General features: G+C 45.2%; 52 protein-coding genes and 2 tRNA genes (1 of these 54 running past the window's edge). 43 read left to right on the top strand and 11 right to left on the bottom strand.

Features of this window, described 5'->3' with window-relative positions:
* The 6 genes from B5G33_RS14980 to B5G33_RS14955 form a co-directional block, all read left to right on the top strand.
* Nucleotides 1-156, top strand: partial view of a PadR family transcriptional regulator gene (locus B5G33_RS14980; protein WP_087418213.1) — the 3' end only. Its footprint begins 180 nt before the window's first position; the window shows 156 of its 336 coding nt (coding positions 181-336); the start codon falls outside the window, past its left edge; the stop codon is at nt 154-156.
* The gene (locus tag B5G33_RS14975) at nt 137-1,483 is read left to right on the top strand and encodes a DUF2812 domain-containing protein (protein WP_158229628.1); all 1,347 of its coding nucleotides are present in this window, start codon (nt 137-139) and stop codon (nt 1,481-1,483) included. Before B5G33_RS14980 ends, B5G33_RS14975 begins: the two co-directional genes overlap by 20 nt.
* Before the next feature lie 152 nt (nt 1,484-1,635).
* Nucleotides 1,636-2,976, top strand: coding sequence for a branched-chain amino acid transport system II carrier protein (brnQ, locus tag B5G33_RS14970; protein ID WP_087418211.1), 1,341 nt, complete (start codon nt 1,636-1,638; stop codon nt 2,974-2,976).
* Nucleotides 2,977-3,027: 51 nt separating this feature from the next.
* Nucleotides 3,028-4,647, top strand: a complete 1,620-nt coding sequence (locus tag B5G33_RS14965; protein WP_087418210.1) for an amidohydrolase — start codon at nt 3,028-3,030, stop codon at nt 4,645-4,647.
* A gap of 48 nt (nt 4,648-4,695) precedes the next feature.
* Nucleotides 4,696-5,790, top strand: a complete 1,095-nt coding sequence (locus B5G33_RS14960; protein ID WP_087418209.1) for an ornithine cyclodeaminase family domain — start codon at nt 4,696-4,698, stop codon at nt 5,788-5,790.
* A 164-nt stretch (nt 5,791-5,954) separates the two neighbouring features.
* Complete coding sequence (locus B5G33_RS14955) at nt 5,955-7,295, top strand: MATE family efflux transporter (RefSeq protein WP_087418208.1); 1,341 nt, start codon at nt 5,955-5,957, stop codon at nt 7,293-7,295.
* On the opposite strand, the gene B5G33_RS14950 is transcribed toward B5G33_RS14955, so the two are convergent.
* Nucleotides 7,201-7,830, bottom strand: coding sequence for a TetR/AcrR family transcriptional regulator (locus B5G33_RS14950; protein ID WP_087418207.1), 630 nt, complete (start codon nt 7,828-7,830; stop codon nt 7,201-7,203). The genes B5G33_RS14955 and B5G33_RS14950 overlap by 95 nt on opposite strands.
* A gap of 178 nt (nt 7,831-8,008) precedes the next feature.
* Between B5G33_RS14950 and B5G33_RS14945 the strand changes: the two genes are divergently transcribed.
* The 9 genes from B5G33_RS14945 to B5G33_RS14905 all read left to right on the top strand — a co-directional run bounded on the left by B5G33_RS14945 (nt 8,009) and on the right by B5G33_RS14905 (nt 16,854).
* Nucleotides 8,009-8,779 (top strand): ATP-binding protein, encoded by a 771-nt coding sequence (locus tag B5G33_RS14945; RefSeq protein ID WP_087418206.1) that lies wholly within the window; start codon nt 8,009-8,011, stop codon nt 8,777-8,779.
* Nucleotides 8,780-8,963: 184 nt separating this feature from the next.
* The gene (locus B5G33_RS14940; protein WP_143276539.1) at nt 8,964-10,226 is read left to right on the top strand and encodes a DUF2812 domain-containing protein; all 1,263 of its coding nucleotides are present in this window, start codon (nt 8,964-8,966) and stop codon (nt 10,224-10,226) included.
* Nucleotides 10,227-10,253: 27 nt separating this feature from the next.
* The gene (locus tag B5G33_RS14935) at nt 10,254-10,583 is read left to right on the top strand and encodes a PadR family transcriptional regulator (protein WP_087272935.1); all 330 of its coding nucleotides are present in this window, start codon (nt 10,254-10,256) and stop codon (nt 10,581-10,583) included.
* Between the two features lie 71 nt (nt 10,584-10,654).
* The gene (locus B5G33_RS14930) at nt 10,655-11,194 is read left to right on the top strand and encodes a histidine phosphatase family protein (protein ID WP_087272932.1); all 540 of its coding nucleotides are present in this window, start codon (nt 10,655-10,657) and stop codon (nt 11,192-11,194) included.
* Nucleotides 11,195-11,210: 16 nt separating this feature from the next.
* Complete coding sequence (locus B5G33_RS14925; RefSeq protein ID WP_087272929.1) at nt 11,211-11,681, top strand: LURP-one-related/scramblase family protein; 471 nt, start codon at nt 11,211-11,213, stop codon at nt 11,679-11,681.
* A 228-nt stretch (nt 11,682-11,909) separates the two neighbouring features.
* Nucleotides 11,910-13,235, top strand: a complete 1,326-nt coding sequence (locus B5G33_RS14920) for an alanine/glycine:cation symporter family protein (protein WP_087273013.1) — start codon at nt 11,910-11,912, stop codon at nt 13,233-13,235.
* 56 nt (nt 13,236-13,291) lie between these two features.
* Entirely contained in the window at nt 13,292-14,632 is a 1,341-nt protein-coding gene (locus B5G33_RS14915; protein WP_087418204.1) for an MATE family efflux transporter, read from the top strand.
* 150 nt (nt 14,633-14,782) lie between these two features.
* On the top strand, nt 14,783-16,156 hold the full coding sequence (locus B5G33_RS14910; RefSeq protein ID WP_087418203.1) for a PhoH family protein: 1,374 nt from the start codon (nt 14,783-14,785) through the stop codon (nt 16,154-16,156).
* Between the two features lie 17 nt (nt 16,157-16,173).
* The gene (locus B5G33_RS14905) at nt 16,174-16,854 is read left to right on the top strand and encodes an HD domain-containing protein (RefSeq protein ID WP_087272919.1); all 681 of its coding nucleotides are present in this window, start codon (nt 16,174-16,176) and stop codon (nt 16,852-16,854) included.
* A 168-nt stretch (nt 16,855-17,022) separates the two neighbouring features.
* Here the strand turns inward: B5G33_RS14905 and B5G33_RS14900 are convergent, their stop codons facing one another.
* Entirely contained in the window at nt 17,023-18,018 is a 996-nt protein-coding gene (locus B5G33_RS14900) for a D-isomer specific 2-hydroxyacid dehydrogenase family protein (protein WP_087418202.1), read from the bottom strand.
* Nucleotides 18,019-18,314: 296 nt separating this feature from the next.
* Here B5G33_RS14900 and B5G33_RS14895 point away from each other — a divergent pair, with 296 nt between their 5' ends.
* From B5G33_RS14895 to B5G33_RS14880, 4 genes are all read left to right on the top strand, one after another.
* Nucleotides 18,315-19,205: a LysR family transcriptional regulator gene (locus B5G33_RS14895; protein WP_087272912.1), complete on the top strand. Its 891-nt coding sequence runs from the start codon at nt 18,315-18,317 to the stop codon at nt 19,203-19,205.
* Nucleotides 19,206-19,359: 154 nt separating this feature from the next.
* Complete coding sequence (locus B5G33_RS14890; protein WP_087272910.1) at nt 19,360-20,853, top strand: ATP-binding protein; 1,494 nt, start codon at nt 19,360-19,362, stop codon at nt 20,851-20,853.
* 88 nt (nt 20,854-20,941) lie between these two features.
* Nucleotides 20,942-23,659 carry a translation factor GTPase family protein gene (locus B5G33_RS14885; protein ID WP_087418201.1) on the top strand — a complete coding sequence of 906 codons (2,718 nt, stop codon included), beginning with the start codon at nt 20,942-20,944 and terminating at the stop codon, nt 23,657-23,659.
* Between the two features lie 113 nt (nt 23,660-23,772).
* The gene (locus B5G33_RS14880; protein ID WP_087418200.1) at nt 23,773-23,976 is read left to right on the top strand and encodes a MerR family transcriptional regulator; all 204 of its coding nucleotides are present in this window, start codon (nt 23,773-23,775) and stop codon (nt 23,974-23,976) included.
* Nucleotides 23,977-24,136: 160 nt separating this feature from the next.
* On the opposite strand, the gene B5G33_RS14875 is transcribed toward B5G33_RS14880, so the two are convergent.
* Both B5G33_RS14875 and trkA read right to left on the bottom strand, forming a co-directional pair.
* Nucleotides 24,137-25,579, bottom strand: coding sequence for a TrkH family potassium uptake protein (locus tag B5G33_RS14875; RefSeq protein ID WP_087418199.1), 1,443 nt, complete (start codon nt 25,577-25,579; stop codon nt 24,137-24,139).
* A gap of 14 nt (nt 25,580-25,593) precedes the next feature.
* The gene (trkA, locus tag B5G33_RS14870) at nt 25,594-26,952 is read right to left on the bottom strand and encodes a Trk system potassium transporter TrkA (RefSeq protein WP_087272896.1); all 1,359 of its coding nucleotides are present in this window, start codon (nt 26,950-26,952) and stop codon (nt 25,594-25,596) included.
* A 305-nt stretch (nt 26,953-27,257) separates the two neighbouring features.
* On the opposite strand from trkA, the gene B5G33_RS14865 reads away from it, so the two are divergent.
* Together B5G33_RS14865 and B5G33_RS14860 are read left to right on the top strand one after the other, a co-directional pair.
* Entirely contained in the window at nt 27,258-27,608 is a 351-nt protein-coding gene (locus B5G33_RS14865) for a PadR family transcriptional regulator (protein WP_087272893.1), read from the top strand.
* A complete protein-coding gene (locus B5G33_RS14860; RefSeq protein WP_087418198.1) occupies nt 27,595-28,827 on the top strand; it encodes a permease prefix domain 1-containing protein in 1,233 nt (410 codons plus the stop codon). The genes B5G33_RS14865 and B5G33_RS14860 overlap by 14 nt, the downstream gene beginning before the upstream one ends.
* 94 nt (nt 28,828-28,921) lie before the next feature.
* Here B5G33_RS14860 and asrC read toward each other — a convergent pair whose 3' ends face one another.
* From asrC to B5G33_RS14840, 4 genes are read right to left on the bottom strand one after another with little or no spacing between them, the layout of a single operon-like run.
* The gene (gene asrC / locus B5G33_RS14855; RefSeq protein WP_087418197.1) at nt 28,922-29,893 is read right to left on the bottom strand and encodes a sulfite reductase subunit C; all 972 of its coding nucleotides are present in this window, start codon (nt 29,891-29,893) and stop codon (nt 28,922-28,924) included.
* 13 nt (nt 29,894-29,906) lie between these two features.
* Nucleotides 29,907-30,698, bottom strand: a complete 792-nt coding sequence (gene asrB / locus B5G33_RS14850) for an anaerobic sulfite reductase subunit AsrB (RefSeq protein ID WP_087272884.1) — start codon at nt 30,696-30,698, stop codon at nt 29,907-29,909.
* A complete protein-coding gene (gene asrA / locus B5G33_RS14845; RefSeq protein WP_087272882.1) occupies nt 30,691-31,698 on the bottom strand; it encodes an anaerobic sulfite reductase subunit AsrA in 1,008 nt (335 codons plus the stop codon). Before asrA ends, asrB begins: the two co-directional genes overlap by 8 nt.
* A 12-nt stretch (nt 31,699-31,710) precedes the next feature.
* Nucleotides 31,711-32,400, bottom strand: a complete 690-nt coding sequence (locus B5G33_RS14840; RefSeq protein WP_087272879.1) for a Crp/Fnr family transcriptional regulator — start codon at nt 32,398-32,400, stop codon at nt 31,711-31,713.
* A gap of 201 nt (nt 32,401-32,601) precedes the next feature.
* On the opposite strand from B5G33_RS14840, the gene B5G33_RS14835 reads away from it, so the two are divergent.
* The 8 genes from B5G33_RS14835 to galE all read left to right on the top strand — a co-directional run bounded on the left by B5G33_RS14835 (nt 32,602) and on the right by galE (nt 40,228).
* Nucleotides 32,602-33,105 carry a GreA/GreB family elongation factor gene (locus tag B5G33_RS14835; RefSeq protein ID WP_087272876.1) on the top strand — a complete coding sequence of 168 codons (504 nt, stop codon included), beginning with the start codon at nt 32,602-32,604 and terminating at the stop codon, nt 33,103-33,105.
* Nucleotides 33,106-33,171: 66 nt separating this feature from the next.
* Nucleotides 33,172-33,846 (top strand): response regulator transcription factor, encoded by a 675-nt coding sequence (locus tag B5G33_RS14830; RefSeq protein ID WP_087272871.1) that lies wholly within the window; start codon nt 33,172-33,174, stop codon nt 33,844-33,846.
* Nucleotides 33,843-35,198 (top strand): sensor histidine kinase, encoded by a 1,356-nt coding sequence (locus tag B5G33_RS14825; protein ID WP_087418196.1) that lies wholly within the window; start codon nt 33,843-33,845, stop codon nt 35,196-35,198. The genes B5G33_RS14830 and B5G33_RS14825 overlap by 4 nt, the downstream gene beginning before the upstream one ends.
* Nucleotides 35,199-35,213: 15 nt before the next feature.
* Nucleotides 35,214-35,918, top strand: coding sequence for an ABC transporter ATP-binding protein (locus tag B5G33_RS14820; protein WP_087272864.1), 705 nt, complete (start codon nt 35,214-35,216; stop codon nt 35,916-35,918).
* Between the two features lie 28 nt (nt 35,919-35,946).
* Nucleotides 35,947-37,242, top strand: a complete 1,296-nt coding sequence (locus tag B5G33_RS14815) for a glutamate-5-semialdehyde dehydrogenase (RefSeq protein ID WP_087418195.1) — start codon at nt 35,947-35,949, stop codon at nt 37,240-37,242.
* Nucleotides 37,239-37,958: a CPBP family intramembrane glutamic endopeptidase gene (locus tag B5G33_RS14810; protein ID WP_087418194.1), complete on the top strand. Its 720-nt coding sequence runs from the start codon at nt 37,239-37,241 to the stop codon at nt 37,956-37,958. Before B5G33_RS14815 ends, B5G33_RS14810 begins: the two co-directional genes overlap by 4 nt.
* A gap of 11 nt (nt 37,959-37,969) precedes the next feature.
* Nucleotides 37,970-39,073, top strand: coding sequence for an anaerobic sulfatase maturase (locus B5G33_RS14805; protein ID WP_087418193.1), 1,104 nt, complete (start codon nt 37,970-37,972; stop codon nt 39,071-39,073).
* 138 nt (nt 39,074-39,211) lie between these two features.
* Nucleotides 39,212-40,228 (top strand): UDP-glucose 4-epimerase GalE, encoded by a 1,017-nt coding sequence (gene galE, locus B5G33_RS14800; RefSeq protein ID WP_087418192.1) that lies wholly within the window; start codon nt 39,212-39,214, stop codon nt 40,226-40,228.
* A 285-nt stretch (nt 40,229-40,513) separates the two neighbouring features.
* Here the strand turns inward: galE and B5G33_RS14795 are convergent, their stop codons facing one another.
* Complete coding sequence (locus B5G33_RS14795; RefSeq protein ID WP_087272850.1) at nt 40,514-41,989, bottom strand: DUF1846 domain-containing protein; 1,476 nt, start codon at nt 41,987-41,989, stop codon at nt 40,514-40,516.
* Nucleotides 41,990-42,211: 222 nt separating this feature from the next.
* Here B5G33_RS14795 and ftsH point away from each other — a divergent pair, with 222 nt between their 5' ends.
* From ftsH to B5G33_RS14775, 4 genes are all read left to right on the top strand, one after another.
* Entirely contained in the window at nt 42,212-44,185 is a 1,974-nt protein-coding gene (gene ftsH, locus B5G33_RS14790) for an ATP-dependent zinc metalloprotease FtsH (protein ID WP_087272847.1), read from the top strand.
* Between the two features lie 98 nt (nt 44,186-44,283).
* A complete protein-coding gene (uvrC, locus tag B5G33_RS14785; protein ID WP_087272844.1) occupies nt 44,284-46,170 on the top strand; it encodes an excinuclease ABC subunit UvrC in 1,887 nt (628 codons plus the stop codon).
* Nucleotides 46,171-46,234: 64 nt separating this feature from the next.
* On the top strand, nt 46,235-47,176 hold the full coding sequence (gene hprK, locus B5G33_RS14780) for an HPr(Ser) kinase/phosphatase (protein ID WP_087272841.1): 942 nt from the start codon (nt 46,235-46,237) through the stop codon (nt 47,174-47,176).
* A gap of 2 nt (nt 47,177-47,178) precedes the next feature.
* Complete coding sequence (locus tag B5G33_RS14775; protein WP_087418191.1) at nt 47,179-48,123, top strand: ROK family glucokinase; 945 nt, start codon at nt 47,179-47,181, stop codon at nt 48,121-48,123.
* 102 nt (nt 48,124-48,225) lie between these two features.
* Here B5G33_RS14775 and B5G33_RS14770 read toward each other — a convergent pair whose 3' ends face one another.
* Nucleotides 48,226-50,808, bottom strand: coding sequence for a transglycosylase domain-containing protein (locus B5G33_RS14770; protein ID WP_087418190.1), 2,583 nt, complete (start codon nt 50,806-50,808; stop codon nt 48,226-48,228).
* Between the two features lie 163 nt (nt 50,809-50,971).
* Here B5G33_RS14770 and B5G33_RS14765 point away from each other — a divergent pair, with 163 nt between their 5' ends.
* Nucleotides 50,972-51,628: a YigZ family protein gene (locus B5G33_RS14765; RefSeq protein ID WP_087272835.1), complete on the top strand. Its 657-nt coding sequence runs from the start codon at nt 50,972-50,974 to the stop codon at nt 51,626-51,628.
* Between the two features lie 20 nt (nt 51,629-51,648).
* Here B5G33_RS14765 and B5G33_RS14760 read toward each other — a convergent pair whose 3' ends face one another.
* Nucleotides 51,649-52,167: a peptidylprolyl isomerase gene (locus B5G33_RS14760; RefSeq protein WP_087272832.1), complete on the bottom strand. Its 519-nt coding sequence runs from the start codon at nt 52,165-52,167 to the stop codon at nt 51,649-51,651.
* 219 nt (nt 52,168-52,386) lie between these two features.
* Here B5G33_RS14760 and tsaE point away from each other — a divergent pair, with 219 nt between their 5' ends.
* The 9 genes from tsaE (at nt 52,387) to B5G33_RS14715 (ending at nt 57,392) form a co-directional block, all read left to right on the top strand.
* A complete protein-coding gene (tsaE, locus tag B5G33_RS14755) occupies nt 52,387-52,815 on the top strand; it encodes a tRNA (adenosine(37)-N6)-threonylcarbamoyltransferase complex ATPase subunit type 1 TsaE (RefSeq protein ID WP_087418189.1) in 429 nt (142 codons plus the stop codon).
* A gap of 14 nt (nt 52,816-52,829) precedes the next feature.
* The gene (gene tsaB, locus B5G33_RS14750) at nt 52,830-53,552 is read left to right on the top strand and encodes a tRNA (adenosine(37)-N6)-threonylcarbamoyltransferase complex dimerization subunit type 1 TsaB (protein WP_087272826.1); all 723 of its coding nucleotides are present in this window, start codon (nt 52,830-52,832) and stop codon (nt 53,550-53,552) included.
* A complete protein-coding gene (gene rimI, locus B5G33_RS14745) occupies nt 53,539-54,000 on the top strand; it encodes a ribosomal protein S18-alanine N-acetyltransferase (protein ID WP_087418188.1) in 462 nt (153 codons plus the stop codon). The genes tsaB and rimI overlap by 14 nt, the downstream gene beginning before the upstream one ends.
* A 113-nt stretch (nt 54,001-54,113) precedes the next feature.
* A complete protein-coding gene (locus tag B5G33_RS14740; protein WP_087418187.1) occupies nt 54,114-54,362 on the top strand; it encodes a hypothetical protein in 249 nt (82 codons plus the stop codon).
* 64 nt (nt 54,363-54,426) lie between these two features.
* The gene (locus tag B5G33_RS14735) at nt 54,427-55,338 is read left to right on the top strand and encodes a ribonuclease Z (RefSeq protein ID WP_087272817.1); all 912 of its coding nucleotides are present in this window, start codon (nt 54,427-54,429) and stop codon (nt 55,336-55,338) included.
* Between the two features lie 11 nt (nt 55,339-55,349).
* Nucleotides 55,350-56,375 (top strand): tRNA (adenosine(37)-N6)-threonylcarbamoyltransferase complex transferase subunit TsaD, encoded by a 1,026-nt coding sequence (gene tsaD, locus B5G33_RS14730; protein ID WP_087272814.1) that lies wholly within the window; start codon nt 55,350-55,352, stop codon nt 56,373-56,375.
* A gap of 1 nt (nt 56,376) precedes the next feature.
* On the top strand, nt 56,377-57,072 hold the full coding sequence (gene ispD / locus B5G33_RS14725; RefSeq protein WP_087418186.1) for a 2-C-methyl-D-erythritol 4-phosphate cytidylyltransferase: 696 nt from the start codon (nt 56,377-56,379) through the stop codon (nt 57,070-57,072).
* A gap of 86 nt (nt 57,073-57,158) precedes the next feature.
* A tRNA-Ser gene (locus B5G33_RS14720) sits at nt 57,159-57,244 on the top strand.
* 59 nt (nt 57,245-57,303) lie between these two features.
* A tRNA-Ser gene (locus B5G33_RS14715) sits at nt 57,304-57,392 on the top strand.
* Nucleotides 57,393-57,671: the final 279 nt, after the last annotated feature.

The following is a 57,671-nucleotide window of genomic DNA, read 5'->3' as shown; positions in this document are numbered from 1 at the left end:
ATCGTAGAAACAAAGGTAGAGGGGAGAAGGAAAAGCTATATCCTTACAGAGGCGGGAAAAGAAGCACTTCGGGCAGAGTATGAGAGGATATGCGGTCAGGCGGCAGATTACCGCCGCTATATGGAGGTGCAGGAAAATGAGCAGGGGGAAGCTTGAACTCGTATGGACTTATTATTTTGATCATACCACAATGGAACAGCACTTTGAAAAAATGGCCAGGAAAGGCTGGATCCTGGATCGAATGGGAATTTTCTGGCACTACCGCCGGTCAGAACCAAAAGAGCTCCGCTACGCAGTAGGATATTTTCCGGGAAGCGGGGTTTATGCACCCCCTACCGGAGAAGAGCTGACCTTTGAAGAATACTGTCAGATAGCGGGATGGGAGCTGGCGGCAGAGCATGGAGCCATGAAGATTTTCTGTAATGAAAGGGAAAATCCTGTTCCGCTGGAGACCCAGGCAGATATTCAGGTAAAGAATATCCGCAATGGTTCAAGAAGGTTCCGGATTGCAGATGGGATCCTGGGAATGATCGGCTGGCTGCTTACAATTTATTTCTTCTTGAGCCTTTATTTTGACGGAGCAAGGACTCTTTCTGACGGAAGCGGCTTAACTCTGGCCTTTACGGGATTTATGCTGGGAGTGTATGGATCAGTGGAATTTATCACTTTTCGGCGCTGGTATAAGAAGGCAAAAGCAAATGCTAAGAGAGACCAGTCTTTTACACCAACAAAAGGGTATCCGGCGCTTTCAAAAATAATTATGCTTTTGACCATGGCTGCTGTAGTTTTTTATGCCTTTACAGCAGGAGGCGGCCTGGTGCTGGCCGTACTGGCAGGATATTTTATCGTTTATTACTTTCAGGATATCATCAGAAACCGTATGCGGGACAGAGGCTCTGCCACTGCAGCAAACATAGGCGTAAATCTTGTCCTGGCTTTTCTTATTTTCTTTGTGGTATTTAATGGTTATTACTATTTTAGTTCTTTTGAAGCCGGGGATTATTATGAAAAGAGAGGATTTCACTTGCAGGGGCAGGAAACTCCTCTGACTCTTCAGGAACTGGCGGGACCAGAGTTTAATGGGAAGGGGTATATTGATACCCAGAATATCCAAAGCTCGGCTTTCCTTTCCAGAATGGAGATAGAACAGCTTTATGATGAGGCTTTGTCGGGAGCAAAGGGGACTCCGGGATATTATCTGGAATATGTGGTGACAAAGGTAAAGCTGGCTCCTTTTTACGGATTTGTCAGGTCTTCCATGGAAAGAACTTATAGAAGCGGAGAAAACTGGCAGACCATGGATTCCTGGGGAACAGGAGAGAAGAACGAGCTCCAGGCTTTGCAGTCGGTTTTTGACAGAAAAGGACAGAAAATCTTCCGCTATCTCCTCTGTATGGAAGACAGAATATTGAAAATAGATCTGAGCTTTGAGCCTACAGCCAGCCAGCAGGAGGTGATCCTGGAACGGCTAAGAGAGATTTAACAAGCATTGACAAAGACATGTAAACAAGAGTATTATATAGAAGATAAGCAATGGTGCTTCGGCCTCAGGCTGAGGCACCTGTTTTTTTATTGTTTGCTTTTACGCGATAAAAGATTAATGCGATAATACTGCGAATAAAAGGAGATGTACAGATGAAGAAAAATATGTTCAAAGACATTCTGATCACCGGATTTGCTATGTTTGCCATCTTTTTTGGCTCCGGCAATCTGATATTTCCGCCTCAGGTAGGGCTTCTTTCCGGTGAATATGTATTCTGGGCCATTGGAGGACTGGCCTTATCGGGAATTTTATTTCCCATGCTGGCAGTGGCCGCAGTAGGAAACGTAGGGTACGGACTCCAGGATATGATGAAGCATGTGACCAGCTGGTGGCATTACCTCTATATGGGACTGGGGCTGCTGGTGGTTATTTTCGGAACCATTCCCAGATGCGGAGGGGTAGCTTATGAGACGGGATTTGAGGGTATCTTCGGCTCCCTTCCAGTGTATGCAAGAATTCTCTTTTTGCTGATTTTTTTCGGCGTTTCCTATTACTTTGCCATGAATAAGTCTAATGTTATTGACCGTATCGGGAAGTATCTTACGCCAATTCTCCTGATCACCCTTCTGGTCATTATCCTTCTGGCAATTTTCCGGCCTATGGGAGCCATCGGAGGAGGCGTTCAGGAAAGCGGACAGGAAGCTTTTCTCAGTGCTTTTCTCACAGGATATAATACCGGAGATGTGGGAACGGGAATCATCTGTGCAGGGATTTTTATAGCGGCTTTCCGGGAAAAAGGCTATACTGGAAAAGAAGAATATAAGAAAATGATGTTTGGGATTATTGTAATAGGGTTTTTTCTGCTTTTTATCGTCTACGGAGGTCTGGCTTATCTGGGAGCTCAGGGAGGAAGCGACTATCCTGAAGATGTGGATACTACCTATCTTCTCACAGACCTGGTAAGAAGGCTGGCTGGTTCAGGAGGAAGCATCGTTCTTTCCCTGGCTGTGATTTTTGCCTGTCTGACTACGGCGGTGGGCATGATCGCCACTACAGGCCAGTGGGTGGAAGAATGGACAAAGGGGAAAATTCCTTATAAATGGGCTTCTCTGATAATTACCATTGCCATTTTTCTGGTATCTTCCACCGGAGTCAGCAATGTGCTGACAATTTCAGGACCGATTTTCACTATCCTCTTCCCTATGTCTGTGGTAATGATGATACTGGGGCTGTTTAAAAAGTTTGTGCCCAATGACGGAGCATGGAAGGGTGCGGTGATCGTATCCGCAGTTATGTCCCTCTTTGACGCTCTGAATGTGGCCCAGTCTTCCGGCTTGATACCAATAGATGTTTCCGGTATTATGAATATTATCTATAAGATACCTTTTGCCAGACAGGGATTCGCCTGGGCAGTGCCTACGATCATTGGATTTTTTGTGGGGGCAGTGATTTATAAAGTCAGGGGAAAGGAAAGTATTCCCTATACCATATGATGAGAAGCAGAGTGGGGAGTTTTCCCCGGACTATGGAGGTGCAGTACATAAATGAAAGCTTGTATTTATGAAAATGGAAAAATATTCACATCAGATAAGGAAAATCTGTATGGAGAAGCCATGCTGGTGGAAGATGGTTTTATCCGGAAAGTGGGGAAAGCAGAAGAAATAGAAAAACTGGCTTCCCAGGACTGCCAGAGGGTGGACCTTCAGGGCCATCGTGTGATACCGGGGTTTATAGATGCCCATATGCATCCCATGATGCTGGCAGACTACAGCCGACAGATTTCTGCCCTGCCGCCGAAAATCCATTCTATTGAGGAACTGATCCAGGCAATACGGGAGAAGAGAGAAGAGCAGGGACCGGGGAAATGGTGCCTGGGATGGGGATATGATGAAGGAAAGTTTGCAGAACGCCGTTCTATTAACCGCTGGGACCTGGATAAGGGATGCAGTGATTCTCCTGTGTCCATTATCCGGACCTGCGGCCATATCCGCTGTGTAAACAGCAAGGCCCTGGAGATTGCCGGAATAGACCGGAATACCCCGGACCCGGAAGGGGGAGAAATCGAGAGAGATGAAAACGGGGAGCCTACAGGAGTTTTGAAAGAAAACGCCAGAAATCTGGTCACACCTTTTATGCCCGTATCGGAAAAAGAAGAAGCTGTGGAAAATCTTGTAGAGCTGGGGAAACTTCTTACATCCCAGGGAATCGTAGCGGTAACGGACATGGGAAATCTGGATGAGGGAGATAATTATCCGCTGTATCAGGAAGCGGCAGAGAAAGGATTTCTTCAGGAAGTAGGCGTCTACTATATGTGGGACTTTTTCATGGACAAAGAAGACTTTCAGATTCCTCAGGAGCGTTTTGATAAGAAGCAGCAGATTTTTGTTTCAGGGCTGAAACTTATCGGAGACGGAAGTGTTTCCGGAAGGACCGCCTGGATGGCGGAGCCTTATCTGGATTCTGATTCCTGTGGGATTTCCGTGTGCAACGAGAAGCAGATGGAGACGGCAGTAGACTTCTGCAAGAAGAACCATTGCCAGCTTTCCATGCACGCTATGGGAACTAAGGCCATTGAGAGAGTAGTGGACCGGGCTGCCAGGGAAGAAAAGTGGAATCTGGGACCAGAGCCTTATGTGCGGGTGGAGCACATTACCCTTCCATCTGAGGACAGTATTGAAAAAGCGGCAGGAAAAGGGATCGGATTTGTGACCCAGCCTATTTTCCTGTATGCGGAAATAGAAAGTTATCTGAAAAATCTGGGTACAGAGAGGATGAAGACCTGCTATCCAGTAAGACATCTTTTAGATAAGGGGGTACGGCTCTGCTTTTCTACAGACGCTCCGGCTACTTCCTGGGCAGTTCCCTCTGATCCTTTTCCTAATATCAAGGGCGCTGTTACACGAAAAGCCTATGACGGAACAGACTGCGGCCAAGAACAGGGGGTAGATATAGAAACCGCTTTGATCCTCTATACCAGGGAAGCTGGGGAAATGGCAGGATTTGACCGTCTGGGACAGCTGAAAGAAGGGTACAAAGCCGACTTTCTGATTCTGGACCGGGATATTTTAGAGATACCTGCCAAGGAGATCGATCAGGTCCGGGTAGCTGAAACATATATCGGGGGCCGCCGAGTTTATAAAGAGGGAAAGTTTTTCCCATTCTGAGTCCTATAGACGGATAATTATGAAAATAAAACACAAGGAGAGAAGCCTATGTTTACATTACCAAAATACTATGAACCGGATTTTTCATCAGAAAAGTTAAAAAATGCTCCGGACGTCCGCTGGGAAGAAGCAGAGGCAGACGGAGTGGCACCGGAGAATTACCACAGCACCTCTATGTATCCGGAATATTTTAAGATCCATGGAGAATGGAAACTGCCGGAAAAATCCCGGATGGATTCCAGTGTGGTCCTGGAAAAAGATGGGACTTTAAAAGTTGTGGAGAACCGGAATCTGAAAAAAGGGGACCGGGTGATACTGGGAAGGACAGAGAAGGGAGAAGAGGGAATCTACCTTCATACCGGGGGTTTTGAAGATCCTGAAGAGACAGAGAAGGATCAGTTCGTATTCCGTCAGGGAAGAAGCCGGGAGACCTCTTACGCCAGAGATTATGACCGTTTTTTTGAATTGCTGAACTATGAGCGGGAACATGGGAATATCCTCTGGGTCATGGGGCCGGCTTTTGCTTTTGACGCCGACGCCAGAAGGGCCATGGAAGCCATGGTGGAGAATGGATATGTAGACGGACTTATGGCTGGGAATGCCCTGGCTACCCATGATCTGGAAGGGGCTATGTTCCATACGGCCTTGGGACAGGATATTTATACACAGAAATCCCATCTAAACGGCCACTACAACCATCTGGATGTGATCAACCGGGTAAGAAGAAGCGGCTCTATCGCCCAGTTTATTGAGGATTATAAGATTGACAACGGCATTATGTACAGCTGTGTGAAAAATAAGATACCTTTTGTCCTTACCGGTTCTATCCGTGACGACGGTCCGTTGCCGGAGGTTATCGGAAATGCCTATGAGGGACAGACAGCTATGAGGAACATGGTAGAAAAGGCCACTACCGTAGTCTGCCTGGCTACGATGCTCCATACCATTGCCACAGGAAATATGACGCCTTCCTATACAGTAACGGCGGATAAGGAGATCCGTCCCGTCTTCCTCTATACTGTAGATGCAGACGAGTTTGTAGTGAACAAGCTTCTGGACAGAGGCAGCCTTTCCGCTACGACTATTGTGACTAACGTACAGGATTTCATTATGCTTACCGTAAAGGGACTGGGAATTCTCTAAAACTTTTCTTGACTTTGCAGAGGGCCTGTGATAAATTTCTAGTTGTTAAAAAAATTATAAAAATGATTGCCGCCGGGTAACGCCTTATTCATTCCGATAGGCCTTAGAAGGGATGAATCAAGGCGTTCTTTCTTTTGCCCGGAGAGAAAGGAAGAAACTAGAAAATGCAAGAAAAATCATGTTTTGGCATGTTTATAAAATATGCCTCCCTGAATGTGCTGGGAATGATCGCCCTTTCCTGCTACATTCTGGCGGACACTTTTTTTGTATCCAAGGCCCTGGGCGCCAACGGACTTACGGCGCTGAATCTGGCTATTCCGGTATACAGCTTTATCAATGGAAGCGGTCTGATGATCGGTATGGGAGGAGGAACCAAATACTCCATTTTTAAGAGCCAGAAAAATAAAGACCGTGCAGATCAGATTTTTACCAACGGCGCAGCGATGACTGCCATGATGGCAGGAATCTTTTTCCTGCTGGGGCTGTTTGCCGCCGGTCCTTTAATCCGACTGCTGGGAGCAGACGACACGGTTTATGAGATGGGAAAGACTTACCTTAGGGTAATCCTGATGTTTGCGCCGATGTTTATGACAAATAATCTTCTGCTGTGCTTCATCAGAAATGACGGGGCCCCTCAGCTGTCTATGACGGCCATGATCGTGGGCAGTCTTTCCAACGTGGTTCTGGACTATGTGTTTATGTTTCCTCTGAATATGGGAATTTTTGGAGCTGCCTTTGCCACAGGACTGGCTCCGGTGATCAGTATCGGGATTTTGTCTTCTTATCTGCTGAGAAAGAGAAACCAGTTCCATCTGAAAAAATGCAGGATACTGCCTAATCTGATCCTGGGTATCTTTTCCAGCGGTCTGCCCTCACTTGTCACAGAGGTTTCTTCAGGAATCGTTATGATCGTATTTAATATGATCATCCTGGGACTTGCAGGAAACACGGGAGTTGCAGCTTATGGTGTAATTGCAAATCTTTCTCTGGTGGTAATTTCCATTTATACAGGTATTTCCCAGGGAATCCAGCCTCTTATGAGCAGCTATTACGGCTCTGGAAACCGAAAGAATATAAGCAGTACTCTCCGATATGCCATGTGCGCCGTGGTCCTGGTATCTGCACTGATATATCTGGCCATTTTTTTTGGAGCGGACACGATTGCTTCTGTTTTCAACAGCGAGCAGAACCAGGCCCTCCAGAGCATTGCTCAGACCGGACTGAGGATTTATTTTACAGGTTGTGTTTTTGCAGGCTTTAATATTGTTCTGTCGGTATACTTTACCTCTACAGATAATCCTCTGCCGGCTCATATCATCTCGCTGCTGAGAGGCTTTATTTTCATCATTCCTATGGCATTTCTCCTTTCTGCTCTGGGAGAACTGCTGGGAGTATGGGCAGCCTTCCCGGTCACAGAGTTTCTGGTGTGCCTGACGGGCCTGGGCCTTTTCCTGAAACAGTCTGGCGCCCGTCACAGATCAGGAAGCTTTCAAGACCGGCTCTGATGAAATGGTCTACGGCCTGCTGGATTTCTCTCCAGTCCGTGCATTTATTTTTCAGCATTTTTTTATTAATGGCCAGACAGCCGTTCATCTGAAAATATAAGACAGCCTCCGCCTGTTCAAAGGTAAGGAGGCTGTTCTGCATGAGATGGGTGATAAATTCCTCCTTGGAAAGTTTACAGAGCTTTTCCAGAAGACAGGAGGAAGCCACATCGTCAAAAAACAGAACCTGGAGCCGGGTGTCTTCCTGTACTTTCTGACAGAAAGGAAAGGTACAGCCGATTTTTTCAGAACAGAGCACATGGTCCAGGACCCTGGCAGTGTCTGTGATCACATCTTCCAGAAGGCTGTCCAGTACATCATCTATATCGTAATAATGGAGATAAAAGGTTCCACGATTGATTTCTGACATACGGCAGACTTCCGTAACAGTGATTTTGGAAAAAGGTTTTTCCTTCAGAAGAGAAAGAAAAGAGTCTTTAATAGTCTGCTGGGTATATCTGGTACGCCGGTCTATAACTTTCGTCTTATTTTTCATATGCGCCTCCCTGTTTATAGACAGTTTTATAGATTTGTTGAGAAACATAGCAGATTTAAGAATCTGATGATTGCTTTCTGCTGGATTATATTATAATATCCATGATGTAAGAAAATCAACAATGTGTTCATTAAAATAGCCCTCTGCCAGAGGGAAAATTTAGTAGGAGGAATAAATCATGGGACATATTATTGCTGTTTCCGGAAAAGGCGGAGTAGGGAAGACCACATTATGCGGACTTTTGATCCAGTATCTCTGTGATACAGGGAAAAAACCGGTACTGGCTGTAGATGCAGACGCTAATTCTAACTTAAACGAAGTTCTGGGAGTAGAGCCGGGAATCACTCTGGGCGAGCTGAGAGAGGAGATTGAGCGGGCCGGAGCAGACCCGAAATATAAGATTCCAGCAGGAATTACCAAAGCAGAGTATCTGGAGAGCCGTATGATGGATGCTGTTGCAGAGGAAGATGACTATGACCTGATGGTCATGGGACGGTCTCAGGGACAGGGGTGCTACTGTTTTGTAAATGGTCTGGTACAGACTCAGGTGCAGAAGCTTCAGAGCCATTATCCTTATATTGTGGTGGACAATGAAGCGGGAATGGAACATATCAGCAGAGGAATCCTGCCGGCCATGGAGGTTGCTATCTTAGTCAGCGACTGTTCCAGAAGAGGAGTCCAGGCCGCAGGAAGGATCGCCAGACTCATGGAAGAGCTGAAGCTCCACCCAAAGAAAACCGGGCTCATCGTAAATCGGGCTCCCCATGGCAAACTGGACCAGGGCACTTTGGAAGAGATTAAAAATCAGGGCCTTGAACTTCTGGGCGTGGTACCTCACGATGATATGGTCTATCAGTACGACTGTGATGGAAAACCAACGGTACAGCTGCCGAAAGATTCTCCAGTGCGGATGGCGCTGAAAGAGATCATTGAGAAGCTGGGGTTATAAGATATGAAATCAAGTGGACATGGGAGCATGCCCACCACTTGGAGCATTGTCTGTAGAAATAAAAATAAAATATAGGAAATCTATTGCAATTATCGAGTGTCGATATTATATTGAAAGTGGGAAATATCGACACTCGATAATTTGTTTTTGGGGAATGTTTTTTCGGAGAACGGGGGTGTTCTTTATGAAGAAAAAAATTGTGTTTAGAAACTATGGATACAGGGAATGTGACAGCTTCGCCCGGTTTTTGGAAAAGATGGCAGCTAAGGGTTGGTTCTTCAGAGGCTGGCGATTTGGAATGATATTTGAAAAAGAGGCGCCCCGAAAAGAAATTTATGATGTAGAGGTGTTTCCGGAAGGTGACGAAAATGATGTAAAACCGGAACCTAACACGAAAGAGTATGCTCAATATTGCCGCGAGGCCGGATGGGAATTGATAGACAGCACCAGAAAGCTTTGCGTATTCCGGAAAATCAGAGAAGATGCCCTGCCTATTGTTACAGAGAGAGAAAGATATGAGAATATACGGGAAGCTGAGTGGAAGGCCTTCAGGGGAAGACTCGCCTTTACTTGCCTTATGGCAGTCAGTGAATGGTATGTGCTGTTCAATATAGACTTTGCCAGAAATATTTTTTCTGATATCTGGATAGCAGTGTTTATTCTATGGAATCTATATTTTCTTAAAAATGCTGCCAGGTGTGTTAGCTATCTGCTTTGGAAAACAAGAACAGAGAAAATGCTGGGACAGGGAAAGACTCCTTTTTACGGCAGCCGGGTAAAAGAAATTTCTCCATGGAAGACGATTCAGAAAATTATTTCATGTGTTGTCTTTTTGGGGATTATAGCCATTGTCCTGTTTTTGGCAGACTCCGGAACCATGCAAATGTATCTGGTATTTATTGTAGGAATGATATTGATGATGGTACTGTTACCGGCACTTCGTCCTTCCAGAGAATGGAATATGTTGCTTCAGGTGATTTTCGCCTTCCTTATCATTTTCATAGGTTTTTCCGCTCTTATGGTAAATATGGCAGAAGATTCTCCGGCTGCTAAAGAGAATACTCAAGTCATAGAAAATACATATGGAACCGGAGAATTGGAACTTACCGATGAATTGGAAGGGATTTTTGGAAGTGCCAGACGCTATTCAGTCCTTTTGCCCGATGGTTATCCCAGGACAGATGACCCCTATGATGAAAACGAGATTATCTGCCAGGTATACCAGTCCTCTTATCAATGGATTCTGGACAGAATCTATTCTTTATATACAAAAGAAGAAGGGGAAATCCCTCCAGACGCAGAGGCATGGGAGGCCATCGAAACAGAACAGAATAGGAATAAAAATTATACAACTGTAAAGTATGGGGACAGATTGCTGTATATTATCGGAAAGAAGAATCTGGACAAAGAGGAAATCCTCTTTATCCGTCAGGCGTTGGGGCTATAAAAATGTTTGAAAAGGAGGCTTTAAAGAATGGCAAGGGAACAGTTTCAGACATTGACAGAACCTATGTATTATATTCTGCTGGCCCTTACCGAGGAATGCTGTGGGGTGGACATTATGGAAAAAGTCCGGAAGATTTCCGGCGGCAGAGTAAAGGTAGGCCCAGGGACTTTGTACGCCATGCTGTCTAAATTCGAGAAAAACCAGATCATACGGCTGACCGGTGAAGAAAACCGGAGGAAATCCTATATTATTACAGAGGCAGGAAGAAAAATGCTTTTGGAAGAGTATGAACGGCTGAAGATTATGGCAGAAGACGGCAGAATATTTATAGAAAAAATGAAAAATCAGAAGAAGTGAAAATAAGATTGAGGCAATGGAAGGGATATGATAAAATGTCTCAAAATAGAGAAAAAGAGAGGTGCGGAAGAATGGGGCATTTTTATTATGTCAGGCATGGACAGACAGTATGGAATGTGGAGAACAAAATCTGCGGAGCAACAGATATTCCTCTTACGCCTCTGGGATATGAGCAGGCCAGAGAACTGGGCGAAGAAATCCTTCGCCAGGGATTGAAGATTGATAAGATTCTCTATTCTCCTTTAATCCGGGCAAAAGAGACAGCCAGACAGATTTCTGAGGCTGCGGGGATTCCTATGGAAGAGGAAATACGACTGAAGGAGCAGAACTTCGGCATGTACGAGTCTACGCCCAGAGATGGGGCAGAATTTCGGAAAGCAAAAGAGAATTTTGTTTCCAGCTACAATGGGGGAGAATCTATGCTGAAGCTCTGTCAGAGAATCTACAATCTGCTGGACGACCTTAGGGAACGCTCTGATACAGAAACGGTTCTGCTGGTGGCCCACAATGGGATCGCAAGGGCTGTGCACTCCTATTTTTATGATATGACCAATGAAGAATTTGCGGCTTTCGGCATGAAAAACTGCCAGATCCGAAGATACGATTTTTAAAAAGAAAGGGAAAAAGATGAAACTTTTAATTAAACAGCGGGTGTTTTCCTGGACAGACACTTTTGATATTTACGATGAAGAGGGGAATGTGAAATATTTTGTAAAAGGAGAATTTCTGTCTCTTGGACACAAGCTTCATGTCTATGACAATAAGGGAGAAGAAGTAGGACTGGTGCGGGAAAAACTTTTTCAGCTGCTGCCGGTTTTTGAAATTATGATCCATGGACAGGAAATGGGACGTATCCAGAAAAAACTGACTTTTCTCAAACCCAGATATGAGATTGATTATAAAAACTGGAAAGTACAGGGAGACTTTCTGGAGTGGAATTATGATGTCACAGACAACTTTGGAACTGTGGTACATATCACTAAGGAACCTTTACATTGGGGTGATACTTATGTCCTGGATTTTGCCAGTGAGGAAGATGAGCTTCCGGGGATGTTGACAGTGATCGCCATTGATGCGGCCAACTGCGTAAACCAATGATAAAAAATCTGATAAAACTTGACAAGTTCCTCTTTTTGGGTATAAACTGTAAGAAGTTTATTGCGATAAAAAGGTGAAGTGATACAAGGGTGTATGGACTTTGATGGTGTCATATACCCTTTTTCCTTATCTTTCTGCCGCAGAGAAATTTGAAGGAGGAGTACAAAAGTGTATGAGACAATCTATTCTGCCGTCCAGGCGGTAGATGATCTGGTCTGGGGCTGGGCCATGATCATATTGCTTTTAGGCACCCATATTTTTATGACCATCCGGACAAAAGGCATCCAGAGAAAGGTCTTTAAAGGGATTAAGCTTTCTGTGACGAAAGACCCTGATGCGGAAGGGGAGGTAAGCCAGTTCGGCGCTCTTACCACAGCTTTGGCGGCAACCATTGGTACAGGAAACATCATCGGTGTGGGAACGGCCATTGCCCTTGGAGGACCCGGCGCGGTACTCTGGTGCTGGCTTACCGGCGTATTCGGAATTGCCACAAAGTACAGCGAGGCTCTGATCTCTGTGAAATATCGTGTAAAGACAAGAGACGGACGTATGCTGGGCGGGGCCATGTATGCTCTGGAGAGAGGTCTTCATGCAAAATGGCTGGGCCTTCTTTTTGCCATCTTCGGCGGTCTGGCTTCTTTCGGGATCGGCTGCGCCACCCAGGTAAATGCCATTGCTTCTGTATGTAATGAGAACCTGGGGATTCCTACCTGGATTATTGGTATCGTAGTGGGTGTTCTGGTGGCTATGGTTATTTTCGGCGGGATCAAATCCATTGCCAATGTATGTGAGAAGCTGGTTCCTTTCATGGCCTTCTTCTATGTATTTGGCTGCATTATCATCCTCTGCTTTAATTATGACTTTATCATTCCTGCTCTTCAGACAATCTGTACCCTGGCCTTTAAGCCGGGAGCAGCAGCCGGCGGTCTCATTGGCGGCGGTATTATGCAGGCTATGCATTACGGAGTTGCAAGAGGTCTGTTTTCTAATGAATCCGGTATGGGTTCTGCACCTATCGCTGCAGCGGCTGCCCAGACCAGAAATCCTGTGCGCCAGGCGCTGGTATCCAGTACAGGAACCTTCTGGGATACGGTAGTAGTCTGTGCTATGACAGGCCTGGTACTGGTAACCAGCATTATGAAAAATCCGGATATCGATATGGGAAGTATCAGCGACGGCGGCGTGCTGACGACTCTGGCATTTAATCAGATACCGGGCCTGGGCCCGGTGATCCTGGTAATGGGTATCATTACTTTCGCTTTCTCTACGGTTCTGGGCTGGGCTTATTATGGAGAGCGGTGTATTGAATACTTTGCAGGAAAGAAGATTATGATCCCATATCGTGTCCTGTACATAATCGTGGCAGTGATCGCGCCTATCGCACCGTTAAACCTGATCTGGCTGGTAGCGGATATCCTGAACGCACTGATGGCTATACCAAACCTGATCGCTGTGCTTCTTCTGTCGCCGGTGATCGTTATGGAGACAAAAAAATATCTGAACAATCTGGATATGAAGGACGATACACCGGTTCCTTATGAGGATGAGGTATAAGTAGTTTTCACAGAGGCTCTTTTGTGTTAGAATAGTCCCGTTAGGGGGAAAGAAATATGCAGAAAAATCTGACACAGGGGCCGATCACAAAGACATTAGTATTTTTTGCCCTGCCTATGATCGGCGGAAATATGCTGCAGCAGCTTTATAATATTGCAGATACCCTGATCGTAGGCAGGTTTATTGGTTCCGGGGCATTGGCGGCGGTAGGTTCTTCCTATACCCTGATGACCTTTCTCACATCTATCCTGCTGGGGCTGTGCATGGGCAGCGGGGCGGTATTTTCTATCCGCTATGGAGAGGGCGATATGGAAAAGCTCCATGAAAGCCTGGGAGCTTCCTTTGTTCTGATCCTTGCAGTGGCTGCAGTGCTGAATCTGGCAGTTTTTCTTCTGATAGATCCCATTATGTATCTTCTTCAGGTCCCCGAAGAAATCTATGCTATGATGCGGGAATATCTCTGGGTGATCTTCTGGGGGATTCTGGCTACTTTTTTATACAATTATTTTGCCTGTCTTCTCAGAGCAGTGGGGAATTCTGTGGCACCGCTGATTTTCCTGGCAGTATCCTCTGTGATGAACATTGTTCTGGATCTGTGGTTTGTCCTGGGATTTCATTGGGGAGTGGCAGGAGCGGCTTTTGCCACGGTGCTGTCCCAGTATGTGTCCGGGATCGGTCTGGCAGTCTATACTTACTGGAAAACTCCAGAGTTCCGCATCCGGTTAAAATATCTGAGACCGCGGCTGGCTATGCTCCGGGAAATCGCCCAGTTCTCTTTTCTCACCTCTGTCCAGCAGTCGGTGATGAATCTGGGAATTCTTATGGTCCAGGGCCTGGTAAACAGCTTTGGAACAGTGATCATGGCGGCTTTTGCGGCAGCGGTAAAGATTGATTCTTTTGCCTACATGCCTGCCCAGGAGTTCGGCAACGCCTTTTCCACCTTTGTGGCACAGAACTATGGTGCAGGAAAAACGAACAGGATTAAAGAAGGCATTAAAAAAGCAGTAATGATGTCTGTGGCTTTTTGCCTGGTGATTTCTCTTCTGGTATTTATCTTCGCCAGACCGCTGATGATGATTTTTGTGGATCCTTCAGAGACAGAAATCCTAGCAGCAGGAGTGGAGTATTTGCGGATCGAGGGATCCTTTTACTGTGGAATCGGCTGTCTCTTCCTCCTCTATGGACTGTACAGAGCCATTAAAAGACCGGGAATGTCTGTGGTACTTACCATATTTTCTCTGGGAACCAGAGTAGTGCTGGCCTATATCCTGTCTGCTGTGGACTTTATCGGCGTTACAGGGATCTGGTGGTCAGTGCCTATTGGCTGGGCTCTGGCGGATTTTGTGGGATTTCTGTATTACAAAAAGAATAAGAAAAAGCTGTTTACCAAGATTTAACCAAAAACAGGTAACAGGTAAAATAAAGGAAAGTTATAATTTCTGTAAAGGAAAGAATAACTTTCCTTTTTACATTTGTGGGATACGTCCGGCAGGCGACTGCCGTGAGCTGTCCTATCGAAAAGTATATATGGTAAAGGAGACCTGCGTATGGTAAAAATCTATGTCATTGACACCAATGTTCTCATCCAGAACCCTCAGGCTCTGTTGAGTTTTGAAGACAATCAGGTAATCCTTCCGGTAGTGGTGCTGGAAGAACTGGACAATCTGAAGAAAGCAGAAGGGGAGAAAGGAAGAAACGCCAGAGCGGCCACCAGGATCCTGGAGGAGCTTCGCCTGAAGGGAAACCTGCTGGAGGGAGTAAAGCTGGAATCTCAGGGAATAGTCCGGGTGGAAAAGAATTACATAGATGTAAAGCTCCCGGAGGATCTGCCGGAAGACAAAATGGATAACCGGATTTTAAAGGTCTGCAGAGGACTGGCAGATACTTCCGGAGAACAGGTGGTCCTGGTGACAAAAGATATCCTTCTGCGGATCAAGGCTCAGATCATAGGAATCCGGGCAGAAGATTATACTACTGAGCAGGTTGTGGAATATGAAGGACAGTATAAGGGAAGAATTGAGGTATATGTGCCGGAAGAGAAGTTTAAGGATTTCAAGAAAAAAGGGGTTCCGGTAGAAGAGGTTTACCTTTCCGATGAGTTTGGAAACAGAAAAGTGCCCCGATTAGAAGAAAATGAATTTGTGATTCTGAAGGCAGATCAGTCTGCCAAGAAGACACAGCTTGGAAGAGTGGAAAAGGGAGTTATAAAAAAACTGGAATACCGGAAGAGTATGCCCTATGGAGTATCTCCCAGAAATGCAGGACAGTATTTTGCCCAGGAGGCCCTTATGCAGCCTGCAGAGAAAGCTCCTCTGGTGATCATTAAGGGCATGGCAGGGACCAGTAAGACTTTCTACACTCTGGCCGTAGGTCTGGAAAAGGTGCTGAACAATCCCACAGGAGAATACCGGAGAATCCTGATTTCACGCCCAAATGCCCAGTTTGATTCCGATATCGGCTTTCTGCCGGGAGATGAGCAGGAAAAAATCTCGCCGTTGATGCGTCCAATTATTGACAATCTGGAGCAGCTTATTGATTCCAGCGAAGAGGAGCGGTATGAGGATGAGAGGGAGCTTCAGGGAAAAATAGAGGAAATTTTTGAGCGGGGACTGATCCAGACTGAAGCATTGAATTATATCCGGGGCCGTTCTATTGTAAAAACCTACCTGATCATTGACGAGGCTCAGAATATGACGCCTAATCAGGTGAAGGGGATTATTACCAGAGCAGGAAAAGGTACCAAGATCATACTTCTGGGAGATACCAATCAGATTGACCGGCCCATGCTGGATGAAAGGACCAACGGACTGAGTTACGCTTCCGAATATATGAAAGGAAGCCCTCTTTGCTGGCAGGTTACTTTCTCCCCGGAGGAGTGCGAGCGTTCTCTCCTTGCCATGGACGCGATTACCAGATTATAAAAGGAGTTACAAGATATATGGCTGAAGAGAAAAAAGGTGAGATCACCTATCGGCAGATTAAGAAAAATGAAGAAATAAACCTGCTCATAGAACGGGGAAATCAGGTGCTGAATGTGCTGGGATTTACGGAACATTCCAGGAAACACGCAGCAAAAGTGGCAGAGACCGCAGGAAAGATCCTGAAAGACCTGGGATATGGAGAAAAGGAAATACGGCTGAGTAAGATTGCCGGATATATGCATGACATCGGCAACAGCATCAATCGCCACGATCATGCCCATACAGGAGCACTGCTGGCTTACGGGATACTGAAAGAGATGGGAATGCCTCTGGAGGATGTACTGACTGTTACCACTGCCATCGGAAATCATGACGAATCTACAGGCACTGCGGTGGATGTGGTGTCTGCCGCTCTGATCCTGGCAGATAAAACAGATGTGCGAAGGAACCGGGTTCAGAATTCCTCCATTGCCAATTTTGATATCCATGACCGGGTAAACTATGCGGCCCTTACATCCACTCTGGAGGTAAAGAGGGAAAAACGGGTGATCCAGATGGACCTGGAACTGGACGACGAGATGTGTACGGTAATGGACTACTTTGAGATCTTCCTGAAACGGATGATCATGTGCAGAAGAGCTGCGGAAGTTTTGGGATGTAAATTCAAACTGGTGGCTAACGGAAATAAAATATGCTGATCTGGCCGCCATAAGCGATAAAATCCAGCACAGGACTGAAAACAAGATATTGAAGATGTAAACAAAGCGGGGCTGTCGCATTAGTCATATGTCAGGAATAAAATGTATAAATATTCTCGATTTTGATTAATGCGACAGCTCCCAATGTTTCTTTAATCAGAAAACTGCTTAATGTTTCTGGAAAGTCAGCTCTGTGTCGCAGCTCCCGGCGGTGATCATCTGATAAATGCCCAGTATGCCGCATTTTACCATACTTTCCACTGCCGCATCGGTATAAAAAGCCATGTGCTGTGTCATGATTACATTCCGGAACTGATGAAGGTAAAACCAGTTCCGGTCAGCAAGGATATCGGTCTTGTGATCCTGATGGATGATCTTCTCTTCTCCTTCTGCAGTATCGATCCCCAGAGCGCCGATGTGCTCTGATTCGATACCTTCGATCAAAGCCTCCATATCTGCCAGCTCTCCTCTGGCACAGTTGATGATCACTACCCCTTTCTTCATTTTTCTGATACTTTCCCGGTTGATGATCTCTCTGGTAGAATCAAAGAGAGGCATGTGCAGAGTGATAATGTCAGACTCTGCATAGAGGGTATCCAGATCCACATAAATGGCAGGAGGGGTGACGGCAGGATTTTTTCTTACATCATAGGCCAGGATCCTGCAGCCAAAACCGGAAAGTTCCCGGATTACCTGGGCTCCTATCCGCCCTGTCCCCATAACCCCCACAGTAAGGTCTTTCATTTCCCGGCCCATTAATCCGGCCAGAGAGAAGTCGTTTACCTGGCCTCTCCAGAGGGCCTGTTTATACTGCCTCAGACACATGAGCATCATCATAATGGTAAAGTCTGCAACGCCATTGGGAGCGTAACTGGCATTGCATACATGGATGCCCAGTTTCTTCGCATATTCCAGATCAATGTGATTGTATCCAATGGTTCTGGTAGAAATATAGTGGACGTTAAGCCTGGCCAAGGCATCCAGAAAGGGCCCATCAATCCTGCCCTGTCCCAGAATGGAGATTCCGTCGTATCCTTTTGCCATAGATACATTTTCCAGAGAAGGGATTTCTGTGGTTATCCGGATTTCTATGGGCAGTTCCTTTTCTAACTTGCGGATGGCATCCAGCTCATCCTCCCGTGTTTCATAAACCAGTATTTTCATAGTATGTCTCCTTCTTGGGGCTGTCGCATTAGTCAATATCGAGAATATTCCTGAAATATGACAATGCGACAGCCCCATAATAGCAATATGGGTAAAATATGTCTCTAGATTATGATAGAGGGGGAAAAGATCGATTGCAACTGCAAATATCCTATGATAACATAAGATAAACTTATAATATGATACCAAAGTCAAGAGCCTGTTCATACGTGGGTGCAGGACCTTAGGGCTGCTTCGATATTTTATATGAGGAGGCCGGGCTTTGGGGGCAGAATATTTGTCGGGAGAACTATATTATGAACATCAATCAGCTTCGATATTTCATTGGGGTAGCAGAGTACCAGAGTTTCACAAAAGCTGCTGATCGCTATTATATTACACAGACAGCCATTACCCAGCAGATCCGTGCTCTGGAAAGTCATCTGGGCGTACAATTGTTTGATCGGAATACTCGTCCTGTGAGACTGACACCGGAAGGCAGCGTATTTCTCAGAGAGGCAAAAGGGATCCTGGAACGTGTGGAACAGGCGGAACACAGGGTCCGGGAAGCCTCCGTGGGACTGGTAGGCAGTCTGAAAGTGGGCTATATCAAGGGGTATGAAAGAAGCAGTCTCTCAGACCGGCTTCGCAGTTTTCATAATAAATATCCAAACATTCTGATTTCCTGTTACCGCTGGGATACAGGAGTCCTGGAGACCGGCCTTCAGAAAGGAGACTACGATATCATCTTTACATGGAACAGTGAAGATAGTGCAAAAAACGAGGATACCGGCTGTATCTGTGTGGAAAGATCGCCGCTGACGGTAGTGCTGTATGACGGTCATCCCTTTGCCCGCCGACAGGTGCTTAGGAGAGAAGAACTGGCACGGGAAGCGATTATTTATATGACTCTTTCAGAAGACGGAAATTCCTTTGGGGACCTTCATTTCCTGGAACTGTATCAGAAATCCGGCTGCCAGCCTCATATCCTGTTTCAAAGCAATGATATAGAAAGTATATTAATGATGGTTGCCGCAGAGGAAGGTATATCGATACTTCCCTCTTTTGTTACCAGCAAAATTACCAATGGAGACAATCTGAAATTTATTCCCCTGGAAGGATCCGAAGAATTTGTGGATATTTACGCTCTGTGGAAGAAAAACAGGAAAAACCAGATCCTGGAACATTTTCTGGAAGAAATCCGTTGAAAAGAACCCTTTATCGACTTATTTCTTCGTTTATATTATGCTATTATTGTTATCATAAACAAATTCAATAAAAGAAGATCGGAAGCTTATACCCGGTTTGACAGAAAACTGACAGAGAGGTGCTTAAATAAATATATGGGGAGGGATGAAATCTATGAATTTTGATATGGCCCAATTTGATTCCTACCGAGAGGATAATCGGCGGGAAGTAAAAAAGGCGAGGGGCGGCCTTCCAAACTCGTTATGGGAGACATATTCTGCTTTTGCTAACTGCTATGGCGGAATCATTATTCTTGGTGTAAAGGAAAACAAAGACGGCAGCTGGTATATGACTGGGCTGGACAATGCAACAAAACTGAGAAAAGACTTCTGGGACACAATTAATAATAAAAATAAAGTTTCAGTAAATCTGCTGACGGATAATGATTTGGAGATATATGAAGAAAACAACCATGTTATAATGGCTATCCATGTCCCTAAGGCAAAGCGTGAACAGAAGCCGGTATATATAAATGGAGACATGTTTAACGGTACTTTCCGCAGAAACTGGGAGGGGGATTATCACTGTGACCGCAGCGAGGTGCTTGCAATGCTCCGGGATCAACCGGAAGAAACAGCAGATATGAAGATTCTGCAGGATATGTCTCTTGAAGTGCTTAATTCAGAAACTGTGCGTGCCTATCGCAACCGGCATATGGCTTATAGAACAGAACATGTATGGGAAAGACTGAGTGATGAAGAATATTTGGAGAGGATAGGCGCTGCAAGGCTGTCTGCCAGAGACCATACTTTACATCCTACGGCTGCCGGACTTCTTATGTTTGGAGAAGAGTATAAGATTTTATATGAATTTCCTGAATATTTTCTGGATTATCGGGAAGTCCTCGATCCGACAATCCGCTGGACGGATAGGCTGCAGTCCAGTTCCGGTGACTGGACAGGGAATATCTTTGATTTTTTCTTTCGGGTTTACGGGAAACTTGTGAAAGATCTGAAGATTCCTTTTAAGCTGGAGGGAATAACACGTATAGATGATACACCTGTACACAAGGCATTGAGAGAAGCTTTGGCAAATTGTATCGTAAATACAGACTTTTATTTCCCGAGAGGGATTGTGATTCGGAAAGATGCAGATTCCATTGTAATGGAGAATCCGGGAAGCATTCGGACTGGAAAAGCACAGATGCTCAAAGGCGGCATATCAGATCCCAGAAATAAAGCATTGATGAAAATGTTTAATCTGATCGGTATTGGCGAGAGAGCCGGCAGCGGCGTACCGGATATTTACAGTGTGTGGGAACAGCAGGGATGGAGGCGACCGGAGGTTATAGAAGAGTATGGTCCAGACAGAACTATTTTGAAATTATCATTTGTAAAAAATACAGATAAAAAAGCGCTGATAAAAAACGCTGATAAAAAAGCGTTGATAAAAAACGCTGATAAAAAGGGACTTACAAGTAAAACCAGGCAACAGTTAGAAAAAATTATAGAATGGATGGAGCCGGACAGAGAATATAGAATAGCGGAAATAGCAGAATTCCTCGGGATTAAAGAAACAAGAACCCGCGAATTAGTGAGAGAACTGATACGGCTTAAAAAAATAGAAGCAGAAGGAAAAAATAAAGGGCGCAGATATAGGTTGAAGTAGTTGCATACAAAGAACCCTTTATCGACAGATCCCCCTTTCTGTGCTATGATTATATTTACACGATCATAGAACAGAAAGGGGTATTTTCATGGAAAATACGTCTGAAAATAGACAGAAAAACCAGGCTTTAATTCCTTCAAAGCATATCAGTATCGGCCTTCTGGCCCATGTGGATGCAGGAAAGACCACTTTGGCGGAAAGCCTTTTGTTTCATACAGGAAGTATCCGGAAGATGGGAAGAGTGGATCATCAGGACGCTTTCCTGGATACCAATGAGATGGAGCGGGCCAGAGGTATCACGATTTTCTCAAAGCAGGCAGTTTTTAAACTGAAAGACAAGGAGATCACCCTGCTGGATACTCCGGGGCACGTGGACTTTTCTGCGGAAATGGAGCGTACCCTCCAGGTGCTGGATTACGGGATTCTGATCATCAGTGGTCCTGACGGGGTACAGGGGCATGTAGAGACTCTCTGGAGACTTTTAAAACAGTATCAGATCCCTACAGTACTCTTTGTGAATAAAATGGATCAGGAGGGAACAGAAAAAGAGAAGATACTGGACCAGTTAAAGAAACGTCTCCACGAACACTGCATAGACTTTTCCCAGGACAGAGACCGGGAAGAATTTCTGGAAGAGGCTGCTATGTGCGGGGAGCCTGCGCTGGAAGAATATCTGGAAACAGGAAATATCTCTCAGAAGAAACTTGGGGATATGGTAAAAAACAGGGAGCTCTTTCCCTGCTTTTTCGGTTCAGCTCTGAAATCCCAGGGAATTACGGAATTTCTGGAAGGGCTGGAGAATCTTTTGGAATGTCCTTCTTATTCTGAATCATTCGGCGCCAAGGTTTACAAGATTTCCAGAGACGACAAGGGGACTCGGCTGACTCACATGAAGATCACCGGAGGAAGCCTGAAAGTAAAACAGCTGCTTTCGGGAGAGGGATGGGAGGAAAAGGCGGACCAGATCCGGATTTATGACGGCCAGAGTTTTCAGACAGTAGAAGAGGCCGGGGCCGGCTGTGTCTGCGCAGTTACAGGTCTTACTAAAACCTGGTCAGGAGAAGGCCTTGGGGAAGAGACGGCTTCTGCTCCTCCGGTGCTGACTCCCGTGCTGACCTATGAAATCCGGCTTCCCCAGGGCACAGATGTTCATGGAATGCTGATAAAACTACGGCAGCTGGAGGAGGAGATTCCCGAACTTCAGATCCTCTGGAACGAACAACTGGGAGAGATCCATGCCCAGGTTATGGGAGAAGTGCAGATTGAGATCCTGAAACAGATGATCCTGGAGCGCTTTGGCATAGAAGTGGAATTTGGCTCCGGAAATATTGTATACAAGGAAACCATCAAAGAGCCGGTAGAGGGGATCGGACACTTTGAACCTCTCCGTCACTATGCGGAGGTCCATCTTTTGCTGGAGCCTTTAGAGAGAGGGGCAGGACTGGTTTTTGCCGCAGACTGCAGCGAGGATGTTCTGGACCGAAACTGGCAGAGACTGATCCTTACCCATCTGGAGGAGAAACACCATCTGGGAGTCCTTACCGGTTCGGAAATTACAGACATGAAGATCACGCTGATCGCCGGAAGGGCCCACCTGAAACATACGGAAGGGGGAGATTTCCGTCAGGCTACCTACCGGGCGGTACGCCAGGGACTGAGAAAGGCAGAAAGTATCCTTCTGGAGCCGGTTTATGAATATTCCCTGGAGGTGCCTCAGGATACGGTTGGCCGGGCTATGGCCGATATCCAGCGGATGAGCGGAACTTTTTCCACTCCGGATATTCAGGGAGCATATGCTTTTCTTACGGGAACCGCTCCGGTGTCTGAGATGCGGGACTATCAGAGAGAAGTCACAGCCTATACCAGAGGAAGGGGGCATCTGTCCTTTGTATTGAAAGGCTATGAACCTTGTCACAACAGTCAGGAGATCATAGAAGCGGCGGCTTATGATCCGGAAGGAGATCTGGAAAATCCTACAGGATCTGTTTTCTGTTCCCACGGAGCCGGCTTTAATGTGCCCTGGGATCAGGTGGAGGAGTATGCCCATATCGATACAGGATTTGGGAAGGAAGAGGAGCCGGAAATGGAGATCCAGTCGGCACCGGCTCCCAGTTTTGAAGAGATCCGCCTGACCCAGCAGGAACTGGAGGAGATTTTTGTCCGTACTTACGGCCCTATAAAGAGACCAAGGTATAACCAGGAAGAGGACTTTGCAGTCAAGAAAGCTCCGGAAAAGACCAGAAGGTATAAGAAACAGGAGCCGGAGAAAGAATATCTTCTGGTAGACGGATACAATATTATTTTTGCCTGGGAAGATCTTCAGGAACTGGCCAAGGTGAATATTGAAGGGGCCAGAAATAAACTGATGGACATGCTCTGTAATTATCAGGGCTACAAAAAATGTACCCTGATCCTGGTGTTTGACGCCTATAAGGTGGAAGGAGGACAGGGAGAAGTCCAGAAATACCATAATATCTATGTAGTCTATACAAAAGAGGCGGAAACCGCCGACCAGTATATTGAAAAGACAGTTCATGAGATCGGAAGAAAGTACCATGTAACTGTGGCTACCTCTGACGCTTTGGAACAGGTGATCATCATGGGGCAGGGAGCAGCCAGACTTTCTGCCAGAAATCTGAGAGAAGAGATCCAGATGATGAACCAGGAGATCCGAAATCATTATCTGGAAAAGACAAAGAAAAGCGGCAGCTATCTATTTGAAAGCCTGCCGGAACATATGACAGATTTTATGGAAGATGTCCGACTGGGAAGAAAAAATTTCGAGGATTTAGAAAAAAAGTCTTGACCTTCCACCTGATAGAAGGTGTATAGCAAAGGTAAAAGAAAGCATATGTCCTGTACTGCAGGGAAAACGAGGCTGCAGAGAAATCCAGGATCAGAGGCAGGAGGTTACAGACTATGAAGATAGGAGAAGCGGCAAAGAAAGCGGGGATATCCCCCGGCAATATCCGGTTTTATGAAAAGAAGGGACTGCTGAAGCCAAAAAGAGAGGAAAGCAGCAGCTACCGGAGCTATACAGAAGAAGATGTAGAAAGACTGAAAAGAATCACCTGTTTCTGCATCTCACATTGTATTCTGGAGCGGATTGTTTCTTGTCTATAACCTGAGTTTTTTGAAATACTGGTCAAATAAAAGAAAAACAGCAGAATAGAGTTAAATAAAAAAGCCCCCGGGCTGTTCTGTTTCACAATGTTGAAAAGGACAGTTCCGTGGGCTTTTATCTGTAAAGACAGAGACGTACAAAAGCGCAGCGCCTGATATTTTAGTATCTTCTCCAGGTACCTCTTACGAAGAGCAGCAGGATGGGAAAGATCTCCAGTCTTCCTGCAAGCATATCGAAGGTCAGCACCAATGTGGAAAAGTTTGAATATACAGAAAAGTTCTGGGTAGGACCGACCATTTCAAGGCCAGGGCCGATATTGTTGAATGTAGCGGCTACAGCTGAAAAGTTGGTGATCAGGTCAAAATCGTCTACGGCAATGAGAAGCACAGAAAATGCGAAAATCAGCACATAGGCAATCAAAAATACATTTGTGGAACGGATGACTTCATGGTCTATGGAATGCCCGTCCATTTTCAGCTTTTTGACACTTCTTGGGTGTATCAGAGTCTGCAGCTCTTTGCCGATAGTCTTTACCAGGATCACCAGCCGGGATACTTTAATACCGCCTCCGGTACTTCCTGCACAGGCGCCTACCAGCATCAGGAGCAGCAGGATCGTCCTGGGGATTTCCGGCCATAGATTAAAATCTGTAGTAGCGTATCCGGTGGTAGTGATTATGGAACCTACCTGGAATGCAGCCTGCTGGAAAGCTTCCCCGAAGCCGGAGTACATATCTGTTACCATAACTGCGATCACAACAGTAGAAGCCAGGATAATGCCGAAGTACCAACGAATCTCTTCGATAGCAAAAGCCTCTTTAAATTTTTTGTGAAGGATCAGATAATAGGCATTAAAATTGACACCAAAGAGGATCATGGAAATAGTTACCACTACCTGAAGGTATACCGAATAGCTTGCCATACTGTCGTTTTTGATCCCGAAGCCACCGGTTCCTGCAGAACCGAAGGTAATGGTCAGGGTATCAAAAAGCGGCATGCCCCCGATCAGCAGGAAGATGATTTCTATGATAGTTATTCCCAGGTAGATCAGGTATAAGGTTTTTGCCGTGGAACGGACGGTAGGGGTCAGTTTGCTTACAGAGGGACCCGGGCTTTCTGCCTTCATCAGGTTCATATGAGAACCGCTGCCGGTAATATGAAGGATAGACAGCAGGAAGACCAGAACTCCCATACCTCCGATCCAATGGGTAAAGCTTCGCCAGAAAAGAATACATTTAGGAAGAACCTCTACATCCGTGATGATACTGGCACCTGTGGTGGTAAAGCCGGACACCGTCTCAAAAAGGGCATCTATGGGATTGGTGATAGAGCCGCTGATGAGAAAGGGGAGAGACCCCATAATACTTAGTATGATCCAGCTCAGAGCTACTGAGACAAATCCTTCCTTGGTATAAAATATTTTGTTTTTTGGCTTTTTATGTACCAGCACACAGCCGAAAAGTACACAGAGCAGGCCGGTGATCACAAAGGACCAGCCGCAGAATTCCTGGTAGATAATAGCTGTAATGCAGGGAGGCACCATAAAAGCTGCCTCGAAGAATAGTACATAGCCGATTATATATCTTACAATTGCATAATTCATGTCTGCCTCCGGTCTTATCTTTTCAGTATATCTTTTAAGTCTTTCAAGCCTTTAACAGTAGTTACTACGATTACTGCGTCTCCTACCTGTATGGTGTCCTGACCTCTGGGAATATGGACTTTTCCGCCCCGGTTAATGCAGGCCACCAGAAGATTATTTTTCAGATTCAGCTGAGCCAGAGGAATATCTGTTACTATAGAAGATTCTCTTACATAGAACTCCAGAGCTTCTGCCTGGCTGTCCAGGATCTGGTACAGGGTTTCTACATTACTTCCTACAGAATTGCTCATGGCTCTGACATACTGAAGGATATAGTCAGCAGTGATATACTTGGGATAGATCACGCTGCCAAGATCCAGTTCATCTACCACATCATCGAACATCAGACGATTTACCTTAGTAACCAGCTTGGCCTTAGAAACCTTTTTGGCAAAAAGAGAAAGGAAGATATTCTCTTCGTCAAGATTTGTAAGAGTTACAAAAGACTCTGCCTCTGCCAGTTCTTCTTCAAAAAGAAGTTTTTTATCAGTTCCATCACCGCAGATGATGGTGGCTTCCGGGAGAAGATCGCTTAATTCCTCACACCGCTCTCTTCTGGATTCAATAATTCTTACTTTAATCCGCATTTCAATCAGCAGAGAGGCCAGATAATATCCCAGAGTGCCGCCGCCTACAATAAGGGCATTTCTTACCTGATGGGTATGTACCCCGATTTTTTTGAAGAACAGGGCGGAATTTTTGGGAGAGGCAATGATGGATACCAGATCATTGTCCTGCAAAGTAAAGGAACCGGAAGGAATATAAACATTTTCCCCACGTTCCACTCCGCATATCAGGATATCGGTACGGAATTTTTCTATGACCTCCATAACAGACATTCCCTGGAGACGGAATTCCGGAAGAACTTTAAACTTCAGCAGTTCCACACGGCCTTTGGAAAAGGTGTCCAGTTTGATGGCAGAGGGAAACCGAAGAAGCCGGGAAATCTCCATCGCGGCTGCCAGTTCAGGGTTAATGATCATGGAAATTCCTAAACGCTCTTTCAGGAAATGTACTTCTTTATTGTAGATAGGATTCCGCACACGGGCAATGGTATGACAATCGCTGACTTTCTTGGCAATCAGACAGCAGAGAAGATTCAGCTCATCAGAACCGGTTACCGCGATCAGGATATCTGCCTCTTTTAGTCCGGCTTCGGACAATACCCGGATACTGGAGCCATTTCCTGTGATACCTAATAAATCGAGATCTTCTGAAAGCTGCTGTATTTTTTCTGAGTTAGTATCGATGACAACTACCTGGTGTTCTTCGTTGCATAGCTGTTCTGCAAGCGTCCATCCTACCTTACCGCAGCCAACAATGATAATATTCATGGTTACCTCCAAATTAGTGATAAATTATTTGTAAAATATTATGAAAATATAAAAAAAGATTAAAATATCAGACCTATTATAGCACTGCAAAATTTAAATGCAACAAGATATGATAAGATTTTACGAATTCCTTACATTTTCATAGATTGCTGTATAAAAGTTTTAGGAGAAAGGACTTTTGGGGGATTTTCTGTTATTCCAGAGGAATTATTGACAAGAAGGCGTACTGAGAGTAATATATAGATGACAGATATATAGAACATCTATATAAATATAAAATGGATTTTTGAAAGGAGGCAGTGTTTATGAAAGCCGGGAAAATTGATAAAAGCCTTCTCTCGGGAAGCACTACCCTTCTCCTGCTTCAACTATTGTCAGAGAAGGACATGTACGGCTATGAGATGATCGAGACATTAAAAGAGCGTTCGGAGAACATCTTTGAGCTGAAGGCGGGAACTCTTTATCCCCTTCTTCACGGGTTGGAGGGGAAGAAATATCTGGAATCCTATGAGAGGGAGGCCGGGGGAAAGATCAGGAAGTATTACAGGATCACCAGAGCAGGAAGAAAACATCTGGAAGAAAAGAAAAAGGAGTGGGAGACTTATACCGGCACAGTAGGCCGTGTTCTGGGAGGGCCTGCCTATGGAAGTATATGAGTATTTAGATCAGGTGGAGAAACAGATACGCCAGGAGGCTGTGCGGGAAGAAATCCGCACAGAACTGCGGCAGCATATTGAAGACCAGGCGGATTTTTATCAGGAATCGGGCATGAGCCGGAAAGATGCTGTGGAAAAAGCAGTAGAAGATATGGGAGACCCGGTGGAGACCGGCGTGCAGCTGGATATGGTCCACCAGCCGCAGCTGGATAAAAAGCTGATGCTGGCAGTGGCACTGATATTAGCTGCAGAAGCAATCCTTCAGATATTCTATTATTTGAGGGTAGAAAGACAATCCCTGGTTATTTCTGTTGTGGCGATGCTGATGTTTGGCCTGATAAATTTTCTGTGGATGCTGATGTTTGCTGCGAGAAGCTTTTTTTCCCAGAAATTTCATAAGGCCTCTACCTGGTTTGTCATGTGGCTGTCGATTGCTGTTTTAGGGGTTGTTTTCGGAGGAACAGGAATCAGCGGAACAGAGAGAGCTGGCCTTACCAGCCCGGAAGTTCTGCAAAGAATGGCAAGTATGCTCATTACTATGCTTCCGGCTATATATGGAGGAATGATTTTTGGCTATCGGGAGAAAAAGACGGGATTTGCTAGGCTTATGGCTATCTTCGCCGGAGATCTTATTCTGGGCTTTCTGATCGGCGGCGGTATCTGTATGACACTGTTAGTACCTGCCCACATGGCTCTCCTGACAACAGGGATAAAAAAGAACTGGTATGGGGAAAAAAGGAAGAAACTTTTGGGAAGGATGTGGATTCTTTCCGGCATTTTGTCTCTCACGGGGATTTTGGTATCTGTTCATCAATACAGATACAGGCAGCTATGGAAGGATAATATACACAGTTATCTGGCCATGCCCGATCTGCCCGGGATCCTGAAGGTTCTGACCGGTGAATATTTTCCAGTAAGTCTTTGTGTATGTGCAGCAGTAATTTTGGGCTTCTTTCTATGGATGATCCTGGATATCCGGAAACTGACCAATGATCTGTGCCGGATACTGTGCCTGGGGATTTTAGGAGGTTTTTTGGTACAGACATTATATTCTCTGGGCTGTCTTGCCGGACTGGGACCATATGAATATGCATTTTTTCCTTTGCTGTCGGTATGGTACAGCGGCATGGGCGCCATACACTGGTATCACTACTGGTTTCTGGGGATTTTCCTGAACTGCCATAAATCCGACAGGATCATTCCGAAAAAAATGAAATAAAGACCAATGTAAAAGGACTGTCTCAAGATCCGAAACAGGAAACAATAGTTTCTTGCTCCGACGGATTGAGAGACAGTCCTTTTGACGTAGCATTTTACCTGAAATAAATTCCGCTCCAATAAACGTTATCCTTCACAATGGTCTCAGGAGGCAGTTCCACTCCATCCAGGGCCCATTTTTTAAATTCTTTAAAGCCAACCCGGTCAATAATATAGCCTACATGTTCCTTCCCACCGGGAGCTTTTGGGTCAATGTATTCTTTTGCGAATTTATAAGTATTCAGGATTACTTTTACAATGGTATCCTCGTCAGCCCAGAGAAGAAAATCTTCTCCCAGTCTTGGGTTTTTCTTTCCGGTACGTCCCATAATGGTGAGACGATAATATTTTTTCCGGCTCCTTGTCCAGGCTCTGGTAGGGCATTTGGTGACGCAGACCCCGCAGCCTACACATTTTTCTGTGTTCCGGACGATCTTATAATTTTCCATGTGGAGAGCGTCTACAGAAAGCTGGTCGCAGCCTTTGATACAGGCGCTGCAGCTTACGCACCGGTTGGGATCGTACTGAGGTTCCGTCATGCCGATAATGCCGAAATCGTGCATTCTGGCTTTGATACAGTCGTTGGCACAGCCGGTAAGGGCAATCTTAAAATGCAGATCATTAGGGAAAATAGCTTTCTCGATCCGTTTTGCAAAGGCCGCCGTGTTGTAGTTTCCGAAAGGACAGACCCGGTTGCCCACACAGGCGCTGACGTTTCTGGTGCCGGAAGAGGCGTAGCCGGTGCCGGGAGTCTCCTGATTGATCTCCAGGTTTTCAATAATGGGCTGAAGTTTTTCATTGACCTTTGCCATGTCCCGGATAGAGATCCCTTCGATCTCAAAGCCCTGGCGGGTAGTGATATGCACCTGGCCGTTGCCGTATTCTCTGGCAATCGCTGCTACCTGGGCCAGCACCTCTGCGTTACATGCCCCTCCGGGAACACGGACTCTGGAGGCTACGATATCTCTGTGTTTGGTCACACGAAAAGCGTTCTTTTTTAACTTCTTTGTATTTACATCAACATGCATCATTCCAACCTCCTTAATCCAGCAGTTTTTTGCCTTCAGTATAATTAAATACCGGGCCGTCCAGACAGATATAGGTGTCTCCCATCCGGCAATGGCCGCATTTGCCCAGACCGCAGCACATCTTTCTCTCCTGGGAGATCCAGATCTGGTGGTCTGCAATATCCAGCTTCTTAAATTCTGCCACAGCGAATTTCATCATTACGGGAGGCCCTACTACGATGACAGCTGCATTTTCCTTATTCTCAAAAGTAATATCCGGGATATATTTTGTCACCAGTCCCACGTTCCAGCCAGGCTCTTCGGCTGCGTCTACGGTAATGGTGAGATCCATTTTCTGGCTTTTCCACCGCTCGATGTCTTCTTTAAAGAGCACATCTTTGGGAGATTTGAATCCTGCAATGACGGTAAGGGATGTTACTTCTTCCGGGTGACTTCCGAAATAGTCGATGATCCCCTTTACAGGAGATACCCCTGTTCCTCCGGCTACCACTGCAAGTTCCTTTCCCCGGTAATTTTCCGGAAGGAAGCCGTTGCCGTAAGGCCCTCTCATAAAGAGACTTTTTCCTTCCTGGTTTTCAAAGATTTCATTGGTCACTTTGCCTACTTTCCGGATGGTCAGATCTACATAATCCTCTCCAATGCCGCTGACAGAGATGGGAGCCTCTCCGTATTTGGGAACAGAGACTTCAAAGAACTGACCAGGTTTTACCTCTCCCACATAGTGCATGCGGAAGGTGTATTCGATATCAGTATGGCGGATGACTTTCTGAATCTGGGACAGAAAAGGCATATAGGCGTTATTCATGGCTGTTCCCTCCTATCGCTGATAATTTATTTAAACATTCTATGTAAGAAATATATTCTGGACACACATTCTCACATCTGCCGCAGCCTACGCACATAGGGTAGCCGAAGCGGTTTTTGTAATTCTGGATCTTATGGAGCACCTTGAACCGCATACGCTCTCCCTGATCTTTGCGGAAGCTGATGCCCCCGGCAATGTCGCTGTATCCGTCTACCTGGCAGGAAGCCCAGACTCTCCGCCGTTCTCCTGCATTTTCATTATCCCGGTAGAAGATATCCTGCATGGTAAAGCAGGTGCAGGTAGGACAGACAAAGTTGCACCGTCCGCAGCCGATACATCTGCCGCTGTATTCTTTCCATACTTCATGAGAAGCAATATTTTCCGGGAGAGTTTCCGGGATCGGAACAGTTTCTTCATTTTCTTTTACATACTGGATTTCCTGGCTGTCCCGGGGAACGGAGATATCTTCTGCATAGGTAGAAAGAGCTTCATCTTTCAGCTCCAGGTAAAGACCTTCTTCAGTAGGGTGGGCGTAGCCGTCATAGTTTTCCGCCTGATTGGTTCCCATGGAGACACAGAAGCAGGATTTAAAGGACTGGCTGCAGCCCATTAAGATAAATCTGGCGTTTTCCCGGATATTTTTGTAGTAGAAATCTTCCGGTCCGTTGTGAAGATAGATCTCATCCAGACGTTTTAAAGCATTCAGATCGCAGGCTCTTAAAAAGATCAGCCGCTTCCTTTTCTCCTCGGGGATTTTTACGCTGTTTTCTGTAAAATACATGATGGTATCAGAAATAGGCAGCAGCGCCTCCTTAAAGCTGTAATCGGATTTTTCATCCCAGACAATTTCATCAAAGGACTCTATGATACCGTAGCGGACGATATCTGTGTCAGAATAACATCCGGCGCCGGCATAAAGCCTGGGAGCAAATACATCATAGTCTTTTTTCAGATTTTCCAGAAGCCGGGACAGGGCTTCCTTATTCCAGAGATTTCCCATAAACACACTCCTTTACATTTTATAAAATTCGGCCAGACCGTCAGGGTTTGGAAGGATGAAATGGCGGTCACGGCAGATAAGCAGCCCCCTGGCCGTCAGGCTTTTGCAGGCTCTGGAAACATTTTCCCTGGGCACGCCTACAAAGTCCGCCATTAAAGTCATGGTAAAAGGCAGGCGGATATACACCCCTTCTTCCCGCCGTTCTCCGAAGTCTCTCCCTAATTTCCACAGCTTTGCCGCAATCTTCCGCTCCGTGACCATACTGCCTGAGGTATTTTTCAGCTGATGGGCCAGACGCCAGAGATACCGCTCATATTCATCCAGTACCGCCTGGGTGAGAGGAAAGCTTTCCTTCATAAAGCCCAGAAAGCTCTTTTTGGGAATTTTCAGTACCAGGACCGGCGTGATAGATTCACAGGAAAGAGACAGGGAACGGGAACTGTTTATATCATGGTTCAGAAGATGGCCTTTCCCCAGAAAAAACAGGATTTTCCGCTGTCCGTGTTTGGTGATGTTGTAGACAGATACTTCCCCCGACAGGAGAAGGAGCACATTTTGGATATTTTCACCGTTGGAAAAAAGCAGGTTTTTTTTCGGTATATTCTGGATATGTCCGGCATTTAAAAGAGTCTGGACAAGCTCCAGGGGCAGACGGTGAAAAAATTTCAAGGCCTTTAGCTGGCTGGCAGATATAGTTTCCATGACTTCCTCCTTATGGAAATAGATTCCTGGTTTCAGTATAGCATAGAATAAATCTGCTGTCTGTGATATACATCACAGTAGGCTTTGCATAGTGCGGGGATAAATCAAGATAGACAAATCCTCTTAGAATGGATTATACTGTAAGAACAGATGATAATATCTGCTCTGACAAATGAAGTATTGACAGAAAGGAAGTTTGTTATGGGAGAGCGATTAACCCAAAGCGATGTGAAAAAGATCCAGGAGGAGATTGACTACCGGAAACTGGTGGTAAGGAAAGAGGCCATCGAGGCTGTAAAAGAAGCCAGAGCCCAGGGTGATCTTAGTGAGAACTTTGAGTATTATGCAGCCAAGCGGGATAAGAATAAAAACGAAAGCAGGATCCGTTATCTGGAGAGAATGCTGAAAACCGCCACGATTGTTTCTGACACCTCCAAAACAGGAGAGGCAGGTATGAACAACTTTGTGGAAGTTTATTTTGAAGATGATGATGAGACAGAAAGGTATAAACTGGTGACCTCCATCAGAGGAAATTCCCTGGATAACAAGATCAGTATAGAATCTCCTCTGGGAAAGGCTATCCTGGGACATCATGAGGGAGACAGGGTCTATGTGAAGATCAATGATAATGCAGGTTATTATATTCAGATCAAAAAAATAGAAGATACCACAGATGATGAGGCAGACGCTATCCGGAGCTTTTAGCGTAAATACAGAATAGAGAGCGGATTCCCTGGCTGAACAGGGAAGAACTGTGGCTGAGGTGAAGAAATGATTTACTGTGTGGAAGACGAAAGAAATATCAGGGAGCTTCTGGTATATACTCTGGGCAGCAGCGGTTATGAGGCAAAAGGAGTGGCCAATGGCAAAGAACTGAAAAAGGCTTTAAAAGAGGAAATACCGGATCTGATATTGCTGGATATTATGCTTCCGGGAGAAGACGGATATGCAGTTCTGGAATATCTGAAAGGAAGGCCGGATACCCAGGACATCCCTGTGATCATGGTCACCGCCAAAGAGGCGGAGTATGACAAGGTCCGGGGACTGGAAGGGGGGGCAGATGATTTTATCACCAAACCTTTCGGTATGATGGAGTTTCTGGCCAGAGTCAAGGCCGTGCTGCGCAGAACAAAAAAGCAGGAGATTCCCAGAGAGTACCACTATAAAGAGTTGACGGTAGATATGAAAAGCCGCAAAGTCTGGGAAAATGGGAGAAGCGTAGACCTTACTCTGAAAGAATTTGAATTACTGCGGTATCTGCTGGAAAATCAGGGAACTGTGCTCAGCAGAGAAAAAATCCTGGAAAAAATCTGGGGATATGAGATTTATGGAGAAACCAGGACCGTAGATGTTCATATCCGTACTCTGCGGCAGAAGCTGGGAGATTCCGGCAGTCTGATCGAGACTGTACGTGGAGTAGGATACCGTATAGGAGAAGAAACATGAGACAGAAGATCATGACCCATGTAACGGTGCTGGTCGTTCTGACTGTACTTCTGACTTATCTGGCGGCCAGCCTGGTCATGTACCATAAATACAGAGGAGACATGGAGGCAGATGTGATCAAGGAGGCAGAATATATCCGATATGCCCTGGAAAACGTAGGGGAGGAATACCTTGAAAAAGATCTGGGCCAGCTGACTACCAGCCGGATCACAGTGATAGATTCCCAGGGGAAGGCAGTCTATGACTCGAATCCTGAGGAGGACCAGAAAGATTTTCAAGAACTTCAGGAATTTCAAAACGCAAGGGAAGAGGGGGAGGGCCAGTCCCTTCGGTTTTCGGATATGTTTTCCCGTCAGACCTTTTATTATGCAGTTAGGCTGGATGATGGAGATATTCTCCGGGTGGGAAAGACCACAGACAGTATTTTTCAGACCATGGTTTCCAGCTTTACCCTTTTGGGAATCATTATGATTTTAATTCTGGTTCTGGGATTTCTTTATACGAAACATCAGGCGAAAAAACTTATTGAACCCATTAACCAGCTGGACCTGGAGAACCCCCTGAAAAATGTGGTCTATGAAGAGCTTCGCCCACTGTTGAACCGGGTGGACCAGCAGAACCGCCAGATCGCCAGTCATGTGGAGGAGCTGCAGCAGGCGGAAAAGGTAAGGCGAGAATTTTCGGCAAATGTATCCCATGAGCTGAAAACGCCTCTGATGTCTATTTCCGGTTATGCAGAGATCATGAAAAATGGAATGGTCCGCCAGGAAGATGTTCCTGAATTTGCCGCCAGGATTTATGATGAAGCTGCCAGGCTTTCCAGTCTTGTTCAGGATATTATTGAATTATCAAAACTGGAGGAAAAAAGCGGTGAACTGCCTTTGGAGACCGTGGACCTTTATGAACTGCTCCAGGATATCTGCAGGAACCTGACCCTTCCGGCAAGTAAAAAGAATATTTCTATTCAGACAGAAGGCAGCTCTGTGAAAATACGAGGGGTCCGTCATGTGCTGTATGAAATGTTTTATAATCTGGTGGACAATGCTGTGAAATACAACCGGGAAGGGGGCTGGGTAAAGGTTTCTCTTAAGGACCGGGAAAATGGCGCTGAATTTACAGTAGAAGACAACGGTATCGGCATTGCCAGAGAAGAACAGGACCGAATCTTTGAACGCTTCTACCGAGTGGATAAAAGTCATTCCAGAAAGACGGGAGGAACTGGTCTGGGGCTTTCTATCGTGAAGCATGGGGCGGCCCTGCATCATGCCGGCATCAGCCTGGAAAGCCGTCTTGGAGAAGGAACAAAAATTCAGATATTTTTTCGGAATCCGGAGGTAAGTGAGAAAAAATAGGAGAGGAGCAGGCCTATGGCTTATATTGAATTTCAGCATGTGAAAAAAATTTATGGCAAGAAAAATGAGGCAGTGATCAAAGCCCTGGATGATACGAATTTTTCTGTAGAGGAAGGGGAGCTGGCGGTGATACTGGGGGCCTCCGGTGCTGGTAAGACTACGGCTCTGAACATTTTGGGCGGAATGGACCAGGCTACAGAAGGAGAAGTAATCGTAGCAGGAAAGCACCTGAATAAATTTTCTGAAAAAGAATTGGTGAAATACAGAAGAAATGATGTTGGTTTTGTATTCCAGTTTTATAATCTGGTGCCTAATCTGACTGCCCTGGAGAATGTAGAACTGGCAGTGCAAATCTGTAAGGATTATCTGGATCCGGGAGAGGTACTGAAAAAAGTAGGGCTGGGAGACCGGATGAAGAATTTCCCCGCTCAGCTTTCTGGCGGGGAGCAGCAGAGAGTAGCTATAGCCAGGGCTATAGCAAAAAATCCAAAGCTTCTTTTATGTGACGAGCCTACAGGAGCCCTGGATTATAATACAGGAAAGCAGATACTCCAGCTCCTTCAGGACACTTGCAGAAAAGAGCATATGACAGTAATCATCATTACCCACAATTCAGCCCTGGCGCCTATGGCAGACAGGATTATCCGATTTAAAAGCGGAAAGGTTACAGATATTACATTAAATGAAAATCCAACGCCGATTTCAGAAATCGAGTGGTAAAAGGTAAAAAGAAAAGAGGGCAGACAATATGGATATCAGAACAGAAGTGAAAAAAATGAAAGCAGACAGTCCTGTTATGGCAGCTCTGTCTCCGGAGACGAGGAATAAAGCCCTGGAGGCTGCGGCAAAGGCTCTGCTGGAGAATAAAGAGGAAATTTTCCGGGCCAACAGGGAAGATATGGAGAACGCCGAAAAATCCGGATTAGGCCAGGCGGTGATGAAGCGGCTGAAATTCGATGAGCATAAGCTGGAAGATGTAATCAAAGGAATCCAGGATTTAATCAGACTGCCAGACCCCCTTTCTCAGGTACAGCTTGCAAGAGAACTGGACCAGGGACTGGAACTGTATCGGGTTACCTGTCCCATTGGCGTGATCGGAATTATTTTTGAGGCCCGGCCTGATGCCCTGGTACAGATTTCTTCACTCTGTATTAAAAGCGGCAACTGTGCGGTTCTCAAAGGGGGAAAAGAGACTGCCAGGACCAATAAAGTACTTTTTACTGTAATCCATGAGGCAGTTACAGGCTGCGGCCTTCCCCAGGGCTGTATGCTCCAGGCTGAACTGCACAATGAGATTGACGAACTTTTAGCCTGTGATGACTGTGTGGACTTGTTGATCCCAAGAGGCTCCAATCAGTTTGTACAGTATATTATGAACCATACAAAGATTCCGGTAATGGGGCACGCAGATGGTGTCTGCCATATCTATGTAGATGAAACATATGATATGGAGAAGGCGATTCCAATTATTGTAGATGCCAAGACTCAGTATACTGCAGCCTGCAATGCTGTAGAGACGCTTCTTGTAAACCGGAAGGCAGCAGGAGAATTTCTCCCGGCTGTAGAGAAGGCTCTTACAGAGGCAGGTGTAAAGCTTCGGGGAACCAGAGAGGTGGGAAAAATCGTTTCCTGCGAGGTTATGGAAGAAGAGGAGTTCCATCGGGAATATCTGGATTTGATCCTTTCTGTAAAGATTGTAGAAGACCTGGAAGAAGCAGTTGCCCATATTAATACATACGGTTCTCATCACACGGACTGTATTATCACAGAAAACAGAGAACATGCCCTGGAGTTTATGCAGCTGGTAGATTCCGCAGGGGTATATCAAAACTGTTCTACCAGATTTGCCGACGGTTTCCGGTATGGATTCGGAGCAGAAGTGGGAATCAGCACCGGAAAAATCCATGCCAGAGGTCCTGTAGGACTGGAAGGACTGGTAACTTATAAATATAAGCTTTTCGGCCAGGGGCAGATCGTGGGAGAGTATGCATCAGGAAAGAAGTCTTTCCATTTCCGCGACCTGGATAAAAAGGAATATCTATGACGGGAAAAGGAAAGATTCTGGGACTTAGCCTTATGCCGGTCCTAATGTGGCTGTTTGTACAATGTGCGGTGGTTCTGGGATTTCCACCCGTAATGAACTGGCTTGGAAGTGTACTGTCCGCTTTAGGGGCAGATACCGGAGGCTTTTACAGTTTTCTTGAGATTAATGATACCTATTGTATCTATATACTGATGGATGCGCTGGTTCTGATCCCTGGTACACTGTGGTTTTGGCGCCTGCCTGCCAGAGAAGAGAAAAGGCAGGGGGGATTTTTTGGAATCTCTCCCGGAGGTGTTCTGCTGCTGGTGCTGGCAGGGCTGGTTCTGCAGCTGATTTCCAATTTCCTTTTGATCATGGTATTGACCGCTTTTCCTGAATTGATGGAATCCTATTCTCAGGTTCTGGAAAATCTTGGTATGAACAGTCCTACGTTTCTTTCTCTGCTGTACACGGCGGCAGTGGCTCCCATTGCAGAGGAGCTGCTTTTCAGAGGGTTGACTCTGAGAATTCTGGAGGAGGCATTTCCCTTTTGGGCAGCCAATCTTCTCCAGGCTTTCTATTTCGGCCTGATCCATGGGAATCTGGTCCAGGGAGGATACGCTTTTCTGGCAGGAATGGTACTGGGATATCTGGTGAAAAGAAAGGGTACTTTGGCAGCCGGGATACTGTGCCATTTTGGAGTGAATTTTTCAGGAGTATTATTAGGACTTTTATAGGAGCATGAGCGATGAAACATTTACAGATGATGATAAAACCGGCATCTTCAAACTGCAATCTCCGCTGTTCGTATTGTTTTTATGAGGATGAGTGCAGAAACAGAGAAATACCTTCCTATGGCCTTATGTCTCTGGATACGCTGGAGATATTGGTAAAGAAGGCTCTTGAGGAGGCAGAGGATTCCTGTACTTTTGGATTCCAGGGAGGAGAGCCAATGCTGGCAGGACTTTCCTTTTTTCAGAAATTTATTGAATTTACAGAGAAATATAAAAAGCCGGAAACCAGACTGTCTTTTTGTATACAGACCAATGGAACTTTAATAGATGATGACTGGGCGGAATTTCTGAAGAAGAACCGCTTTTTGGTGGGAATTTCTCTGGACGGTATTGGAGAAATCCATGACCGCAGCAGAAAAGATACTCAGGGAAAGGATACTTTTAAGAGAGTACTAAAAAATGCGGAATTTCTCCAGAAGAAGCAGGTAGATGTGAATATTCTCTGTGTCCTCACAAAACAGAGCGCCAGAAAAATCCGTTCAATCTATGAGTTTTTGAAAAAACATGGATTTTATTATCATCAGTATATTCCATGTCTGGATCCTCTTGGCGAAGAACGAGGCAGGAGGCCCTGGTCTCTGACTCCGGAGTATTATGGCTCTGCTCTGAAAGAATTGTTTGACTTATGGTATAAAGATATTATGGAAGGACATCCGGTTTCTATCCGGGAATTTGATAACTGGCTGGCTATGCTCCAGGGGAATCCCCCTGAAGCCTGTGCCCAGATGGGCAGGTGCTCTATGCAGAATATCGTGGAGGCCAATGGAGATATATTCCCTTGTGATTTTTATGTGCTGGACCAGTACAGAGCAGGAAATATCCAGGATGAGGATTTCCATTTTGGCCGGGAAGATTTTTCAGAAATAGATTTTCTCAGAGAAGGCAGAGAAAGGGGCAGGGAATGTCCTGACTGTCATTGGTATCCGTTGTGCAGAGGAGGCTGCCGAAGAGATTATACAGAGGAAGGAAGGAATTATTTCTGCAGAGCCTATCAGGAATTTTTCCCTTATGCTATTGAGAGGCTGGAAAGGCTGGCTGCCAGGGGCGGCAGATTCTGAATCAGAGGAAAAGAATTCTGAAAGATATGCAAAAGAGTACTTGAATTTTTTGGTATTTAGTGGTAGAGTTAAATAAGGGAACATAAAAAATGTTTCAAAACAAGAAATATAGTGCATTTCTCAAAGGAGGAACAGAAAATGGCAATTTTAGTGACAGGCGGAGCCGGTTTTATCGGAAGCCACACAGTAGTGGAGCTGCAGAATGCAGGCTATGAGGTAGTTGTTTTAGACAATCTTTCCAATGCCAGTGAAAAATCACTGGAGAGAGTGGAACAGATCACAGGAAAACCGGTGAAATTTTATAAAGCCGATATCCTTGACAGAGAAGCGTTAAATAAAATATTTGACCAGGAGCAGATTGATTCCTGTATTCACTTTGCAGGCCTGAAAGCTGTGGGTGAATCTGTACAGAAGCCCTGGGAATACTATGAGAATAATATTTCCGGAACATTAACATTGGTAGACGTTATGAGAAAGCATAATGTAAAGAACATTATTTTCTCCTCCTCAGCTACAGTATATGGTGATCCCGCTTTTGTTCCCATTACAGAGGAATGCCCAAAGGGGCAGTGTACAAATCCATATGGCTGGACAAAATCCATGCTGGAGCAGATTCTTTCAGATATCCAGAAAGCAGACCCGGAATGGAATGTAGTTCTGTTAAGATATTTTAATCCTATCGGTGCTCATCCAAGCGGACTGATGGGAGAGAATCCAAACGGTATTCCAAACAATCTGATGCCTTACATTACCCAGGTGGCTGTTGGCAAGCTGAAAGAACTTGGCGTATTCGGAAATGACTACGACACTCCTGACGGAACCGGGGTAAGAGATTATATCCATGTAGTAGACCTTGCCAAAGGCCATGTAAAGGCTCTGAAAAAACTGGAAGACAATTCCGGACTTTCCATCTATAACTTGGGAACCGGAAAAGGATACAGTGTGCTGGATATTGTAAAGAATTTTGAAGAAGCTACGGGAGTGAAAATTCCTTATGTGATCAAACCCCGCCGTGCAGGGGATATTGCTACCTGCTATGCCAGTGCAGAAAAAGCAGAGAAAGAGCTGGGCTGGAAGGCAGAGCATGATATCAAAGATATGTGCAGAGATTCCTGGAACTGGCAGTCTAAGAATCCAAATGGATATGAGGACTAAAAGAAAACTGGAATATGGCAATAGAAAAAGGAGCTGCTGCAGAAACGGGGCTGTCGCATTAGTCAAAATCGAGAATATTTATACATTTTATTGCTCAGTCTGTGCCGCTTTGAGCCTATAGTCTCAAAGCTATGATCGACAAATTCGCATAAAATGTATAAATATTCCTGAAATATGACTAATGCGACAGCCGTTTCCTGCGGCAGCTCCTTTTTATTCCCGCGGGCAACGAGCCAAGCGGGCATGCTCGCATGTCCATTTGGCGACTGCCGCGAGGGTCTTTGACTAATAAAGTTTTTTGTGTTCGTAAACAGGTTCGGTAGTAAGCTGAACCCCTAATTTCTTGAAAATTTTCTTATCTACAGAAGAAAGCATTACCGAGGAGTGGACCTGACAGCCTTTCAGCTTGGGTAACTGTTCCAGAGCAAGCTTAGCGATATCACTGGTAGCAGCGCTGCTGGAGAGAGCAATGAGGACTTCATCGGTGTGGAGCCTTGGGTTTTTGCTGCCCAGGTACTCAGTCTTCAGTTTTTGGATAGGCTCGATAGCCACCGGAGAGATTACATGAATTTTATGCTGAATGCCGGCCAGCTCTTTCAATGTGTTCAGAAGAAGAGCAGCAGAGGCTCCCAGAAGATCAGAAGTCTTTCCTGTAATAATCTGTCCATCTTCCAGCTCAATAGCAGCAGCAGGTCCGCCTGTCTGTTCTGCCCGCTCTTTGGCAGCAACAGTGACCTTTCTGTTTTCAGGAGAGATTCCTGCCTGCTTCATCAGCAGCTCAAGTTTGAATACTTCTTCGTCGGTGCTTGTCTCCTCCACGCGTCCTGCCAGAGCCTGATAATACCGGCGGATGATTTCCTGCTTAGAAGCTTCCCGGCATACCTCGTCGTCTACAATACAGTTTCCAGCCATATTTACGCCCATATCTGTAGGAGACTGGTAGGGGCACTTGCCGAATATACGCTCGAAGATTGCGCTAAGTACAGGGAAGATTTCCACATCTCTATTATAGTTTACTGTAGTTTCGCCATAGGCTTCCAGATGGAAAGGATCGATCATATTTACGTCGTTAAGGTCGGCAGTAGCTGCTTCATAGGCCAGATTCACTGGATGTTTCAGCGGAATATTCCAGATAGGGAAGGTCTCAAATTTGGCATAGCCTGCATGGATGCCCCTTTTATGCTCATGATAAAGCTGAGAGAGACAGGTTGCCATTTTTCCGCTTCCAGGTCCAGGAGCAGTGACGACTACCAGAGGGCGTGAAGTTTCTATGTATTCGTTCCTGCCGTATCCTTCGTCGCTGACGATAAGGGGAATATTGCTTGGGTATCCCTCGATTGGGTAGTGGATATAAACCCGGATGCCCATACTTTCCAGTTTTGTCTTAAAAGCATTGGCACTGTTCTGTCCAGAATACTGGGTGATCACTACACTGCCTACAAAAAGGCCTCTTTCCCGGAAGGCATCAATGAGACGGAGGACATCAATGTCATAAGTAATCCCCAGGTCACCTCTCACTTTATTTTTCTCAATATCACCGGCACTGATGACAATGACAATTTCCGCATGCTCTGAAAGCTGCATTAACATACGGAGCTTACTGTCCGGGGCAAATCCAGGCAATACTCTGGAAGCATGATAGTCATCAAAAAGCTTCCCTCCGAACTCCAGGTACAATTTATTGTCAAACTTGCTGATACGCTCTTTAATATGCTCAGACTGCATAGATAAATACTTCTCGTTGTCGAATCCTATTTTCATTTATTCGTCGCCCCTTCTTTCCTAATTTTTTATATTACTGCGTTAGTATACTACAAATGCCGGGAGAAATTCTAGCCCAGGAAGAAAAAATATTTTATTTTGTTTACATTCAACAGAAATTTACAAAAGTTTAAGAAATGTGTTCTCTTTTTCATCATGTTCATATTGACTTTATAAAGCAGAAATCTTTATAATATAAAAGATAATGTGAGGAGGAATGAGATGAATCAAAATCAGAACAATGAGCCGAAAAATGACGGACCCAAAAATAGACAGTCTCTTCTGGTACTCCTGATCTGTATTATGATAAGTCTGGTCTGCATAAACCTTTTAAGCAGAATGACCCGCAACATGACCAGTGAAATATCTTACAGTGAGTTTATAGAGATGCTGGAAAACGGAGAGGTAGAAAGCGTAGTTTTAAGATCAGATACCCTTACCATTACTCCCAAGACCCAGCGGTCTATGGCAGGAACAACGGAGATTTATACCACTCTGATGGAGGATGAAAGTGAACTGACCCAGCGTCTGGAAGATGCAGGAGTGGATAATTTTTCCAAAGAGCCTCCGGATATGACTTCCAGTATTATTTATAGTCTGCTGAGCATTATCCTTCCGGTGATCATTATGGTAGGACTGCTGAGCTGGCTGTTCCGCCGCATGAACAAAGGCGGAGGAATGATGGGCGGCGTAGGCAAGAGCAAAGCAAAAGCTTATGTCCAGAAGGAAACAGGAGTTACCTTTAAAGACGTAGCCGGTGAGGATGAGGCAAAAGAATCTCTTCAGGAAGTAGTGGATTTTCTCCACAATCCTGGAAAGTATGCAGCTATTGGAGCCAAGCTTCCCAAAGGAGCCCTTCTTGTAGGACCTCCGGGAACAGGAAAAACTCTTCTGGCAAAAGCAGTGGCCGGTGAGGCCCATGTCCCTTTCTTCTCTTTGTCAGGTTCTGACTTTGTAGAGATGTTTGTAGGTGTGGGAGCCTCCCGTGTAAGGGATCTTTTTGAAGAGGCAAAGAAAAATGCCCCATGTATTATCTTTATTGATGAGGTAGATGCTATTGGAAAAACCCGTGATTCCCGCTACGGAGGGAATGACGAGAGAGAACAGACTCTGAACCAGCTTCTGGCGGAAATGGATGGATTTGATTCTTCCAAGGGACTTCTGATCCTTGCTGCAACCAACCGTCCGGAAGTTCTGGACCCTGCACTGCTTCGTCCGGGACGTTTTGACAGGCGTATTATTGTAGACCGTCCGGATCTGAAGGGACGTGTAAACATCCTGAAAGTTCATGCGAAAAATGTTTCTCTGGACGAGACTGTAGATTTGGATGCTATCGCTCTGGCTACATCCGGTGCAGTGGGCTCTGACCTTGCAAATATGATCAATGAGGCAGCTATTCTGGCCGTTAAGCATGGGAGACAGGCAGTGTCTCAGAAAGACCTGCTGGAGGCCGTAGAAGTGGTCCTGGTAGGTAAGGAGAAGAAGGACAGGATCTTAAGCTCCGAAGAGAGGAAGATTGTATCCTATCACGAAGTTGGACATGCGCTGGTAAGTGCTCTTCAGAAAGATTCTGAACCGGTACAGAAGATTACCATTGTGCCAAGGACCATGGGGGCTTTGGGATATGTAATGCATGTGCCGGAAGAAGAAAAATATCTGAATACCAGGAAAGAGCTGGAAGCCATGCTGGTAGGTTATCTGGGAGGCCGTGCAGCAGAAGAAATCGTATTTGATACGGTGACTACAGGAGCTGCAAATGATATTGAACAGGCTACTAAGGTGGCAAGAGCCATGATCACACAGTATGGTATGTCTGACAGATTCGGTCTTATGGGACTGGCAGAGACTCAGAACCAGTACCTGGATGGACGGGCAATGCTGAACTGCGGCGATGCTACAGCTACAGAAATCGATCATGAAGTCATGAAGCTTCTGAAAAAATCCTATGACGAGGCAAAACGTCTTCTCAGTGAGAACAGAGATGTTATGGATAAGATTGCTGCTTTTCTTATTGAGAAAGAGACCATTACCGGCAAGGAATTTATGAAAATTTTCCATGAGGCAAAGGGGATGAAAGAGTCTGATAAAGAACCGCGGATCAGCGACAACACTCAGACAGAAAAGAAGGAAGATATCCAGCCCCTTTCTCAGAATACAAAAGAAGAGGAAAATTCTTCTGGAAGTGACCAGGAGTAAATTACAGAATAAGGAACTGCTGCATTAAATGGATATGCTGAAGAAAGCTTAATGTAGCAGTTCTTTTTTCGTTGAAAGAACAGGAAAGGTAGAGTGGCATGTTTGACATAGAAGAAGAGCTGAAGAAACTTCCTGCACGTCCGGGAGTGTATATCATGCATGACGATAAAGACGCCATAATTTATGTGGGCAAGGCGATCAGCCTGAAAAACCGGGTGCGGCAGTATTTTCAGAAAAGCAGGAATCTGGGCATAAAAAAAGAGCAGATGGTGGAACAGATTGCCAGGTTCGAGTATATCATCACAGACTCTGAGCTGGAGGCCCTGGTGCTGGAGTCTAATCTGATCAAGGAACACCGACCAAAGTATAATACTATGCTGAAGGATGACAAAAACTATCCTTTTATAAAAGTGACAGTGGGAGAGGCTTTTCCAAGAATTATGATGGCCAGAAAAATGAAAAAAGATAAGTCACGGTATTTTGGCCCTTATACCAGCGGCGGAGCAGTAAAGGATGTAATTGAGCTGACTAGAAAACTCTATCATCTCCGTTCCTGCAGCCGCAGTCTTCCGAAAGATATTGGGAAAGAGCGGCCCTGCCTGTATTATCACATTAAGCAGTGCAATGCTCCCTGCCAGGGCTATATTTCCCAGGAAGACTATAAAAAGCAGGTAGAAGGTCTGCTGGATTTTCTGAATGGCAATCACAAAGAGATTCTCAAGGAGCTGCGGCAAAAAATGCTTTCTGCTTCAGAAAAAATGGATTTTGAAGAAGCAGCACAGTATCGTGATCTGATACAGAGCGTGGAGAAGATTGGAGAACGTCAGAAGATTACAGATCAGCACAAAGAGGACAAAGATATCATAGCTGCTGCCATGGAGGGGGAAGATGCAGTGACACAGGTATTTTTTGTCCGGGATGGAAAACTCATTGGACGGGACCATTTTTATATGAAGATTGCCCCTGGAGACGATAGAAAAGGAGTCTTATCCAGTTTCCTGAAACAGTTTTATGCAGGGACTCCCTTTATTCCAAAAGAAATCATGCTCCAGGAAGAAGTGGAAGACCTGGAACTGATCAGCCAATGGCTGGAAAAGAAAAAGGGACAGAAAGTGAGGATTGCCGTTCCTAAAAAGGGGACTAAGGAAAAACTGGTGGAGCTGGCTTATCAGAACGCCCAGATGGTTCTTCAGAGGGACCGGGAGCGGATTAAGAGAGAAGAAGGCCGAACCATAGGAGCAGTGAAGGAGATAGCAGAGCTTCTTGGGCTGAAAGAAGTGAACCGGATTGAAGCCTTCGATATTTCCAACATCAGCGGCTTTCAGTCTGTAGGTTCCATGGTGGTCTATGAGAAAGGGAAGCCTAAGAAAAGCGACTACCGGAAATTTAGAATTAAGTGGGTGAAAGGACCAAACGATTACGCAAGCATGGAAGAGGTTCTTACCAGAAGATTTGTCCATGGACTGGATGAGCAGGAGGAGAGAAAGACAGAGAATCTGGAGGATGCCTATGGAAGCTTTACCAGATTTCCGGATCTGCTGATGATGGACGGAGGCAGAGGCCAGGTGAATATTGCTTTGGAAGTGCTTCAGAAGCTGAATCTGAATATACCTGTATGCGGCATGGTGAAAGATGACCACCACAGGACCAGAGGCCTGTATTATAATAACGTGGAAATCCCCATAAGCAGAGACAGTGAAGGTTTTAAACTCATTACAAGGATTCAGGATGAGGCCCACAGGTTTGCCATAGAATATCACCGTTCTCTGAGAAGCAAAGGACAGGTACACTCTGTACTGGATGATATTCCCGGCATCGGACCTGCCAGAAGAAAGGCTCTGATGAAGCATTTTAAGGGACTTGAGGGAATCCGGGATGCCTCCCGGGAAGAACTGGCCGCAGTGGATTCTATGAATGAAAAGTCGGCTGCAGAAGTGTATGAGTTTTTTCATAAAGGGGAAACTAAACTTCCAGAGGATTGTTGAACTTGTGCATACCATATGATAAAATAGGAATAGATTTTTAAGATAAACTGAAGGAGAGAGAGACATGAAAGGTGTAGAACTAAAAAAGATGATACAGGAACTGAACCTGTATAATAAAACACCGGATATTGACATATCTGCCAAAAGGATTAACACACCGGAGATTAACCGTCCGGCTCTGCAGCTTACAGGATATCTGGAGCATTTTGCCAATGAACGGGTCCAGATCATTGGTTATGTAGAGTATACCTACCTTTTGCATCTGGAAAGAGAGGAGAAGGTGAAAGCTTTTGAACGCTTTGTTTCCAGCAAGATTCCATGCGTGGTGTTTACTACCATGACAGAACCTGATGAGGATATGCTGAATTTGGCCCATAAATATGATGTGCCGATCCTGGTGACCAGAAATACTACTTCTGCTTTCATGGCTGAAATTATCCGCTGGCTTGGTGTGCAGCTTGCACCTTGCATTTCCATCCATGGCGTTTTGGTGGATGTATACGGTGAAGGCGTGCTGATCATGGGCGAGAGCGGCATCGGAAAGAGTGAGGCCGCTTTGGAACTGATTAAGAGAGGACATCGTCTTGTCAGCGATGATGTTGTGGAGATACGTCGTGTCAGCGATGTAACGCTGGTAGGTTCCGCTCCTGATATCACCCGGCATTTTATTGAACTGAGAGGTATTGGAATCATAGATGTAAAGACTCTTTTCGGTGTGGAAAGTGTAAAGAACACACAGTCCATTGATCTGGTGATCAAGCTGGAAGAGTGGAACAGGGATAAGGAATATGACCGTCTTGGAATGGAAGAAGAATATACAGAATTCCTCGGAAATAAGGTTGTATGCCATTCTCTTCCTATCCGTCCAGGACGTAATTTGGCAGTTATTGTAGAGTCTGCGGCTGTTAATCATAGACAGAAAAAGATGGGATATAATGCTGCTCAGGAATTATACAGACGTGTTCAGGAGAACATGGAGAAGAAAAGAGAAGAGGGAGATGAGTAACAGTGGAAAAGAAATACTGTTTTGGAATTGATGTAGGAGGCACTACAGTTAAGTGCGCACTCTTTGAAAATAATGGGGACATGATTGAAAAGTGGGAGATCAAGACTCACGTAGAGAACCAGGGAGAACGGATCCTGCCGGATATTGCAGATACTGTGCTGGCAAAGATGAAGGAAAAAGGACTGGATAAGTCTCTGGTATGGGGAATCGGCATTGGCCTGCCAGGTCCTGTAGAAGAAAGTGGAGAAATTGCCTGTGCAGTAAATCTTCACTGGGGAAGAAAAAATATCGAAAAAGAGCTGGGAGATATGACCGGTCTTAAAGTAAAAGCAGGAAACGACGCCAACGTAGCTGCCCTTGGTGAAATGTGGAAAGGCGGTGGGCAGGGAGCTAAAAACCTGATACTGGTTACTTTAGGAACTGGCGTAGGCGGTGGAATCATCATCAATGAAAAGATTGTTACCGGCGCTCATGGCGCGGGAGGGGAAATCGGACATGCACCGGTAAATCCAGAGGAATCAATCCCCTGTAACTGTGGAAACAAAGGATGCCTGGAGCAGTACGCTTCTGCAACAGGAATTGCCCGTCTGGCCAGAAAGGCTATGGATAATACCAATAAATCATCTTCCCTCAGATATTGTCCAAGCGTAAATGCGAAAGATGTATTTGATGCCTATAAAGAAGGCGATGAGCTGGCAGCTGAGGTAGTAGAAGAGTTTTCTGAATACATGGGCAGAGCTTTGGCTGCTTTTACCTGTGTGACAGACCCCGATGTGATTGTTCTGGGAGGCGGTGTTTCCAAAGCTGGAGAGCCTCTTATTGACTGTGTAGAAAAGTATTATAAAAATTATGCATTTACTGCCTGCAAAGAGACACCCATCCGTCTGGCAATTCTGGGAAATGACGCAGGAGTATACGGAGCCGCAAAACTTGTTTTAAGTGAATAAAAATAGAATATAAAATACCTGCTGTCTAAGGGGAATGGAAACATCCATCTGCCTGACAGCAGGTATTTTTTGGATACGTTGAATTCTATATTTTTAAAATAGCTATTGTATTACTTCTCCGGTGTCCGCTGGCGTTTCTCCGCCTCCGGCATCAGCAGGAGGGGTCTCAGTAGTTTCCTCAGCAGGAGTAGTTACCTCTGGCTGGGTTTCTTCAGGAACTTCTACTGGAGTTTCTGGTGTAGGCTCTTCTACAGTTGTTTCACTGTCCTCTGAGCTTCCCTCATCTGAAGAAGAATCTTCAGAATAACTGGAACTGTAATCATAACTATAGCTGTAAGTATAATGGCCGGAGCAGTACTGAGTAGGTAGCTGTTCTGTATCAAAATATTCCGTTACAGCATTACAGCTTGAGGTTGCCAGAAGGCCTGTGCTTGTACAGATGGATGCTTCCTCTACAGTAGAAGGCATCTTAAACTCTGTATCAGGAAGATCTGCATGGATCCTTTCCATAATATTCCGCCATAAGGTCTGCTGATAGGTGCGGTATGTTCCCTGAGGAAGAACCGAGTTGTCATCATAGCCTGCCCATACAGAACAGGTATAATAAGGAGAAAATCCGCAGAACCAAAGATCCCGGTAATCATCTGTGGTACCGGTTTTACCTGCCAGATGCATACCGTCAAACTGCACTCTAGTACCGGTGCCTTCTGTAATAACATCTTCCAAAACATTTGTGAGAAGATATGCAGTGCTGGGCTTGATCACAGTAGTCTTTTCAGCAGTATTGTCAATGATCACATTTCCGTCAGAATCCAGTATTTTTGTATAGAATACCGGTTTGATATAAGTACCATTGTTGGCAATTGCAGCATAGGCAGCAGTAAGTTCCAGATTGCTTACACCCTGGGTGATACCGCCAATAGCTGTGGCTGCATTTACATCCGTGTAGATGCTTCCGTTAATTTCTGTAGGTTCAGTAATAAGAGAAGTGAACCCGAATTTTTCCAGATATTCAATTCCTAATTCTGGGGTTATCTCAATCATACATTTTACAGCAGGTATGTTGTAAGAATGTACAATGGCTTCCCGCATGGTAACTGTTCCGTGATACTGCCTGTCAGCGTTGTAAAGAGGTTCTCCATTGTCATAGGTAAAAGGCTCGTCCTCAAAGGTGGTAGCCAGTGACATGCCTCCTTCATTGAGAGCTGCTGCATAAGCAGCCAAAGGCTTGAAGGTAGAACCCGGCTGCCTGTTGGTATTTGTTGCCCGGTTAAGACTCAGGCTGGCGGATTTCTCGCCTCTGCCTCCTACAATTGCTTTTACATATCCAGTATGCTGGTCAATGATAGTCAGAGATGACTGAGGCTGAGGAGTGAAATGGACAGTTTCTGCCACTACCTCATCGCCCTCTGTCAGAATAGCTGCTTTATAGGCATCAATATGAGCCTGGGCACTTTCCTCACTGTCAAATAAAAGGGTAAAGTCAGAACTTTCATTCTCAATGAAGTACTGTTCTAACATTTCTTTGCTGTAATTTTCCTCTTCTCCGTTAGCATGCTTTACGGTAAGAGCATAATCCAGTTCTACCTGACTTCCAGCAGGAAAATTATCTGGGTCACTGTATTCTTCATCACAAATCTGTTGGATAGCAGGGTCCTGAGTTGTGTAGATTCTTAATCCGCCGCTCCAAAGGGCGTTATAAGCCTGCTGTTCTGTATAGCCCCGCTTGTCCTGAAGATCCTGGATGACCTGCTCAGTCAGCTCGTCAATAAAGTAGCTGTAGGTGGTATCCTGACTCTCGTTTTCTTTTTCTACACTTTGGATCCTTTCGTACACATTGTCTGCAAGACACTCGTCATACTGTTCCTTGGTGATGTATTCCTGTTCAAGCATATGATCCAGGACTTCCTGCCGGCGTTCTGCATTATTTTCCGGATTGGTCACTGGATTGTATCGGGTAGGATTTTGCGTGATGCCGGCGATAACGGTACACTCAGACAGAGTCAGATCACTGACATCTTTGCCGAAATAATCCTGGGCAGCAGCCTGAACTCCGTAATTTCCATTTCCAAGGTTAATCGTGTTCAGATAGTTCTGTAAAATAACATCCTTGTCTTTTATCTGCTTTTCCAGTGCCAGTGCCAGATACCATTCCTGGAATTTACGTTCGAAACGTTCCAGGGTGGATTCGTTTACCCAGTCAGTGAAAACCGTATTTTTTATAAGCTGCTGGGTGATAGTACTGGCTCCCTCTGAAAAGTGTCCGCTGGTAATGCCTACTACAGCGGCGCGAAGGATACCTCTTATATCAATACCATTATGTTCATAGAAACGTTCATCCTCGATAGCAACCACAGCATGCTGGAGATCCAGGGGAATCTGATCAATCTCTACAGGCATACGGTTAGAATCCGGAGCTGTCAGTTTCTGAAGCTGCTCTCCGTTTGCATCATAAACAAAAGTAGCCTCTCCTACAGGAACGATATTGATTTCTGAAACGTCAGGGGCGTCGTCGATAAGGCCTCTCATTGCCCCGATTCCCATACATCCGCCAATAGCAATTACTGCGATCAGAGAGATGAAAATGATACGCAGAATAGAAACATTGGCTTTCTTTCCCATCATAGTTGAACGGGAGGACAGAGCATTACGTTTCTTATTCGTAGCCCGTTTTCCAAAATTCATGTAGTCTTGCCTCCTTTTCCCGTCCATTATAACAAATGAGGTTCTCTAATTCAAGAAACTTTAGAATACACACAGTATTTTCACTTTTTCATCATAAATATTCCCTGTTTCAGGGAAAGTATGCTAAAATGCAAAATAGTTGGATATAGAAAAGAGGTATTTTATGCTGGAAACATATAAAATGGTTTACGAAGGCGGAGAGGGAGAAATCCTGGAGAAAAAATCCCGATTTATCGCTACAGTACGGCCTGTAGAGAGTGAAGAGGAAGCTCTGAGCTTTATTGAGAAAATGAGAAAGAAATACTGGAACGCTACCCATAACTGTTTTGCCTATGTCATAGGTGAACGGAGGGAAATCATGCGGTTCAGTGATGACGGAGAACCAGGGGGAACTGCGGGAAAACCCATACTGGATGTGCTCCTGGGAGAAGAGCTTTACAATACAGCAGTGGTAGTAACCAGATACTTTGGGGGCACCCTTCTGGGAACCGGAGGTCTGGTGAGAGCCTATTCCAAAGCAGCCCAGGAGGGGCTGGTCAAAAGCAGGGTGATCACGAAGAACCATGGAGTGCTGATAGAAATAGGTACAGACTACAATGGAGTGGGAAAACTCCAGTATCTTTTTGGACAGAGTAATGTGCCCATCATGGACAGCCAGTATACAGAATCCGTGAAAATGCAGATCCTGGTGCCGGCAGGGGAGAAGGAGCAGATAAAAAAATCTGTGACAGAAGCCACCAGCGGACGGGCTTCTATCACAGATATAAAGGAACTGTATTATGCAGTTTCCCAGGGGGAATATCTCCTTTTTGAAAATTGAGAGATTCCGAATAGGATTACTTAACACTTTTCAGGTTCTGGATATTCTGTACCGAAAGTTTCTATAGTCATGGACAGGATTTTCTGCTCTTCCATAGGACGGTCACTGTAATCTGTAGGAGTCTCGGCGATTTTATTTACCACGTCCATACCTTCGATTACTTTTCCGAAAGCTGCATAGGAGCCGTCCAGATGAGGAGCTGCTTCATGCATGATGAAAAACTGGCTGCCGGCAGAGTCTGGATGCATAGCTCTTGCCATGGAAAGAACTCCTGGTGTGTGGGCCAGAGCATTTGGGAATCCATTTTGAGAAAATTCGCCTTTGATAGAATAGCCGGGACCGCCCATGCCAGTGCCCTGAGGACAGCCGCCCTGGATCATAAAGCCTCGGATAACTCTATGAAAGTTGAGGCCGTCATAGAAACCGGATTTTACAAGACTGATAAAATTGTTGACAGTATTTGGGGCGATTTCCGGATATAATTCAGCTTTCATAACATCGCCGTTTGCCATGGTAATGGTTACAATTGGGTTTGCCATATGCATTCTCCTTTATTTTATGAATGATCTGTTTGAGGCCGGGGCTATGCCGCGGCTAAACGGTTACTTATGTATTATAGAAGGAAAAAATAAAAGGTGCAAGCCGGAAATTTCTGTGCTATACTAAGGTACTGATATGACCATAATTGGACGAATGGTTTGCCTGAATTTCCAACTGCTGCTTTGGCGTCAGTGGACTGGCAATGTGAGGATAGATTCATGATAATAGAAACGAACAGTGCAAAAGAAACATTTCAATTAGGAAAACAGATAGGAGAAAAAGCACTTCCAGGACAGATTTATACCTTAAACGGAGATCTGGGTGTGGGAAAAACGGTTTTTACTCAGGGAGTTGCCTGCGGACTGGGAATCCAGGAGCCGGTGAACAGTCCGACCTTTACTATTATCCAGGAATATGAAGAAGGCAGACTTCCTTTCTATCACTTTGATGTATATCGTATCGGAGACATTGAAGAAATGGAAGAAATCGGATACGACGATTACTTTTTCGGAGACGGAGTATGCCTGATTGAATGGGCGGAGCTGATAGAAGAGCTTCTGCCGGAACAGGTGCTCTCTGTAACAATAGAGAAAAATCCTGAAAAAGGGTTTGATTATCGGAAAATTACTGTAGAGGGATTGGAATAGAGGAGGAACTCCATATGAAAATATTAGCATTGGACAGTTCAGGCCTGGTGGCCTCTGTAGCTCTGGTGGAAGACGATACACTGGTGGCAGAGTATACGATGAACTATAAAAAGACGCATTCCCAGACTCTTCTCCCCATGCTGGACGAAATCAAAAAAGCTGTGGAGCTTGATCTGGAAACTCTGGATGCCATTGCAGTGGCAGCAGGTCCAGGGTCTTTCACCGGACTGCGTATTGGTTCCGCAACGGCAAAAGGTCTGGGTCTGGCTCTTAATAAGCCTCTTATTGGCGTACCAACTTTAGAGGCTCTGGCATACAACCTTTATGATACGGCTCCAGGTACTCTGGTCTGCCCGATCATGGATGCCAGGAGAAAACAGGTGTATACAGGAGTCTATGCTTTTGAGAACCATAATCTCATCACCATAAAAGACCAGGCAGCTCTGCCTATGGATGAATTGATCAGAGAGTTAAACAGTCTGGAAAGACCGGTGATTTTTTTAGGAGACGGAGTGCCTGTTTTCAGAGATATGATCGCTGAAAGGTGCCAGGTGCCATATTCCTTTGCTCCTGCCCATCTAAACAGGCAGAGAGCCGGTGCTGTAGCTGCTTTGGGGGCTGTCTATTACAAAGAAGGAAGAACCCAAAGGCCAGAGGAACATCAGCCGGAATATCTCAGAGTATCCCAGGCAGAAAGGGAAAGGGCAAAACGCCTGGCTAAAAATGGAGAAGCTTGAAATCCGAAAGATGAAAGTGGAGGACATTCCCTGGGCTGCGGCTGTAGAGAAGGAAAATTTTTCAGCTCCATGGAAAGAAGATAGCTTTCTGGAAGCCTTGGAAAAAAAAGAAAATATTTATCTCATCGCGCTGATAGATGGACAAAGAGCCGGCTATATCGGCATGTGGACAGTTCTGGATGAGGGTGAGATTACCCAGGTTTCTGTCAGAAAAGAATACCAGGGGATGCATATTGGACGGAGCCTGATGGAAGCTCTGGAAGAAGAAGGGAGAAAGGCAGGGGTTGCCTCTTTCTTCCTGGAAGTCAGAAAAAGCAATGCCGCTGCAATCCATTTATATGAAAGCTGCGGCTTTTTGTACCAGGGAATCCGGAAAAATTTTTATGAAAATCCCAGAGAGGATGGGATTCTCATGCATAAAGACCTGGAGACAGTCCAAGGTACATGAGAAGCTGCTATCTTTTGCTAAGTTTTCATCTAATTCCCACTGGGTTTTCTCAAATGTCTTTTGTATAATAAGGCAGGTAAAAGCAAAAATTTTCGATACTGAGGAGGAAAGGTATGAGAAAATACGAAAATCAAAACGAACGTCAGATACAGGAGATTTTTTGCAACTGCTGCGGAAAGAAGATCCGGATAGAAAAAGGCATAGTCCAGGAAGGGGTTTTCCATGGACAGGTACAGTGGGGATATTTTTCGAAAAAGGATGGTGAGAGCCATACCTTTGATCTCTGTGAAGAATGTTATGACAGGCTGACAGCAGGATTTCAGATCCCTCCTGAGAAAAATATGGAGAGGGAATTGTTGTAGTGCAAAAAAAACTATGCTATTATAGGTATATTTAGTAGTTACAGGAAGAAACGAGGAATAGATTATGCTGGACGTATGTCTTTTAGGAACGGGAGGTATGATGCCTCTTCCAAGAAGAAAACTGACATCCTTAATGACCCGGTATAACGGCAGTAATCTGATGATTGACTGTGGAGAGGGAACCCAGGTGGCAGTAAAAGAAAAAGGCTGGAGCTTTAAGCCCATCGATGTGATCTGCTTTACCCATTTTCATGCAGACCACATCAGCGGTCTTCCGGGACTTCTTCTGACCATGGGGAATGCGGAACGGACAGAACCTTTGACTTTGATAGGACCAAGGGGACTGAACCGGGTGGTTTCTTCTCTGAGAGTAATCGCTCCGGAACTTCCTTTTGAAATTCAATGTATAGAACTGACAAAACCAGAAGAGACCTTTGAGTTTTTCGGGTATCATATTACGGCTTTTAAGGTGAATCACAATGTTACCTGCTATGGATATACTCTGGAAATTAAAAGACAGGGGAAATTTGATCCTCAGAGGGCAAAGGACCAGAACATTCCTCTGAAATATTGGAATCTTCTTCAGAAAGGAGAAACCATTACGGAAGGAGATACTCTTTATACTCCGGATATGGTGCTGGGACCTGCCAGAAAAGGAATAAAACTTACCTATACAACTGACACACGGCCAGTGAAGTCTATTGCAGAGCATGCAGAGGGAGCGGACCTTTTTATCTGCGAGGGAATGTATGGAGAGCAGGATAAGGAAGAAAAAGCCAAAGCATATAAGCATATGACATTTAAAGAGGCTGCTGTTCTGGCCAGAGAAGCACAAGTAAAAGAAATGTGGCTGACGCATTATAGTCCTTCTTTGGTACGGCCTGAAGAGGCTCTTCCAGAAGCACTGAAAATATTTCCGAATACGGTTGCTGCCAGAGACCGTCAGTCCACAGAACTGCAGTTTGAGGAAGAATAGAGGAGATAAAAATGGGAAAAGAAGAAGTATTGATCCTTGCAATAGAGAGTTCCTGTGATGAAACCGCTGCAGCGGTAGTGAAAAATGGCAGGACGGTTTTATCAAATGTTATTTCGTCTCAGATTGATCTGCACAAACTTTACGGAGGAGTTGTGCCTGAGATCGCATCCAGAAAGCACATTGAAAAAATCAATCAGGTAATTGAAGAAGCCCTCCAGGAAGCAAATATATCTCTGGATGACCTGGATGCTATTGGAGTTACTTATGGACCGGGCCTGGTGGGTGCTCTTTTGGTAGGAGTTGCTGAGGCAAAGGCTATCAGCTTTGCAAAAAATATTCCCCTGGTGGGAGTACATCATATAGAAGGGCATATTGCGGCTAATTATGTGGAAAATCCAGATTTGGAGCCCCCTTTCCTGTGCCTTGTGGTTTCAGGAGGACATACCCATTTGGTGATCGTAAAGGACTACGGTGAATTTGAGATTTTAGGCAGGACCAGAGATGACGCTGCCGGGGAAGCTTTTGATAAAGTTGCCAGAGCTATAGGCCTGGGGTATCCTGGCGGTCCCAAAATAGATAAGCTGGCAAAAGAAGGGAACCCTCAGGCCATGGATTTCCCCAAAGCCAAGATTGAGGACGCCCCCTATGACTTCAGCTTCAGTGGAGTAAAGTCGGCGGTGCTCAATTATCTGAATAAATGTAGAATGCAGGGTGAGGAGATTGTAACGGCAGATGTTGCTGCTTCCTTCCAGCGGTGTGTAGTAGAGGTGCTGGTAGAGCATGCCATGGCAGCAGCAAGAGACTATCACATAGATAAGCTTGCAATAGCCGGAGGAGTGGCTTCTAACAGCGGCCTGAGATGTGCTATGGAAAAGGCCTGTGAAGAAAACAATATTAAGTTTTATCATCCGTCTCCTATTCTATGTACAGATAACGCAGCAATGATCGGTGCCGCTGCTTATTATGAATATAAGAAAGGGACCCGCCATGGCTGGGATTTGAACGCTGTGCCCAATCTGAAATTAGGAGAGAGATAAAATGAATTGTACAGCTATTGTACTGGCAGCAGGCCAGGGAAAGAGAATGAACAGTAAAATACAGAAACAGTTTATTACTCTGAAAGAGAAACCTATACTTTACTACAGCCTTGCCTGCTTCCAAGAAAGCCCGGAGATTCAGAATATTGTTTTGGTCACTGGAAAAGAAAGCATAGATTTCTGCAGACGAGAGATTGTAGAAGCTTACGGCTTTTCAAAGGTAAAGAAAATAGTTCCAGGAGGAAAAGAACGGTATGATTCTGTCCACCAGGGACTTCTTGCCTGTGGAGACTGCAGCTATGTATTTATACATGATGGAGCCAGGCCCTTTATTACCCAGGAGATTCTAGCCAGAGCTTTAAAAACAGTAAAAGAATATAAAGCCTGTGTTGTAGGGATGCCTTCAAAAGATACAGTAAAAATAGCAGACGAAAATCAGATGATTGCCGAGACGCCTAAGAGGAGTCTGGTGTGGACAATACAGACGCCTCAGGTCTTTTCCTATCCTCTTATCAGGGCAGCATACGACAAAGCACGGAAAGATAATATGGAAAGCATTACAGACGACGCTATGGTGGCAGAACTCTATGGAAATGTTAAAATCCCTCTTATAGAAGGCAGCTATGAAAACATTAAAATAACTACTCCAGAGGACCTTTTAATTGCCGAGAAAATCCTGGAAAAAAGGATGAAATAAAGAAAGTTAAAAAAAATAAAAAAACCTATTGACAGATTGGCTGGAGAATGCTAGAATACTACCTGTCGCTGACCGAGCGACACAATGGAGAGATATCGAAGTGGTCATAACGAGGCGGTCTTGAAAACCGTTTGTCCGCAAGGGCGCGTGGGTTCGAATCCCACTCTCTCCGCTTCGGAGAATGAGTTTTAAGACCTCCGATATTATATAGAAGATTTTTAATCAGGCTAAGGAGAAATACCCAAGAGGCTGAAGGGGCTCCCCTGGAAAGGGAGTAGGTCGTTAGTAGCGGCGCGAGGGTTCAAATCCCTCTTTCTCCGCTGACGGTTTTAAGATTAAGGATTAAAAAAACTTGACAAAACTTTGAGTTTGTGGTAATCTTAAGAAACTGTCAAAAGGAACTTTTGGAAAACCTTGAAAAAGAAATTTTCAAGAAAATGAAAAAAGTTCTTGACAAGCCAGAAAAGATGTGATAATCTGATATGGCTGTCGCAAGACAGGGACCTTGATAACTGAACAGTGAAACACATGAACTGAAAATTCTTTTACATTCATTTTTAAAAACGGTTCAACGAACCAAAACAGTAAAAGGTTTGGAT

It is taken from the genome of Blautia sp. An81 (genome assembly GCF_002161285.1).
Lineage (GTDB): Bacteria > Bacillota > Clostridia > Lachnospirales > Lachnospiraceae > Blautia > Blautia ornithocaccae.
Note: the sequence above shows the minus strand (reverse complement) of the source record. Positions and strands in the feature narration are given on the sequence as shown.

Excerpts from the sequence above, each read along its gene's own strand:
- B5G33_RS14975 (WP_158229628.1), top strand. The coding sequence starts at position 137 with ATGAGCAGGGGGAAGCTTGAACTCGTATGGACTTATTATTTTGATCAT.
- brnQ (WP_087418211.1), top strand. The coding sequence starts at position 1,636 with ATGAAGAAAAATATGTTCAAAGACATTCTGATCACCGGATTTGCTATG.
- B5G33_RS14965 (WP_087418210.1), top strand. The coding sequence starts at position 3,028 with ATGAAAGCTTGTATTTATGAAAATGGAAAAATATTCACATCAGATAAG.
- B5G33_RS14960 (WP_087418209.1), top strand. The coding sequence starts at position 4,696 with ATGTTTACATTACCAAAATACTATGAACCGGATTTTTCATCAGAAAAG.
- B5G33_RS14955 (WP_087418208.1), top strand. The coding sequence starts at position 5,955 with ATGCAAGAAAAATCATGTTTTGGCATGTTTATAAAATATGCCTCCCTG.
- B5G33_RS14950 (WP_087418207.1), bottom strand. The coding sequence starts at position 7,830 with ATGAAAAATAAGACGAAAGTTATAGACCGGCGTACCAGATATACCCAG.
- B5G33_RS14945 (WP_087418206.1), top strand. The coding sequence starts at position 8,009 with ATGGGACATATTATTGCTGTTTCCGGAAAAGGCGGAGTAGGGAAGACC.
- B5G33_RS14940 (WP_143276539.1), top strand. The coding sequence starts at position 8,964 with ATGAAGAAAAAAATTGTGTTTAGAAACTATGGATACAGGGAATGTGAC.
- B5G33_RS14935 (WP_087272935.1), top strand. The coding sequence starts at position 10,254 with ATGGCAAGGGAACAGTTTCAGACATTGACAGAACCTATGTATTATATT.
- B5G33_RS14930 (WP_087272932.1), top strand. The coding sequence starts at position 10,655 with ATGGGGCATTTTTATTATGTCAGGCATGGACAGACAGTATGGAATGTG.
- B5G33_RS14925 (WP_087272929.1), top strand. The coding sequence starts at position 11,211 with ATGAAACTTTTAATTAAACAGCGGGTGTTTTCCTGGACAGACACTTTT.
- B5G33_RS14920 (WP_087273013.1), top strand. The coding sequence starts at position 11,910 with ATGATCATATTGCTTTTAGGCACCCATATTTTTATGACCATCCGGACA.
- B5G33_RS14915 (WP_087418204.1), top strand. The coding sequence starts at position 13,292 with ATGCAGAAAAATCTGACACAGGGGCCGATCACAAAGACATTAGTATTT.
- B5G33_RS14910 (WP_087418203.1), top strand. The coding sequence starts at position 14,783 with ATGGTAAAAATCTATGTCATTGACACCAATGTTCTCATCCAGAACCCT.
- B5G33_RS14905 (WP_087272919.1), top strand. The coding sequence starts at position 16,174 with ATGGCTGAAGAGAAAAAAGGTGAGATCACCTATCGGCAGATTAAGAAA.
- B5G33_RS14900 (WP_087418202.1), bottom strand. The coding sequence starts at position 18,018 with ATGAAAATACTGGTTTATGAAACACGGGAGGATGAGCTGGATGCCATC.
- B5G33_RS14895 (WP_087272912.1), top strand. The coding sequence starts at position 18,315 with ATGAACATCAATCAGCTTCGATATTTCATTGGGGTAGCAGAGTACCAG.
- B5G33_RS14890 (WP_087272910.1), top strand. The coding sequence starts at position 19,360 with ATGAATTTTGATATGGCCCAATTTGATTCCTACCGAGAGGATAATCGG.
- B5G33_RS14885 (WP_087418201.1), top strand. The coding sequence starts at position 20,942 with ATGGAAAATACGTCTGAAAATAGACAGAAAAACCAGGCTTTAATTCCT.
- B5G33_RS14880 (WP_087418200.1), top strand. The coding sequence starts at position 23,773 with ATGAAGATAGGAGAAGCGGCAAAGAAAGCGGGGATATCCCCCGGCAAT.
- B5G33_RS14875 (WP_087418199.1), bottom strand. The coding sequence starts at position 25,579 with ATGAATTATGCAATTGTAAGATATATAATCGGCTATGTACTATTCTTC.
- trkA (WP_087272896.1), bottom strand. The coding sequence starts at position 26,952 with ATGAATATTATCATTGTTGGCTGCGGTAAGGTAGGATGGACGCTTGCA.
- B5G33_RS14865 (WP_087272893.1), top strand. The coding sequence starts at position 27,258 with ATGAAAGCCGGGAAAATTGATAAAAGCCTTCTCTCGGGAAGCACTACC.
- B5G33_RS14860 (WP_087418198.1), top strand. The coding sequence starts at position 27,595 with ATGGAAGTATATGAGTATTTAGATCAGGTGGAGAAACAGATACGCCAG.
- asrC (WP_087418197.1), bottom strand. The coding sequence starts at position 29,893 with ATGCATGTTGATGTAAATACAAAGAAGTTAAAAAAGAACGCTTTTCGT.
- asrB (WP_087272884.1), bottom strand. The coding sequence starts at position 30,698 with ATGAATAACGCCTATATGCCTTTTCTGTCCCAGATTCAGAAAGTCATC.
- asrA (WP_087272882.1), bottom strand. The coding sequence starts at position 31,698 with ATGGGAAATCTCTGGAATAAGGAAGCCCTGTCCCGGCTTCTGGAAAAT.
- B5G33_RS14840 (WP_087272879.1), bottom strand. The coding sequence starts at position 32,400 with ATGGAAACTATATCTGCCAGCCAGCTAAAGGCCTTGAAATTTTTTCAC.
- B5G33_RS14835 (WP_087272876.1), top strand. The coding sequence starts at position 32,602 with ATGGGAGAGCGATTAACCCAAAGCGATGTGAAAAAGATCCAGGAGGAG.
- B5G33_RS14830 (WP_087272871.1), top strand. The coding sequence starts at position 33,172 with ATGATTTACTGTGTGGAAGACGAAAGAAATATCAGGGAGCTTCTGGTA.
- B5G33_RS14825 (WP_087418196.1), top strand. The coding sequence starts at position 33,843 with ATGAGACAGAAGATCATGACCCATGTAACGGTGCTGGTCGTTCTGACT.
- B5G33_RS14820 (WP_087272864.1), top strand. The coding sequence starts at position 35,214 with ATGGCTTATATTGAATTTCAGCATGTGAAAAAAATTTATGGCAAGAAA.
- B5G33_RS14815 (WP_087418195.1), top strand. The coding sequence starts at position 35,947 with ATGGATATCAGAACAGAAGTGAAAAAAATGAAAGCAGACAGTCCTGTT.
- B5G33_RS14810 (WP_087418194.1), top strand. The coding sequence starts at position 37,239 with ATGACGGGAAAAGGAAAGATTCTGGGACTTAGCCTTATGCCGGTCCTA.
- B5G33_RS14805 (WP_087418193.1), top strand. The coding sequence starts at position 37,970 with ATGAAACATTTACAGATGATGATAAAACCGGCATCTTCAAACTGCAAT.
- galE (WP_087418192.1), top strand. The coding sequence starts at position 39,212 with ATGGCAATTTTAGTGACAGGCGGAGCCGGTTTTATCGGAAGCCACACA.
- B5G33_RS14795 (WP_087272850.1), bottom strand. The coding sequence starts at position 41,989 with ATGAAAATAGGATTCGACAACGAGAAGTATTTATCTATGCAGTCTGAG.
- ftsH (WP_087272847.1), top strand. The coding sequence starts at position 42,212 with ATGAATCAAAATCAGAACAATGAGCCGAAAAATGACGGACCCAAAAAT.
- uvrC (WP_087272844.1), top strand. The coding sequence starts at position 44,284 with ATGTTTGACATAGAAGAAGAGCTGAAGAAACTTCCTGCACGTCCGGGA.
- hprK (WP_087272841.1), top strand. The coding sequence starts at position 46,235 with ATGAAAGGTGTAGAACTAAAAAAGATGATACAGGAACTGAACCTGTAT.
- B5G33_RS14770 (WP_087418190.1), bottom strand. The coding sequence starts at position 50,808 with ATGAATTTTGGAAAACGGGCTACGAATAAGAAACGTAATGCTCTGTCC.
- B5G33_RS14765 (WP_087272835.1), top strand. The coding sequence starts at position 50,972 with ATGCTGGAAACATATAAAATGGTTTACGAAGGCGGAGAGGGAGAAATC.
- B5G33_RS14760 (WP_087272832.1), bottom strand. The coding sequence starts at position 52,167 with ATGGCAAACCCAATTGTAACCATTACCATGGCAAACGGCGATGTTATG.
- tsaE (WP_087418189.1), top strand. The coding sequence starts at position 52,387 with ATGATAATAGAAACGAACAGTGCAAAAGAAACATTTCAATTAGGAAAA.
- tsaB (WP_087272826.1), top strand. The coding sequence starts at position 52,830 with ATGAAAATATTAGCATTGGACAGTTCAGGCCTGGTGGCCTCTGTAGCT.
- rimI (WP_087418188.1), top strand. The coding sequence starts at position 53,539 with ATGGAGAAGCTTGAAATCCGAAAGATGAAAGTGGAGGACATTCCCTGG.
- B5G33_RS14740 (WP_087418187.1), top strand. The coding sequence starts at position 54,114 with ATGAGAAAATACGAAAATCAAAACGAACGTCAGATACAGGAGATTTTT.
- B5G33_RS14735 (WP_087272817.1), top strand. The coding sequence starts at position 54,427 with ATGCTGGACGTATGTCTTTTAGGAACGGGAGGTATGATGCCTCTTCCA.
- tsaD (WP_087272814.1), top strand. The coding sequence starts at position 55,350 with ATGGGAAAAGAAGAAGTATTGATCCTTGCAATAGAGAGTTCCTGTGAT.
- ispD (WP_087418186.1), top strand. The coding sequence starts at position 56,377 with ATGAATTGTACAGCTATTGTACTGGCAGCAGGCCAGGGAAAGAGAATG.